The organism is Lysinibacillus sp. NPDC056959 (assembly GCF_042674095.1).
In the GTDB taxonomy this organism is placed as follows: domain Bacteria; phylum Bacillota; class Bacilli; order Bacillales_A; family Planococcaceae; genus Lysinibacillus; species Lysinibacillus zambalensis.
In genome coordinates this window covers 1-57,671 of the sequence record NZ_JBHURE010000023.1, presented here as the reverse complement: position 1 = coordinate 57,671, position 57,671 = coordinate 1, and the positions used below count along the sequence as shown (strand labels likewise).

Sequence of the window (57,671 nt, the reverse complement as noted above, 5' to 3'; positions counted from 1 at the left end):
TGCTATAGAAGGGTCCTTAGCAACCTCTATTTTTGATAGAGGCTTATGGAATGTTACATGAAATAGAGGTTTTCCTTCACCATATTGTAAGGTCTCTCCATTCCAAAGTGTAATTTGAACAGGGTCTGAAAAGAGATTTTTTAGTATATTTTTATAAAAAAATTCTTCAACCATATAAACATCTCCTATAAATAAGTTTAAAACTACCTTGATAATCAATCCATTTAGAATTAGCTAATTATGATTGAGATGAAGGTCAGTAACAGTACGTACTAATATGAACAGCCAAGGCTTTTTTGAAAAAGCTCTTGGCTGCTGTAGATCTTCAGATTTACATAAATACTCAATATATATTTTGTAATGCTTCTAAGCCATCTTTATAGATGCCATGGAATAGGTCTATAGCTTCTTGGTCACTAACACCTATAGGCGTGAAACTACCGAACCACTCTACCAACGATGATTTACCATCAATATCTGCTTTAACGTGGATTGTAGATAAATAATCAGTAACCGGAAACGGTGCTTTCATAATTGAATACGTGTAGTAGCGTTCCTTATGATTGAATACTTCTAAACGCTCTACAATCGTATCACCATCTGGATTAGCTAGACTACGTACACGTCCACCCTCGCTTACTTTACTGCTTGGAATATAAGGTAACCAGTCTGGAAGGGAGTCAAAGCCTCCGATTAATTGCCATACTTGGTCAGGTGAAGCTGGAATTTTAATAGATGTAATAGTATTTGCCATTTTGATTATTCTCCTTTTTATTTAACGTCGATTGGTAGTGGTGCATTCGGTGCGATCAATTTTTGTTCGATCATTTCTTCCCAGAATGCTGCTGGAATGATTGTTTTCAATGCAGCTTGGTCTTCAGCAATTCGCTCTGGTTTAGTCGCACCAGGAACGACAGCAGCAACCGCTGGATTCGCTAGTGAAAATTGTAACCCTGCCGCCTTTACGCTAATTTGATGACGATCTGCAATATTTTTGATTTTCTCCACTTTTGCCATAATTTCTGGTGATGCTTTTTGATATTCGAAGTGAGCTCCTCCCGCAAGAACACCTGAGCTATAAGGACCACCAACGACTATATCCATATTGTGTTTTTTAGCTGCAGGCATTAGACGTTGTAACGCTCGTTCATGGTCTAGTAATGAATAACGACCAGCTAACAAGGATACATTTGGTTTTGCTTCTTCTAAATCCAGCATAAGTTCAATTGGTTCTACTCGGTTTACTCCGAGTCCCCAACCCTTAATTACTCCTTCTTCACGTAACTGTGTAAGCGTACGGAACGCTCCAGTTCGAGCTATTTCAAATTGTGCCAACCACTCATCACCATAAAAATCCTGGGCTGGATCATGAACAAAAACAAAATCTAGACGATCTGTTTGTAAACGTTTCAAACTATCCTCGATAGAGCGAAGAGTTGCATCCGCGCTATAGTCAGGGATAATTTTATTCTTACGGCCAAACTCGAATATTCCACCTTTTTCTCCAAAATCACGTGCAGACGGATCTTCTAGTTCATCTGAAATAATTCGACCTACTTTTGTACTTAGAAAGTAATCATCACGATTTCTTTTCGATAGGGCTTCACCAAGACGAATCTCTGATAAGCCTGATCCATAAAGTGGAGCTGTGTCAAAATAACGGACTCCACTTTCCCAGGCCGCATCTACAGTTGCTAATGCTTCTTCTTCTGGAATATTACGATACATATTACCTAACGGTGCTGTACCAAAACCTAGTTGTTTTCCTTGCAGTAAATCTCGCATCTATAAAACACTCCTAATGTAAGTATTAAAAATTGGTGCCAGTATGTTCAATGACTGGAATCAACAAGTGTCTTTTCTCTACCTGGCAAAACTGATTATGCAACACCTAAACATAAAAAAAAAGTACGCACTTTAAAGTAATATGGGCACTAATAAGTACCTATAACTGCTAAAGAATGCATATGAGTGTCCATAGAACCTCAGTTTTTATACAGTACCAGGATCAATTAAAAAAGCTCAGGCTCAAAATTAATTGAGTATCTGAGCTTTGTTACTATATTTTTTTAGTGTACCGTTTAAATATTGCAATTAGTTCTCGCATTAGGTGTATCAAAAAAATACGCAGTTTTGAAAGTTACTCGCAATTATATGAACTGTGCTCCCCAAAATGCTCACAGATTGCTCACAGAATTATTTTTTTCAGTCTTTTTTATTTAACTCAGTTGATTTTGCTATTGCTGAAAACCTTATTAAATCAACGTTTTCCATACTTATTTAACTGAGCTAAACAGCTTGATTTTGCCACTAAAAGACCTCCTTTTCCTAGAAAAAAGAAGGGCTTTTATAAAGGGGGTAGTAGTTGATCCAGTATATTAAATATTTTTATATACTCAATTTGTTTGACTTATATCATAACAATAGTCAAACAAATCTATCCCTCTTAAACCTTTGTAAATCATACGTTATTAAGGATGTTTGAGGTACAATTATGATTGCCAGTCCACCCTTATCCATATAACAAAATAGCGATTTTCCCCATTAATCATCACATCTTCTTTAAAATATTTTAGTAGCTTTATATATAAACATAAAACTCAACTAATCAGATTAGTTGAGTTTAGTGTAAATTACTTTACTTATTACTTCCTAAAATCTTTGTACCAGGAGTGTAATACGTGTTCTTATTATCATCCCATTCATCAGGGGACAATTCTTTGATTGTATTAAAAATGCACAAAAAATCGCTATGTACCTATTGGCACATAGCGATTTTCGTACGAGGGGAACATTTCATCAGCTATTGGAAGTGTAGTTTTTCCTAAAGTAAATGTTTCTCCATTGGGGGGGAGTTTATATGAACCTCTATGAAGAGGAATGTTTAGAAAGCTCAAGTACAACTATTACTGTATTTTATTTAAGTTTGTTTTTTTTACTTCTTATTCTGATCTGCTTCAAATTGGCCTATTGCTCCCGAGTGTACCTATTCGTGCTAGTTAAATAGCTTATACCTTCTCTTTAAATACCGCTTGTTTGCTTACTGAACTACTCACTATATTTTTATCTCTTCATTCCAAGAGCTTCATCAAGTTGTTTTATTGCTTCCTCTATCGTTAATGTACCAGCCTCTACTTGGTTGAAAATTTCTTGTACTTTGTTTTTAGAGATCTCTTCTAAGTTAGCTGGTTGGCTTACTGTTTTTTTATCTCCATTCATTCCAAGTGCTTCATCAAGTTGTTGTGTTGCTTCTTCTTTCGTTAATGTACCTACTTCTGCTTGTGTGAAAACTACTTGTACTTTTTCTTTAGAAATCTCTTCTAAGTTAGCTGGTTGGCTTACTGTTTTTTTATCTCCCTTCATTCCAAGTGCTTCATCAAGTTGTTTTGTTGCCTCTTCTTTCGTTAATGTACCTACTTCTACTTGGTTGAAAATTTCCTGTACTTTTTCTTTAGAAATCTCATCTAAGTTCGCTGGTTTACTTACTAGTTGTTTATCTCCCTTCATTCCAAGAGCTTCATCAAGTTGTTGTGTTGTTTCTTCTTTCGTTAATGTACCTGCTTCTGCTTGTTTGAAAATTTCTTGTACTTTTTCTTTAGCAATTTCATCTAAGTTAGCTGGTTTACTTACTAGTTGTTTATCTCCCTTCATTCCAAGAGCTTCATCAAGTTGATTTATTGCTTCCTCTTTCGTTAATATACCTGCTTTTACTTGGTTAAAAATTTCTCGTACTTTTTCTTTAGAAATCTCATCTAAGTTAGCTGGTTTACTAACTTGCCCTTTCACAATTTCACTACCTCCAATAATTTCGGTTGGGACTTCGGCAGCAAACGCAGCTCCAAAAGTCGAAAGTGCAAATACAGCACCTAAAGTTGTAGCAGCCAATTTCTTTCTCTTTTTCATAGTTTTTTAATCTCCTTTTAAAGTAATTTGTCTTACAGTCTTGATTGTATAGGCGTTATCTGTAGTTACTGTGAAGACTATCTAAAGATTACCTGGAGATTTTGGAGCATCTGGAGTAATTTCCCTAAAATATTTTATCTCTGATTTGAGTTCTAGCATTAAGATTAGGCTCTAAGAAAGAGAACTCATTATTTCCCGCGTCCCTAAAATAACGTCCTAGCCATCTAGATCATTTCTGCTGCTGCCAACTTACACAATGTTCGCTTTAACCTATTAAAATAAGCTGACGTCTAGGATGGACCGTCAGCTTTTCAGCTTATTTATCTATTACATAATCTATTCTTGTGATTCATGCATATGTTTTAAACAGCCTTATATTTGCACCAATTGCACTGCCTTCTTAACCTCCTGAACATCTTTTGCTAATACGCTCTTCACATTGGCTCCAAACCATTCCAATGACGCATCTACCTCCATGTTTGAACCTACTTCTGCTAGGAATTCACCATAATCAACCGCACCTTCAAACAATGGAACCATCCCTTCTCTAGACCCTGCTGCAGCATAAACATTGTTAGGAGCAAAAACATCAAGTTGTGCACGTGAGGCAATATTTTTAAAGTGAAAATGTGAGATATAAGGACGAAGTTGCTTCATGGCGACAATAGGGTCCATCCCTGATTCCCATATATGTAAAACGTCAAAGTTCACGCGTAGATTTGAGTGATTCGTTTCTTCGAGTAACTGCATTGTTGAAGGTAGATTATCTGTCAATGTGTTCGGATGAGTTTCAACAAGCAAATATTGTCCTTTCGACTCAAGATAATCACAGAGCATTCTAAGTCTAAAAATAAGTTCTTCCCTTTCTTTTGTACTCGTGTCTGAGCTGCCCTTCTTTCCTACAAATGTACGAATCTTATTTGTTCCCCAGCGCCTTGCAAGTGAAGATAACCTCTCTGTTTCAGCCATCATCACAGAAACTGGTGCTTCTAATGGCAAATAATCACTAAGCATGCTCGTTTCCAAACCGTAGGAGCTTAGCCAATCTGCTCCATAATGAAGTTCATCTGCCAAGTTCTTTGCATGAACACCCCAGAGCTCGATTCCTTGAAAACCTTGCGTTTTTGCAAATTGGGCTAATTGGTCAATCGAGTGGAGATGGTGCCGAAACGAGATTGTACAAATAGATAGTTTCATATTATAACCTCTTTCTTGTGCTGTATTGTTAACCATGCTTGAAAGCATTCTTGTAATCCTTGCTTAATCTTGAACTCAAGGAGATTTTGTTCTTCTAACTTCACAAAAACATCTTCCGCTACTAACAAATCTTGCGTCAGCGCAAGTTTCATCGCTCGATACTGAATCGTTGTATAGCCATTCACTAGACGCTCAATTTCATTACACCATGTGTCAAAGCCTTCCTCTTCACGGCCAAGTGCTTCCCAAAAAAATGCAAACGCATGCTCATATGCATACTTTCTAATCGCTATTACCGGCAATTGTTTTAATGCAGTCGGAAGTTTTGACATCCTTTCTTTTTCTTTTCCTTCGATATACTCTTTAATAATTTTGGTAATTGCATCTGTCAACGGATTACATTGAAGCTTTATACATGTATTAAAATAGGCTTCCACCGTCTCTGTAGTTGGAGGAATAATCGTCTTTGCATCAAAGTAATAACCACCTTCGACAGTTGGCTCTTGAATTGCAGCTAAAATTCTCTCTTTCGGTAAAATCCCTTCCCAGCGAAAATCAGGGTCATACATAAACCATTCTTCTTCATTTTCTGTCGATTCTAGCATCACATAATGAGGGAATGGACGTTGATGAAATTTATTCTCTCGCTCTGGAAGCATCGATAAATCCAGCATCACCATCACATGTTGATGTGAAGATTTATTCTCTAATAATCCTAGCAGTTTGTTTATATTTTCTTGTTTTGATTGCTTTTCGTCATACCATTTGTAAAGCTTGATTCCATAGAGCATTTCATACCATGTTTGAAAGAAATGATGATCAATTTGATCAGAGTGGTATGCTAGCACTCCATTATCAAGCACATCAAAATCTGCGTCCCATACTCCAAAATAGTAGGGCCTATGATCGACGCCTTTCGTTTTCTTAATAACCTCACAAACACAGCTTACAAAACAATGAACTTTTATCATTTTTAGCCTCCGATTATTCTACCTTTTGCTGCTTTTCTAAAAAGCTTGCTAGTGTTCCTACTGTTTTGAAATCTTTCGGAACGAGAACCTCATCGGGAATGGAAATGCCAAGATCCAACTCTATATGAAGAATCAGTTGAAGGACCATAATTGAATCCATATACAAATCCTCATTTAATCGGGCATCTTCATTAAAAGAGGACAATGTCTGCAACTCTAATGAATTTTCCATAATACCGTAGATGCTCTTGATCAATTGTTGGCGCGTCATACTGGTATGCCTCCAAGTTTTTTTCTACTTACTTTTCCGTTAGGTAGCTTTTCAATTTCATGAACAAACACAAACTCCATCGGAATTTGATGTGGCGCGAGAAACTTCCGGCACCATTCTCTAATTTCCATATTATCGATCGGTTCAGTAGACACATATAGTGCGCATACTCGCTCTCCTGATAAGTTGTCTTGTTTCTTATATACGACTGCTTCGACTATCCTTGGCTCATCCATTAACACATCTTCAACTTCTTGCGGATACACATTCAAGCCTGCTACATTAATCGTGTCATCTATTCTTGCAAGAAAAGAAAGAACATTATCTTCTATATAGCCAAGATCTTTCGTATAAATCGTTTGTGTAGACGTTTCAATGATAATTTCGCTCGGTGTTTGTTTATTACCAGCTGTCACCTTCACATGAGGAAGGGGATAACCCATTTCTTTCGGATCTTCCACACTAGGGTGAATCGCAACACACCCTGATTCAGAGCATCCATACTGCTGTAGTACTTGGTTAGATTTCTCTCTTAACGATGTCAACCAACTATGTGGCATCAAAGTGCCTGACGTCATCACGCGATCAAATTGTTGATCAATAGGTAATAATTTACTTAATGTATAAAGTAACGCTGGAGCCCCATAGAGTATGTGCTTAGGATATTCTTTTAGCTTTTTCAACATATATTTAGGATTACTATTCGTAATAATAACCGGCTTTGCACCCCTTCTTATGCAAGCTAAGACACCACAAATGAATCCATAAGAATGAGTAACCGGACAAGCAACAACAGAATTTGTCGAGGAGTCTACAGGTAATGTCTTCACATAACTTTCAATCTCTTCTTCCACTGAACTCCACGTTCGTTCAATACATTTCGGAGCTCCTGTTGTACCTGAGCTCATTTGAACTAATACACCTTCTTCGTTATTGGAATGATTTGATAGTTCGATGAAAAAATCGATTGATTGGAACAACAAAAGATGACTACCTGCTGAAGAAGCAAGCCGTATAGACCCCTCTTTAGGCGTCGCAGGATGGATTGGGACAACGGATCCACCTTTTTCGCGAATGTATAAACAAAGAGCTATATATTGGAAAGTATCATCCGTACAAATAGCTAGCCTGCGATTGTTACACTCCCTTAGATGAGGTAAGCTTTCAAATAGTTCAAACTGCTTCTCGATATCTTCTACTTTATAAAATTGATCGTTGACATAAAACATCATCATTTCCCCTTTTCATCCGCTTGCGCCAACGTATTGTTGACGATATGTCGAAAATTACCTTCTTCTTGATTTTGAACTTTCTTTGTTAGCAAAGATTCAACATAAATATGTGTGCTAGTATGCTGAAGCTGTTCATTTCTTGAGCATAATGATGGAAAACGTTCAAAGTGCTTCTGTATTCCGTTCTTAACTAGACGCCAAAAATGTGTTTCTGCAAATCCATATTGTTCTTCTAGCAAATAAGATAGTTCACTTAAATGAAACACGAATAGTGTATCCATAGCTAACTCTCGTAAAGCCTCTACAGAAGACATCCAATAATAATAATCAACAGGTGCACCTTTAAAATGTTCGTGTATCGTTTCAAAGTCTGGAACGAGGCTTCTGTCTGCAATGAATTCTTCCATATATTCAATACTGTCATGGAAATCCCTCAGTACAACTCGAGTTGGCCACCCATTTTGATGTAATAAAATCATATTTTGCGCATGTGCCTCAACAGCAATACCGTGAGCGACAAGCAAGTGCCACACAGGAATAACACTCACTTCGATCAAGCGTTTTACCCACTCCTCCGTTCCATATTGGCATAGCCAATCATCAATAAATGGACGCCCATCCCTCTCCATCATCATTAGTACCGTAAACGGTACCGCTTCCTCTTCATCCTTCATATACGAGCGAACACTTTCTCGCCATATGGAGCCAAGCTGACCTTCTAGTTTTCTACTATGTTTTTTTGTTTTCGGTTCAAAAATAATCCCTGCATATTCTTCCAGTACAATAAGAGACGCTTCATTATGTAAATAGTCGTCTAATTGAATCACCCGTTTAAGCCATGCTGAAATATGAGGAGCGGCACAAACAGCATGAGAATGTAACTTTCGTAATGAAGAGGTATTCACCATATTCATCGAGCATTTTAATTGCGCCTTTTTTGGATTTGAAAAATTCCATAATGTTCGTACTGATTGGCTTGCCCTATAATAATCTCCTTTCACATTTAGAGGTATTAGATTTTTTTGCTCCATTAATCCAGCTAGTTCTTGCTTCATGTTATGCCATTGCCAAGGATGAACCGGTAGGAACGTATATTCTTCAAATGTTCCATCGAATACCGCAAGCATTGCAAGAAGGTCTTCCCACAGCAAATGCCCTAGCTCTCTTTTCCAAAAGTTCTCTTCTTCTTCAAGGACAGAAATTCGTACGTAGCTTCTTCTCACTGCAACCCATTGAAGGGTAAAAGATTGCTTTGCCTCAGGGCCATAGTCTTTATGGTCGTCGATCGTAAAACCGGTTCTGGATTTAAAACAAGGGTGATATGGATGTCCTTCAGTAATTTCTGATTCTAATTCTTCATAGCTCGAACTTCTTCTCGACATAGGCATTTGGAGATGTCGATCATTCCATTCACAAAGCTTACTCGTCAAATGAAGTTCTTTCAGTAACCGAACTTTGTCTTGGCGAGTCGAAAGTAATTCATCTACTAGATCCTCAAGACTTGCTTCTAGTAACGTTTCATCTTTTCCTATGAGAAAAATACTATCTCCCTTTATTCGGATGCGATCAAATGCCATTCTTCTTCCTTCACAACGATAGGTGCACTTCTGTCCAACAAGAGTAAAAATTGAAGTCCATTTATTTAGACGTGTTTCTTCATATTTGATTAGTCCTTCAAAAATCATTGCTTCTACAAGCTGCCGCCTTACACGTAGCTCTCCTTGTTTAGAAGCTAAAGGCTGTAGCTGCTGCATATTCTGCCTCCTCATGCTGGAGAACAAACGGATTTGGAATTTTCGTGTATACCGCTTGTTCAAGTTCGGCTTCTAGTTCATCTACATCATGAAACCTTGTTAATAAATTTGCTTTGAACGCAAGCTCTTCTTGTTTTAGAATGTTACGAACAAATGCCTTCCCGAAACCTGTAAATTCTTTTTCTAATAAGTGGAGTTGATCGATAGACCACTTCAAAAGAATTTTTTCATCGATTAGCTGATCTGCTCCAAATCGAGATATAACGGGAAACAGTTGATTCATAAACAAATAATATGTAAATCTATCATGAATAAGGGCATCTTCGTAAAATAGCTCAGCTGTTTCATGTAAAGAAGGCTCTATTGAAAGAAGTACTTCTTTATATGTTTTTGATAAGTAATAACCTTGGTTATCACGATAAAAATAAGTAGTTGGATAACCAGAAGAAATGTTTAACAGACTATTTTGCTGGTGTGCTTCGAGAGCGATCCCATGCTCATCGTATAATCTTAATAATGATTCAATAGCACATTTCCAATAGTCTTTAAACCAGTCTAAACTTACACTCTCTATTGAGCGGAATTCTGATTGAGAGATTTTCATAATGAGCTGACACAATTTTGATTTTTCGTTTGGCAAGGGCTCTTGCACAAGAGTAGCGATCATGCATATTCCTTCATCATGCCCTTTAGGAAATACGTTTGAGCGAAAAATAACCTCAAACCCTGACTCCGTCTGATTTGGGAATTCTACAGTCATATAGGCTGGGTCATCAATCATCCGGAAAGATGGATAGTTCTGTAAGAAATCAATCTTATTCATTAACCGAGCCATAACAATTCCAGCTTTTAGTTCATGAGTTCTGTTTACCCTCAATGAATTCGTTATTTTTACAGGAATTGAAAACTTATACATCATTTCTTCATTTGGGCTATATACCGTTCTAATTGAAGAGGTTGCTGTATAAAATGCCCCAAGCGCACCTTCGTATTTTATCAACCCTTCAGCAATCGCTTCTTTTACATACTGTTGCTGTAAAAGCCACTGTGCTTGAAGCGGGTGCATCGGAATGAGGCAATGCTTCTCTGACATAACAAAATCAGGTTGTGATTTTGTTAATGACTGAGTAATGAGTTCACTTGCACTTTTTTCTAATACAGAAGACTCTTTCACAATTTTACGGTCGACATGAAAATAGTGAAGTTGGAAAGAACCTTGTAGCTCTGGAGCAAAACTCGTTTGTTGCCAATCTGCCATCCCTTGTCTGCTTTTAGGTGTCGGATGAAGCCAATGGCCAAGTAAGAGAGACTGCTCAGCTTCAATAAACGTACAGTTAGCTCCATTTTGTTTCTTACCTTCCAAACTCTTTTCAATATAATTTGCCATCGTTTGATAGCTCTCTATTATGCGAAGAATGAGCTCATCAAAATGGGAAGAAAGTCCAAGACATCCATCCGCCTTAGCCATAAAATGTAGTTCCTGAATGAGCGTGATGAGTATCGTTAATTTATCTTCGACAAGCCATTGTTTTTGTTTCGTACAATACTTCAACGAGACACCAAATATATGTCTTCCAACTAGAGATTTGTATTCCATGCCAAATGCAAAACGTGTGTTTTGGATCGGCAACTCAATCTCTAACATATGAGCCTCTGTAATCAAGATAGATAGTCGCTGTTCTTTTATCCACTCCTCCTTTCTGACCCAATGTCCGCTACTCACCTCTCGTATATAACAATTCATAAACGCCTGAAACGTTGCATTTTCTGCAATCTGTTTAGCTATCTGTTGCATGTAATTAATCATCCTTTCACTAAGCCTTCTCCCTACCAAATGATAATAATTATCACTCACTGATAAAAAAATTAGTCTCCCTAATTAGAAAGACTGATGATAAGAAGCAAATAGAAACAAATGTGGTGCTGAAAACAATTGATAATGATTATCACTTTCAATTATAATTACATATTATAGGAAAGACGGAAATGACTCAACCGTCTAAAGACCTATATGGCAATATAAACCATCGAAATAGGTAAAAGTGTAGAAGAATATTTCATTTCTTGTATCACTTGCGCAAGATTATTGATACAAGATACGGTGTGATGACAAAATATTATGCAGAACTAGAAAACATCAAAAAAAGTTCACATCATTTTATGTGAACCTTGTTTGACGTTTTATAATGGATATTTACTCAGTTAATAAAAAAATAATTTATATTATCACGGCTGTGCAATCACTTCTAGTTGAACTAGAAGTGATTGCAGCTAAACGGACATTTCATGAGCCAACACAATGACATTAATCGCTGATACGGTATCTTTTGCTACCATCTGTTCATCCAGCTTCAAATGAAGTTGCAATGTAGAGACGGGTGGAATTTTAGTAGAAATCATGAGCTCAACATCCTGAGATGAAAGCACCTTTGCTTGCACGATTTGCAGCCAGGGAATAAGATCCGGTAATGATTGATCCTCCGAAAGGCCAGTTTCCATGCCCTCCGTCCTAATAGGTGAATACCCATCGAAATACTCAATCCTTAGCACAGCATTAGCAGGGGTACTGCTCCTCTTCAAGGTAGTGGACGCTTCCATCCGATGACGGGAGGTTTTTTAGGATCCCTTCTCCTACCTTTGTTTCATATCCAATAATGGAATCAAAAAGCGTTTAGTATTTTACTAGGTTTAAAAATCATTTTAGTCCTAAAAAACACCTTCAACACTTTTAAAGCTATTATGTGAATTTTATCCCATTTATTCAAAGCGTGGTACCTTACTACTATCTTTTATTTTGTTAAAAATGTAAATCAAAAAAGATAGCCAAAAGGCTGTCATTTCATACGCAAATAAACCAATAGTTGGCAACAAATAAAAGAATCCATTTTGAAAAGATTGATCAAAATGGATTCTTTTTTAAAAGGTTTTAGCTTTCATATTATCTTTTACAGCGTTATCGTTTTTGTTGCAACTGTTTGTTGAAATGCTTGATCATGCTCAACAAACACCATTGTCGGATTAAATTTTTGAATAAGCTCTTCAATCTGCATGCGCGAATAAATATCAATAAAATTCAACGGTTCATCCCAAATATAGATATGCGCTTTTTCACATAAACTTTTGGCGATAAGCAGCTTTTTCTTTTGTCCACCCGAATAATGAGATATATCTTTTTCAAATTGAATTCGGTCAAAGTCCATCTTACGTAGGATAGATTTAAATAACGTTTCATCAATCCCATGCTCCTCAATAAAGTCCGATAACATTCCCTTCAAATGAGAAGTATCTTGTTGGACGTAGGAAATAATGAGGCCTGAACCTGCATACATCGAGCCTGTATGCTGTATCGGATCTCCTTGAATGAGTTTGAGGATACTACTTTTTCCGCTTCCATTCTTTCCATCAAGCACAATTCGGTCACCTTGTTCAAGTTTAAAGCTAATTGGCTTATTCACTATTTGGTTATCGTACTGAACAGACACATCGGCCAAAACAATCAATTCATTTGAATGAAAAGTCAATGACTCTAATTTTAATGACTCGGTTTTTTCCACATTTTTCAACAGTTTTGACTTTTCCTCAATAGCTTTTTGTTGCCTTGATTCAAGGTTTTTTGCTCTCTTCATCATCTTCGCTGCTTTATGTCCTACAAAACCTTTGTCTAACTTAGAGCCTGAATTCGTTGTTCCATTTTTGGAAGCTTCCACTTGATTAGACCAACCGGATGTACGCTTTGAAGACTGTTTTAATCGCCCTATGTCCTTTTGTAGACGCTCATTCGTTGCCTCTTCGTGTTCCTGCTGTCGATCAAAATTCAGCTTCCAAGAAGAATAGTTACCACTTTGAACTTCAATATTTGCCCTATTTATAGATAAAATATGATCAACACAGCCATCTAAAAAGTTTCGGTCATGTGAAATTAAAATAAATCCTTTTTTCTTCCTTAAATATTCAGAGACCATCTTTCGCGCTTCCGTATCTAGATGGTTGGTTGGCTCATCAATTAATAGAAATTGTCCCTCTGTTAAAAAAAGTGCAGCAAGCAACACCTTTGTCTGTTCTCCATTTGATAATGTATGAAAAGGTCGATACATGACCTCGGCATCAACGTCTAAATAGGATATTTCACGAAGAATTTCCCAATCTTCTGCTTGGGGGCAAATTTCTTCCATGATTTCATGCGTATACTTGTTTTTATCCGAAACTGGATAAGGGAAATAATTAAATTCGACCGAAGAATTGATTTTCCCACTATACTCATAATTCCCTAATATTAAATTAAAGAATGTTGTTTTTCCCCGTCCATTTCTACCGATAAATCCAAGTTTCCAATCCGTGTCTATTTGAAAGCTTACATTTTCAAAAATATTGTCAAAGCTGCTTGGATAAGAAAAAGTTAAATTTTGAACTTGTATCATTGACATGATAATTCCTCCTTTGTATATCAACACTTTTTACTTTTTATACAAAGTCGGCATATCCATCCATTCTAAATTTCTCCGCATAAGTTTGATGGATATTAACGACTTGTACGGAGTAATACATGCGTAACAAGAGTATCTGAATCGCCCATCTCTCTCTCCTTATCGATTAGATTCTTTATGAGAGAATAAAAAAATCCTCCCAATTTGTAATTGGAAGGATTAGTCTTTCACTGATCGTAAATAGTTCCTTAATTGTCATCGGAAACATGACAATTAAAGTATAAACTGATTTATAAAAATGGACAGACTAATCCTATATTTTGTAATTTGAAGTTTGAAGTTGTTCATTTCAAATAAAAATATAGTTTAGTTAATCATCGTCCATTCATCAGTCCTCTCATAATTTGTATTTTTATTTTACCAAATTTTTTTATGAAATACAATTCAGCATCGATATCAATGTAAAATTGACTTCTAATGGTCAACTGACAGTAAAATTTAGTGAAGTCTCCCCAATCTATATCCCTATCCCTTCAATCTTTTTTCGATTTTTAATGGCATTCGAATAACACCAAAATAGGAGTTCACTTTTCGCCTTCCCAAAGCTCAACAAAAAAACAGTACCCATTAGGGAAATCATTTAGATACGCTTCACCATCAAGGGTGATATTATATTTATATTTTGTATTCCATTCATACTTAATATCATTCATCGACAATAGCTCTAATTTGCTTGTTTGTTCTGTTTGATAGTTACAGATAAATATCATTTCTACTAATCCATTAAAAATCATTTGTTCAAGTTCCTGTAACGTAGGAGTATTAGGGAAAACATTACTTGAAACTAATGCATCATCGTTAAAAATCTGATTTTTGTCTTTGTCTATGAAATGGCCTTTTCTTCTCACAATATTCATCCCTTTTTGTTTATTGTGCTTTCATTACTTCGCTATCGATCATTATCAAAGTCTGATCTACCCTATCTTTACACTAGTCTTTACTTCTAGCTCAAATTTTATATTATTAAAAAAAGAGCATGCTTTTCTAATAAATAAAAAACATACTCTTAAAAAATTTTAAAACAACTATTTTCCTGACACAGATCTTAATGGCCGAATTTTGCTAAAAAAGGGATACGTTTCGTTAGTCTATTATAGATATTAAATAGGATTTGTACGAACGGCTCCAATTTTTTTGAAGACTTAATAATGACTATACTTGCCCCAAATGACAAAAGGGCTCCGCCAATCACGTCCGCTGGGTAATGAACGCCGACATAGATACGGGAAATACCTACTAGGATAGCCCATACTAAAACAGGATACTTCCACGAGTCTTTTCGTAAAAGCAACGTACATGCTACAGCGAATACTAATACGGAATGATCGCTTACAAACGAAGAATCGTTAGCATGTGGTACTAATTGATGAACACTATATGTGATGAATGGTCGTGCATGATAGTAGAACATGTGAATGAGTGCGTTTAGACCCAATCCAAGTAAACATGTAAATACAATGTATATAGCATTATATTGTTTTTCTACCCTTTTTTCCTTGTTTGCAGTAAACCATAAAAACAACATAAATACGATTACGACATAAGGAACGCTATCGGTGATGAAAATCATCCCTTTATCCAGAAAAGGATAGCGCCCCGCTATATCATTAATCCATTGAAATAGTCCATAATTCATTTTGTAAATCTCCTTGCATTTAATTTCTCGGTGTTCATTTTGTCATGTAACAAGTTCTGTCTTTTCAGGTGCTTAATGCTGACATAATCCAAGTTGAATACCTACATACGCTCATAAAAGACGTCAATATAAGCCTCATAGTTTCCAATAAATATTTAGAAATAAAAAAAACATTTATCAACAAACAACAGACAAAACGGCGTATTCTACAATAATAATTCTTAGACTAGAAAATATTATTGTAAGCTAGCAAAAATCAGTATAAAGATGATAAAATATTCTCATAAAGGGGGCTTTCAAATATGGGGAAATTAAGCAAAAGGAACATTCTGTGGATTGTGCCAATCGGGATTTTAGGGGTATTCTGGTATTTTTACGGTCCGCAAAAGGACATTACAAATAATGAATATATTACATATGTTAAAAACTATTCATTCGAAAATAGTAATAAAACGTTAGAATCTGGCTTTGCCAACACTTGTAAAAATCCATATTGGGTATATTTTAAAACTCAAAAAGGACAGGACGTTGTAGAATTTAAAGGAGATTGTCCTGTCAATCAAAAAGTTGCAAAAGTGAATGTTCAATTTTTAGTTGATCGGGATATGACAAATGTGAGATACGGTGCAATGCTCGTCGAGAATAAAATGCAGGAGGAAGCGGATCGAGACAAGTTCATGCTCGCATTAGTAAGTAAATAGTTCAATTATATACTGAAAGAAGGTAAAAGCTCTCGTTTCATAAGAAAACGAGAGCTTCTTTTATTAAATTGAAGGATAGGATGGTCGATTTGACAGCTAGCACCTTTCCCTCCCAACTTCAAGGTGGCGTATTACAGCCCGTTAATTTGAGATAAAATATAATTGAAGCATCTCATTCAACAGTAAAATCCCCAGAATTAGTTTTAACATTTATTGTATTAATACCATCCCCAATAATCCCAATAGCACTATTTTTTCCTTTGTCTTCATACATAATATTTTTCAACTTTATAACTGGCTTCCCGGAATCTCCTTTAAAATCTATTTTGAGAGATTTAGGATCTTGTCTGAAAGTTGTTTGGACATCTCCGCTTGTTGTAACAACATCTAATGAATTCATCATTTCTTCTATTATCATTGAAACATGCCCAGATTTTGTGTTTATCATCCCACTTGGTGAAAACAACTCATCTATTTCTACATTTCCACTATTAGATCTCATTGAAATTTGGTCATTAGCTTTAGCCCTTTTAATAACTTGATCTCCAGATGTAGTTTGTATATTAATACTATCAGCTATTACGCTTCCTATATCAATATCACCAGAAGTTGTATGTATCAACAATTCTCTATAAGCTCTTTCAGGTAAACTAACTTGTAAGGTAACATCCTTTTCACTTCCTAATTTGATACCTATACTGTTTTCATTTGTTAAGTATGAAACTTTCAGCAATCCTCCCTCTTTTTCTATATTTAACTGATATTTATCTTTAAGATCCTTTTGAATTTCCCCTTCTAACTTCACTGTCATATCTTTTGTCGCGCTCGGTATAACCTTAATATCAGCAGCTGTAGTTTCGAAATTAATATCTTTAATAGTATCGATCTCAATCTCTTTTTCTTCTTGAACAGATGTTACTTTGGCAAAACCGGGCCCTATAAACGAGTAACCTGTTATTGCAGCTATACAAATCAATATACCGCCAACAACTTTTTTCATTATTCTTACCTCCTAAAATAACATTCAAATACATAATCTCTAAGGTCATTTATTCTCCCCTTTTATACTGCTTTAATTTTATCGATCAAAAGCGTCTTTTCTCTTACCTATTTCTTACAAAAACCTTAATTTTCCAATATAATTAAATAATCGGGTATGAAATGCATTAAATTCTGGAAAAAAAGCTACTATCCGCAAACAAAAAAACTCATGCAATTCATTACTTTTTGCATGAATTTTTATTTTACGGACTGGATAATGTTTAGCTCAAGTATTCGAATTTCCTTATTTAGCTTAATAATAGCTGCTCCTATTTGTTCAAAGCTTTCCAAATGACTTTTATCGACATTGTGTGTGGGTAGCGCTTCCTTTAACGCTGCCTGCCCTGCATATAGAATTTCAAGTAAATCCAACTTTTCAAAATAAGCTGCGCTATATTGTATCTCCATTCTATCAAAGCCCCTTACTGTTACTTTTTCACTACTAATAACACGATGCCTTTATTAGCACTATAACCGAAAAAAGCAAGCATAAAACCACATCTTAGTCATCGTTTTTTAGCCAATAAAATGCATATCAATAATGCAAATATATTTCCATAGGTTAAAAGATTTATTATTAATAAAGCGGCACTTTAATCAGTAGGGTTTTCCTCATTCCTCACTTATTATCAATTGAACGAATCAGGCTTTTACGGGACGTTTATCCCCCCACCCACTTTTTCGCTTTTGCCGAATTTTGAGGTGGAAGAAGTGATCCCTTAAATATTGTTTAAAATGGAATAGACAAATGTATCGTGTGCCAGCCCGTTTTGATACATATAATCTCTAAGAATTCCTTCCTTTTGAAAGCCTATTTTAGTTAGCAGTTTATTCGAGGCTTCATTTTCAATAAATACAACAGCACCTATACGAGTCAGCCCTATATTTTGAAAGCCATACGACACAATTTCGATAACCGCTTCTTGGGTATATCCTTTTCGCCAATAATCAGGATGAATTTCATAACCGATTTCTGCTCGTCTATGTATAGGCGACCAGGCATGAAAACCAATTGTCCCGATTATACCCTTTTCTCCTTTCCTTTCAATGCCCCATCGTATTCCTCTTTTTGCAGCAAAGTTCTTTGAAAATAAGTCCACTAAATCTTCTGCTTGTTGTAACTCTATAAATGGTTCTTGTCCGTAATAGCGGGTAACTTCTTCATTAGAAAAGCAATTGAAGAGGCTTTGCGCATCATCCTGCGTCAGCTCTCTTAAAATAAGTCTTTCGGTTTCTAAAATTGGAAACAAAAACATCTCCCCCTTTAATTACATTTATTCTCCACACTTCCGTTAAAATCCTTTAATACAAAAAAGCACACCCCATAAAACGTGTGCTCACTTTGTTTATATGTTTTATCCAAAAATTTGTGCAGCTATAGCAAATAGTGTATCATTTCTAGTCGGCATTTTTTCAGCATTCAGAATCATCACTGGAGGTTTATTTACCTCTGTAAAACCTCTTTGCTCTAACCATTTTAGAAATTCAGCATGACCGGGTGGTACATCAATTCTTAATTTTCCATTATGATCCTTCGCTAATGTATTAATGATGAGACTAGCTGTTAGAGAATCAGGCGCAATAATAGGGCCTAAAATTAGATTGAGTGGTCCTAAAATGGATAATCCAAAGCCTATAATTTCCCCATTAGAATCTTTCATAACGATACATTGCTTCGATTGTTTTATTCTATTTTGTAGAAAATTACTTCTTTTAACTCCAAAGGCTACTGCATCTAAGCTGACAATATCGGCAAAATTTTGCTCATGAAAATCTTCAATTGTATACTCGTTACAGGCTAGGTTTTTGTCACTGAAATAGTTGTTACTCAGATATTTATGTACATAATCAACAGTGGCAAAGCCCATTTTCTTATATAACGGTACACCCTCTTCCGTTGCGACGAGCATAATTGCCGTATGTTCTGAAACACTTTCAATACATTTTTGAGTAGCTACTTTCCCAAGGCCAAGCCCTCTGTAATTTTCATGCACAATAACCATGCCTATAGAAGCTACATTTGAATCATATCTGATAATGGTCGCACTTGAAACAATTTCCCCCTCAGCATTTTTATGCCCAAATATTTTACCAGACTTCATCACTGTTCTAATTTCAAATTCATCGTAATCCCACCCGACGGAGTTAGATAGTGCAATTAATCCTGTAATATCATTTTCTCCGAATACTACTAAATGTAATTGATTAAATGTAGTCATTTTCCCTCTCCCAATAAAGAACGTTTGTTTCTATTTTATATGTATACCCTTTTATGCACAAGTTTATTTTTTAAAAATTCAGATTCTTCGTTGAAAGTTAGTAATGACATTTTTAAACGTTGTAATTTGAAAAAGGCCCAGGAAGCTTTATCCTGTGTGCAAGCGAAGCGGCAGCAAATGTTTTATCTGTGCGAAAGCGAAGCGGCAGCAAATGTTTTATCTGTGCGAAAGCGAAGCGGCAGCAAATGTTTTATCTGTGCGAAAGCGTAGCGACAGCAAATGTTTTATCTGTGCGAAAGCGTAGCGACAGCAACGACAAAGCGCCCAGCCGGAACGGAAATCAACCACAAGGTATGGTATAGAACCTAAATATTGAAATTATTTCTATATATGCCTTTTAAAAATAACAAATATCTATATAATAGAAGCTAGACTATGCACTCCTACTTTTAGCATATATAGGTGATTGAAAATGACATCTTATGAACGAATACTTATAATGGTCCCGCCGTTTCCCTAGCTACGTCTACTCTTTTCTAAAGAAGTAGATTTTGCTTGTAGGAGGGCAATAAGTTGAAAAAACATGTAGCACCATCTTTGTTATTAATGATTGTTCTTGTAGCTTTTCCACAGATTAGCGAGACAATCTATACACCATCTCTACCTGATATTTCAGATGCATTAAATGCTTCAAATCGCTCTGTACAGTTAACTTTAAGTATTTATTTTATAGGGTTTGCTATCGGTGTCTTTTGTTGGGGATGGCTTTCTGATTTTATTGGACGAAGACCGGCCATGCTAGGCGGTTTAATTTTTTATGGAATTGGAAGTTTCATGTGTTTTTACGCAGAAACGATCACTTTTCTATTAGTAAGTAGATTTATTCAAGCTTTTGGGGCAGCGACAGGCTCCATTATAACGCAAACCATTTTGCGAGAAAGTGTATCCGGCAGTAAAAGACATGCGATGTTTGCGCAAATTTCTGCAGTCATTGCGTTTACTCCTGCTGTAGGGCCGCTGATTGGTGGTTGGGTCGATCAAGCACTTGGTTTTAGAGCTGTTTTCTTTGTGCTCGTTGCGATGAGTATTTTGTTGTTTATCTATGCTTATTTCAGACTTCCTGAAACAACAGAACAATCAACTAGAAAAAGAACGGCTATTTTTCCAGTTGTAAAACGAATGATTTCATCTCCACGGGTTCTTGTCTTTGGGTTACTAATTGGTGGGATAAATGGTGTGTTATTCAGTTACTATGCTGAAGCTCCTTTTATCTTTATTGACCACTTCAATTTATCCCCTGGACTTTATGGATTTCTGGGTATAATTGTGGCTCTTGCCTCTATTATCGGTGCCATGATTTCTAAACGACTAGTCAACAAATATCAGCCAGAAAAAGTTATTCATCTCGGTTGTTTGGTCATGACTGTCGGCGCTTTATTACTACTAATCGTTAGTACATTACCATTGCCTACTATCGTCTTACTAATAGGCATGTTAGTGACCATTTTTATTACATTATTAGGATCAGGAATTGCTCTACCTAATTGCCTAAGCCTTGCGCTTGTCAACTTTCAGGACGTTATCGGGACAGCTGGCGCGATTTTCAGCTTAGGCTATTACTTACTCGTAAGCTGCATAACGTCAGGCATGAGTTTCCTGCATACTGGTTCTTTGATAATTATGCCACTATATTTCTTCATCTTAACGATGATCCTGTTCATATTCGGAAGAAAATTTATTGATTAAACTATTGTAGCGGGAATATATAAATCAATAGCGCTTCCTTTACTGGCCACCCTATATATCTATTAGGGTGGCCTTTTATTTACTGAAAATAATAATTGACTACTTCTTCAGCCGAATGAAAGATAATATTGCTTTGCGTTTTATAAATAAACTTTGGTGAAGTACAAGCTTTTTCAAGACTTTTTGCGTACTTTAATGTATCGGTCATTTGCTCGATAATCTCAGAATAGCCATCAAGGTTATTAGAGATCTTTGGCATCATTGTATCGGAAACGTCTAAAACAAGGGAAACTTGATCCTCCGCATAACTATTCAAATTAATGAAAAAGCACTCTTCTAAATCTTTCGAATGCTTGTCAACATTAATAACTGCTTCATTATAATTTGCGATTAGTCCAGTAGATGTCACTGTAATGGTAAAGCCTTGTTCAGTTAATTTTTTATTAATGGCATCTAACAATGTATTGACTTCCGCATCCATTTTAGGTGTTACAGTTGTCTGTATTAAATTATCACAATTTTGATGAAGAGTATCAATTTCTGCCTGCTTATCTACAAGTAATTTAAAGTTTGATATCGAATACACACTAAATCTCCCCTTTATTATAAGGTTGACATTAGCGCGTTTTTTTAGTCATCATTCAACCATATATTTTTTAGATCAATCATCTGAAAGAAGAGATTACAAATGCCCTTAAATTCTTCAATAATGGGTGTTTTCTCAAATTATTGCTTCTGGTTTGTCTATCTTATTCAAATAAAGCTCCACGTTAGTTCTATTAGAATTTAAATTATTGAATTTCGCTCTAAGTCAAATACGTTGATTTGTTTCTCTTCGAATATATCTTCTAAAGCCCCAACTCCAAATTTATCTGCATAACTTTTTTCTTCTTCTGAGATGGGGATAATCATTAACCATGTAACTTGTTTTTTTTCGAAATTTACTGTTTGCAGTTTATCTTCCCATAAAAATGGACTAGTAAATAAAATATGTTTCATAGAACTTTTTGGCAAATACATATTAACTACATCTTTATATATTGCACCAGGATGACATTCAAATTTAGAATTAATTATATTAAACGCACATGTACCAAGTACGTTAGGAAAGCATTCAAAATCACTTGCACCTACCAATTCAACTCTTAACGGTAGTTCATTGTTTTCATAACCAATCGAAAAATCAGAAAGACCAATTGTAGAAAATGACATTACATCATCAGCAAATTTAATGTCTTTAGATGAAAGAATATCTATTGAACTTTCGTTATTTTTGTCCCAATATTTAAAAACTTTAGATTTACCCCCAAATGCTTTTAGTGCTAATTGAGCAATTTGTTTGTTTTCTATTGATACGCTCACCAAAATCCCCCCAATTACTTATGTATTTTCCTCATATTATCACATATTCTTATTCAACTTACCTACCGTTAGTTAAGAAATACTCCTCAATGGTGTGACCTTTCATAAAAAGTCACAAATAAATCAAAGTTATGTATAAATTCTACGTATAGATTATGAAATTGAATTTTCAGTTCCCGTCTGGACAAGTACTTGTCATTTTTTAATTGAGTAATACTATCTTCTAATGATAATAGAGTTTTTATATTTTTAACCAAATAATCTCTTTCTTCACTTGTATAATCCTCTTTAACAACAAGTTCTAGCAAAACCTCTCGAACTTGTTTTACATCTAAAAGCATCTTGTCTAATTTCATTGCTTCAAATGGGATAGAATCTTTACTCATTAACCAATCTTGTTCAAAAATAGGCAGTACATATTGTGTTCGATTTATCGTAAGATTTGGATTTTCGTTATCTATATCTGCATTTAAATCTTTTTGATAGGATTCTTTAAACTCACTCAGGATTGCTTCATAGCTCTTACCGTCATCTAAAACCTTATCTGGATGGTAGACATAACTTTTTTTAACACTGAAAGGGGAGTATGGATAAAACCAAGTCATTAATGAAATAAAACCAATAGTTATTACAATGAATCCTCCTAATACCCAACTGATTATTTTACCTTTTATACTAATATAAACCCGCTCCCTATTTTCTATAATTTCTTTGCTTCGTTAGCTTATAACAAACCTTGCAATCTTTATGTATTCAAGGGGGCTCTTTTTTATTTGACACTCCCATATTAAAGAAGTTAAATCAGTGTTTTTACCATGGTAAAATAGCTACTGCCAGGAGGATAATCTTTTATTTCTCCTACTACTTGATAACCCCTCGCTTCATAAAACGTACGTGCTTGAAAATCATAGGTAGTTAATAATGCCTTCGTAGCCCCCATTTGCTTGGCTGTTTCTTCAGCTTTCGCTAGTAGCTGTCCTCCAATACCTTTTCCACGGAATTCTTGACTAAAGCAAAACTTATTGATTTCTACCCACCCCCAATAAACCTCAGCAGTGATACCGCCAATCCATTGCTGTTGAAAATCGGTTACGATTATGTTTAACGGACGAACAGAACCTTTTTTTCTACTTTCTTTATGATACGGTGAATGTTCATCGTTGTACTCTCTAATCTTTGTATTTAAAAACGTAGTAAAGTCATCGTGATTTTCTAATAAAATCTCTACTTGATAATCCATATCTTTCCCCTTTCCATATGTATCTCTATGCTTTATAACGCTCCATTAGCTTATCCTGATGAGCTGAAAAAATTTCTTCAAGTGAAATATCATATTTATTAGCAATCACGATAATATTCCCTAAAACATCTCCAAGCTCCTCTACTAATTCTTGCTTATTTTCTTCATAGGATTGAATCTTTTCATCTGGTCGATCCCTACCAATTTCCAACGCTCGTATAGCTCTTGCTACTTCCCCAGTTTCTTCAGCTAGAAAGCCGATACGCGTAAAAATACTTAAATCAGACCAACCACGAGCATCATAGTAATCTTTCACGAATTTTTGAAACTGATTTAATTCCATTTCCATTTCCTCCATTTCATTCCTCTTAAAATTAAATTATACTATAAAAGTGAATCGGTGAAGTTTTTAATCCCCTCTTCACTAACCGTTATTGCGAAAAAAAATCAGATATGGAGGAACCATTATGAATAGTATTGCAGTATTTTGCGGATCGAGCATCGGTGCTTCTGAGGCTTATAAAGAAGGGGCTATTCTTCTAGGAAAAGAACTAGCAAAACGTAATATTACGTTAATTTATGGCGGAGCGAGTGTTGGTGTGATGGGAACAGTAGCTGACACGGTTCTTCGTGAAGGTGGCAAGGTCATTGGGGTTATTCCGACGTTGTTAGAGGAGCGTGAAATTTCTCATAAAAACCTAACACAGCTAATTGTCGTCAATTCTATGCATGAACGTAAAAGCAAAATGATGGAACTAGCTGACGGCTTTATTGCTTTACCTGGAGGACCTGGTACGCTAGAAGAATTATTCGAGGTATTCACTTGGAATCAAATCGGTCTTCTGCAAAAGCCTTGTGGTATTTTAAATATCAATCATTATTATGATTTACTCATTGGGTTATTTGACCATATGCAAAATGAACAATTTTTACAAGCCCAATCTAGAAATGCCCTACTTGTAGATGAAGACGTTGCGGCACTACTAGATAAATGTGCAGCCTATGTTCCTCCTGCAGTCAAAACATATCAAACAAATAAATGAGGTAAGAGGCTTTAGTAAAGATTCTATTAAAAACTCATTACTATCTTACATACTCAAAAAACAGCTGAACATATGCATTCAGCTGTTTTTCATATTGTTGATAATTTTATAACTTTCTTGTTATTTCACCTGACTTAATAATAATTGAGACATACGTTGATTCACCACTGTCAATGTGCTTTTCCATTTGCGACACATCAATATCAGTCTCCACTATCACTCGTTTACGTTCTTTCCCTTTTAGTTGAACCTCATATGGGGCATCATTATTCATAAGTGATACCATTCGAACATCATCTTCGAATGGATAGCGCTCATAAAATTCAATGGTAAATTGGGTTGTAGCTCTACTGTAATTTTCAAAAGGAAGTTCACATACTCCATGCAATGTTGACTCATTTTTCATTTCAAAATTACAAATACTTTCTTCACTCTCATAAGCTATTGCGTAAATGCCAGTTGCAATATTTTTTTGAAAAGTACTGGCTACAATAGGAGGTGTAAAAATCGCTACCATAATAGCAATCAATACCGATCGAATACGATACTTTTTTAATGATTTCACAAGTAAATAAAGGCTTGCCATTAGTAACAAAAACGATGTAATTCCAACATAATTGAATCCATTTACTGTTACAATAGGTATATTTAATACCGAAGCAACTTCCTCGCCATAAAAATTTTTACTCGGGAATGGGAAATTCAATGCCATGGAGATAAAAAAAGGAACTAAAGCTATGTAAATGAGTTTTTTATCTTTTACCAATGCCACCACTCCTAACTATTCACATTCCTAACAGTAAGTTTTGTTAGCAATAATATGTAGTTCTAACGAAAGTTTACCATTATCTAATCTAAAATTGGATATTAATTCTTATTGAACTGAACTGCCCAGATAGATCAATAAAGAAAAAAGAGCTGCCTATGCAACTCAATCATCATTCATTCACGCACCCGTTAGTGAACGAAGTCTACTTTTTAATTACTATTGTTGTTGACTCTAAATTCAACTTGTGCTTTTAGTTTATATTCTTTCTTCTGTTTCGTTTCCTCGTTAGCGATAACATGAAAGTCAGCAATACCATTTACAACATAATATCCCTCTGGAAATTCCTGATTCATAATTCGCTTCATAAACTCGATATATTCTTTTTTGTCCTGCGAACCGTAACCGCCACTCCCCCTATATTCCGTACGAAGTGGTTCTCCTTTAAGAATAACAGTACTTAATGCCGGTTCCTCCATACGGTAACTAATATCATAATTTCGTATCGTCTCCACCATCGGAAAATAAAATGGCGAAGCAGCATGAGATATTTTAACCTCTTTCTTATCACCTATATATTCTAGTTCTGCATATATTTTTAAAGGTTCATTCTCACCATACTCAGCTTTTTCTGTTACAAGTCGGTAAACAAAGTCTCCCTCAGTGACTTCCGCATTCATTCCCAAGTTTTCGGTATTAAGCGTTGCATTATCAACCTTTTTGTCATTGTTTTGTTGGCAGCCAAATAAACCCATTGATAAAAACATTAAGGACAAAATCAAACTAATTTTTTTCATTTTCATCACTTTCCCTTATTGAATCAAGATGCATTTTAATGCACATGTGTCCCTTCTATCTTAAATTGCAACGTTAGTTTAAGTACATTTCTTAACAATCTTCAAATCAATTTTAACATACATATCCAACATAAAAATCACCTCTTAGAATAACTAACGAGGTGATTTCAATCAAACTGCGATCAATCTTTTTTACAAAGCTTAATAGGCACATACATACAAAAATATTAATAAGGAACAGCGTTACTCCTTCTTAACTGTTAGTTAAAGTTTCATTAAAACTACCAAGTTAAATCATTTAAGAATGTAAGAATATCTTTGTTCACGTCGTTAATGTCCGTGCCTATTGTCATTAAATGTTTAGAGTTCGGATACCCCTTTATTGTTTTATGATTCGTTGCAACGTTTTGAAAAATCACCTCTGCACTCTCTTTATACAATAGCTCATCTAATTCACCATATAATATACGAATTGGTGAGGTTACAAGTGCTAATTTATTCATCGTTGTACTAATTAGCTGTTGGAACTCAACTAATGAATCGATCGACATATTTTGAAGAAGTTTCATTTCTAAATTTATTTGCTCTTCATTTTTCCCTTCAAGTTGTTTGTATCCTTTTGCATAATGAAAGACACGCTTCTGTAGAAAAGCAGCTTCCCTGTTTGTTGGCACTGACATTGTCACAACACCATTAATCTCCAACTCTTGACCAACTTTTAATGCAAACACACCACCAAGAGAAAGACCAATCACAGCTATTTTTTCAAAACCTTCATCCTTCAACAACTGGTAACCGTTTAGGACATCTTGCCACCAATCTGATGGTCTAAATGTGAGAAGTTCTTCTGCTGTTAAACCATGCCCACTATATAATGGTGCGTAGCAAGAATAATTGTTCTTTAGTAAATACTTCCCTAACTTCTTCATATCAATAGTATTGCTAGTAAAAGAATGTAAAAGTAAAACGGCCTTCTCTCCACCTTTATAGAAAAAAGGCTTAGGGGGTACTATTTTCATCATTAATTTAAATACCTCACTAACAAATTCTTAGGCTTTAAAATAGCCAAACAACGAATTTTTATAATTTCGTTAAAGTATAACATCCATTCTTTCATGGCAGTAGCTCTAGTATATATGCCAACGCTAACTTTATCTAATCCGATTTTATGTTTCCTAAAAAAGCATAGGGCTTGATATAGTATAGGATTTCCGCCTATTCGTGTTTTCGGAACAATTGGTTTTATTCTTGCCATGTGGATTATTAGTCTTTTCAAGTTCTTTGCAAGACCTTTACAATATCTTGAATATTTCTAGTAAATGATCAATGATGTAATCTGCTTCAACATTTTGCCATGCATCATTTCTTTTCCAAATAGCCCTGATTCCTACTTTTTAAGCGGCTTCTACATCATTAATAGGATGATTCCCTACGTACAGACTTTCAATAGCGGATACCCAAAGTTTAGATAATGCTCGATTAAAAATTTCTGCATTCGGCTTTTTGATGCCCTCCCATTCAGAGATAAGAATCACGTCAAAATCATTTTCTATTCCTAACGCTCGTATATTATCTAGTTGAAATTGTCCATATCCATTCGTTATCATACCAAGTTTTAAGCCCTGATTTTTCAAATTGTGCAACATACTATTCAAATGGAACACAATGTTTTTTAAATTCCAGTAAGTAATCCTCTAACATTGCTTCTGGAGACAACTCAATAGAAAACTCTTCAATTAATTGCTGATAGACTTTATCTTTCCATACATATCCATTATCAAGCTCAATAAAGCGATGTACATAATTCTCTTTTAAAATATGTGATAGATGTGGCTTTAATCGCCTGTATTGCTAATCTATAAATGAGCGAACAGAACTATCCCGACCTAAAAATGTTCCATCTAAATCAAAAATCACAGCTTTAATCATTAATATCCATCTCCTTTATTTAATTCCTCGACTACGTTTTTTCACTGCCACTACGGCTATTAACACCATTACTAACTTCATCACCAAAATCAATGCGTACATGCTAAAAGATATGATCGCTGGCAAGAGAACTAACCACCAAGACCATGCAATAACACCCGAAAGTTTTAATACTACAAAGACAATTGTTAAAACTTCAGCAATTCCCAAGTTCGCACCACCTATCAAATTGGAATATAAAATAATAGATATCTTAATTCCGCCATTCAATGTAATTGTTATACAACCATTTAAGCACTTATATGGAACATTTTAAACTTTTAAACTTCTTTTAAAATATGACGAAACTTTTTATTTGGAAATTCGTCTAAATATTGGAAATTTCAATTTCCAAATTAAAAAAGGGAGATATAATTATGAAAAAACCAATTAAAAAATCTTTGATGATTGCTTCAGCACTAACAATAGGAATGGCTGTTCTTACACCCCTTCAAGCAGGAGCTACTTCAGTAAAACCAACAAATGGTGTTACTGTTCAAATCGAACAACAAATTACAGGAACGATTACAGGCTTTAACATTGACATTGACCGATCCGGGGTTTACTTAAAAGGGAGAGACGGTAAAAACTACTATATCAGTTTCTATAAATTTTCTAAAGAACAACGAGAAAAAATGAACTTAGTAGAAGGACAGGAAATTACAGCTGAAGGCGGTGTAGTTGAGAGTCATTCAGACTTTATCACTTTCGAAGTGTATAAAAAGGAGAGATTGCCTAAAGATGTACCAAATGAAGAGCTAACAAAATTAGAGAAAATGTTTAATGAACTGGTGAAGTTGGAAAAAGAATTGGAGGCTGAAATGGGTGGAATGACACAAGAAGAGTTTGACAAGAAATATGAAGAAATCACAAAAATTTATGAAGCTATGTATAAAATCGAAAGGCCATATACGATAGCTAGTTGGCAGCCTCAACCATTTGAAGAGTATCTAGAAGATTACGGACTTAGTAAAAAAAATATAATTATTGCAGAAAATGATAAAAAAGAGCTCAAAGCCCTTTATGAAGAGTGGGTAAAGCTTGAAAAAGATGTTCAAATAGATGAGGCTAATTTGAAAATGGAAAAAATCGACAAAATACTCAAACCATATTATCTCCAACTTCGTCATCCACTTCCAACATTTGAAGAATACATTGAAGGCATTAATTTAGATATCTCTGCTGAAGATTTAGCGAAACTAAAAACTATTTATGAAGATTACCGGAAAGCAGTAGGAGATGACAATTCCAAATTAATGAGAAAACTTATGGGGGAATTCTATAACATCATTGATCAGTTTAGAGTACTTCCAACGTTTGAAAAATACATGTCTCGCTATCAATTCAAAATTAATAAAGCGGATAGAAAGCAATTAAAACAGCTTTATGAGGAAATCTCAAAGCTAGATAAAAAAGAAGAACAAGCAAAAATTAAAGAGAAATGGGAAGCATTCAATACTATTTTAGAGCCATATATTACAGCAAATAAAGATGTTCTAATCTCAGCTTCTAAACTTACAATTAACGGCCAAGTTTACCTACCTCAATAAATAAAAGAATCGGGGTGTCCTTGTTGGGATCCCCCTTTTTGTTGATTCCACAATTAAAGAACTTCCTTTAAACTTTCCTTCCATAAATATGATAGATTTAAACCCCTTCTCCCTTCTCCCTTCTCCCTTCTCCCTTCTCCCTTCTCCCTTCTCTCTTCGATGCATCCATAGGCTGTTGGAGAAAATTATTAACAGACTCATTATTTTATGAAATGTTTGAAACTTTTTCAAAAAACGACGAACCTTTTCATTTGGTAATTCGTCTAAATATTGGAAACGTCGAGTTCCAAAGTAAAAAAAGGGAGATATGATCATGAAAAAACCAATTAAAAAATCTTGGATGATTGCTTCAGCACTAACAATAGGAATGGCTGTTCTAACGCCCCTTCAAGCAGGAGCTACTTCAGTAGAACCAGTAAATGGTGTTACTGTTCAAATCGAACAACAAATTACAGGAACGATTAAAAGCATTGGCGAATCCGGGGTTGACTTAAAAGGTAGAGACGGTAAAAACTACTATATCAGTTTCTATAAATTTTCTGAAGAACAACTAGGACAAATGAAATTAGTAGAAGGACAGGAAATCACAGTTGAAGGCGGTGTAGTCGAGAGTTATACAGACTTCTACACTTTCGAGATTTATAAAAAGTCATTGCCTAAAGAAGTTACAAATCAAGAGCTAACAAAATTAGAAAAAATGTTTAATGAAGTGAAGAAGTTGCAAAAAGAAATTTCAGATGACATGACAGAAGAAGAGTATGACAAGAAATTTGAGGAAATCGGAAAAGTATATGAAGAGATGTATAAAATTACAAAACCATATATAGTAGCTAATTGGCAGCCTCAAACGTTTGAAGAATATATGAAGGAATTTGGATTCGGTGAAAAAAATATAATTATTGCAGAAAATGATAAAAAAGAACTCAAAGCTATTTATGAAGAGTGGGTAAAGCTTGAAAAAGATGGTCAAGAAGATAAGGCTAATGAAAAAATGGAAAAATTCCACCAAATACTCAATCCATATTTTGAACAACTTTATCCAGCTCCAACATTTGAAGAAATTATGGACCAGTTCGACTTAGTAGATATTCCTGCTGAAACTTTAGCAAAACTAAAAACTATTTATGAGGATATCCGAAAAGCAGCTAAAGATGACAATACTGACTTAGTAGATAAACTTTACGGGGAATTCTATGACATTATTGATCAGTTCATTAAGCCTCAAACATTTGAAGAATTCATGGCTGACTATGAATTCAAAGTGAGTGAATCGGATAGCAAGCAATTAAAACAGCTTTATGAAGAAATCTTAAAGCTAGATAAAAAAGAAGAACAGTCAAAAATTGAAGAGAAATGGGAAGCATTTTACACTATTTTAGATCCATATTTTGAAGCATCTAAAGAAATCCTAATCTCTGCTTCTAAACTAATAATTAACGGCCAAGAATACCTACCACAATAAATAAAACAATCGGGGTGTCTCAACAATCATTAAAATGATTGTTGAGATTCCCCTTTTTTGTTGGCTCTACAATAAAAGAACTTCCATTAAACCTACTTTCCATAAATATGATAAATTCACCCCCCTTCTCTTTTCGTGTAAAAAAACACTAACTTCAATTTTTTTGGTTCAATCGTATCTCCATTTATCTCCCTTGTCCAATTGTTCCTGCTCAAACCTTTCGTTTACTATTCAAACACTATCACGGAATGTTTAAAAATTTTCATTTTTTTCAACAATTGACGAACCTTTTCATTTGGTAATTCGTCTAAATATTGGAAACAACAAGTTCCAAAGTAAAAAAAGGGAGATATGATTATGAAAAAACCGATTAAAAAATCTTGGATGATTGCTTCAGCACTAACAATAGGAATGGCTGTTCTAACGCCCCTACAAGCAGGAGCTACTTCAGTAGAGCCAGCAAATGGTGTTACTGTTCAAATCGAACAACAAATTACAGGAACGATCAAAAGCGTCCACGGAGACGGGATTAACTTAAAAGGTAGAGATGGTAAAAATTACTATATCAGTTTCTATAAATTTTCTGAAGAACAACTAGAACAAATGAACTTAGTAGAAGGACAGGAAATCACGGTTGAAGGCGGTGTAGTAGAGGATTATTCAGACTTCTTCACTTTCGACGTTTATAAAAAGTACTTGCCTAAAGAAGTAACAAAAGAAGATCTAACAAAATTAGAAAAAATGTTTAATGAAGTGAAGAAGTTGGAAAAAGAATTGTCGGGTGAAATGACAGAAGAAGAGTTTGACAAGAAATTTGAAGAAATCAATAAAGTTCATGAAGCTATGTATAAAATTACAAAGCCGTATATGTTAGCTAATTGGCAGCCTCAACCATTTGAAGAATATATAGAAGAATTTCCGTTTAGTGAAAAAAATATAGTTATTGCAGAAAATGATAAAAAACAGCTTAAAGCTATTTATGATGAATGGGTAAAACTTCAAAAAGACGGTCAAGACGAAAAGGCTACAGAAAAAATGAATGAATTTTACGAAATTCTCGATCCATATTTTGAACAACTTAATCCACCTCAAACATTTGAAGAATATATGAAAGAATTCAATTTAGTAGATATCCCTGCTGAAACTTTAGCAAAACTAAAAACTATTTATGAGGATATCCAAAAAGCAGATAAAGATCACAATTATGACTTACAAGATAAACTTTACGGGGAATTCTATGACATCATTGAACAGTTCATAAAGCCTCAAACATTTGAAGAATACATGGCAGACTATGAATTCAAAGTTAATGAAGCGGATAGCAAGCAATTAAAACAGATTTATGAAGAAATCTTAAAGCTAGATAAAAAAGCAGAACCAGCAAAAATTGAAGAGAAATGGGAAGCATTCCACACTATTTTAGAGCCATATTTTGAAGCAAATAGAGAAATTTTAATCTCTGCTTCTAAACTAACAATTAACGGTCAAGAATACCTACCACAATAAATAAAACTATCGGGGTGTCTCAACAATCATGAATATGACTGTTGGGATTCCCCTTTTTGCTGGTTCTACAATAATTTAGCCCCCCTTCCAGAAATACGATAAATATACCTCCCCTTTCTACTCCGATGTCATCCATAAGTTGGTAGTGGAATTGATTAACACATTCATTACCAACAAGATGTACCTTGTACTATTGGTACTGCTCAAGCTTTATTGTTATACCCTATTTAAACATTCAACATGGAATCTTGGAAAATTGTATCTTTCCCAAAAAATAACGAACCTTCCCGTTTGGTAATTCGTCTAAATATTGGAAACAACAAGTTCCAAAGTAAAAAAAAGGGAGATACGATCATGAAAAAACCGATTAAAAAAACTTGGATGATTGCATCAGCACTAACAATAGGAATGGCTGTTCTGACGCCACTTCAAGCAGGAGCTACTGCAGTAGAACCAACAAATGCTGTTACTGTTCAAATTGAACAACAAATTACAGGAACGATTAAAAGCGTCCATGGAGACGGGATTAACTTAAAAGCCAGAGATGGTAAAAACTACTTCATCAGTTTCTTTAAATTTTCTGACGAGCAACTAGAACAAATGAACTTAGTAGAAGGACAGGAAATCACAGTTGAAGGCGGAGTAGTAGAGGATTATTTAGACTTCTACACTTTCGAAGTTTATAAAAAAGACTTGCCAAAAAATGTACCTAATGATGAGCTAACAAAATTAGAAAAAATGTTTAGTGAAGTGAAGAAACTAGAAAAAGAAGCTTCAAATGCGATAACAAATAAAAAGATGGATGAGGCTGAAAAGAAATATGAAGAAATGAATAAAATATATGAAGAAATGAATAAAATCACGAAGCCATATTATTTAGCTAGTTGGCAGCCCCAACCTTTTGAAGAGTTTCTAGAAGACTACGGATTTAGTGAGAACAATATAGTTATTGCAGAAAATGATAAAAAAGAACTTAAAGCTATTTATGAAGAATGGGTAAAGCTTGAAAAAGATGGTCAAGATGAAAAGGCTAAGGAAAAAATGAAAGGATTCAATAAAATACTCCAACCATATCTTGATGAGCTTTATCCAACTCCAACGTTTGAAGAATATATCGGACGCTTGGACTTAATAGATATCCCTGCTGAAACTATAACAAAACTTAAAAATATTTATGAAGATGTACGTAAAGCAGAAAGAGAAGAGAACTATGATTTATTTGGTGAAATCTGGGCTGAATTCCACGACATCCTTGGTCAATTCATAATACCTCAAACGTTTGAAGAATATATGTCTAGCTTTGAATTCAAAGTTAGTAACGCGGATAGCAAACAATTAAAACAACTTTATGAAGAAATCTTAAAGCTAGATAGAAAAGAAGATTCAGCAAAGATAGAAGAAAAATGGGAAGCATTTTACAATATTTTAGAGCCATATTTTGAAGCAATTAAAGCTATTCTAATCTCTGCTTCTAAAATAACAATTAACGGCCAAAATTACCTTCCTCAATAAATAAAAGAATCGGGGACTCAAAAGTTTGCTCCGTCCACCGAGTACAGACTATTTAAAAATTTCAATATATTTGTTATCCTTTAAATAAATGCCATATTATAAGGGGTGATAGATTGACGTTTGATTTATTCAAAACAATTGCTCGTTAGGGGACGAATGCCGAAGTCAGTGATTATAGGTGAACACCTACTAGTGGAAGATGGAGCAGTCCGTCTTACAGTGGTTGACACAAAAGCATAAAATCAATCGTGGTCCGGATCAAAGGATGAAAAAAGTCTTTGTGAAGCAGGAACTAGAAGTAATCGTTTTGAAGAGCAAGACGGTGAATTCGTACATTCCCTATAAAAGCCTGTTACTGCTATTGCAGAAAAAGAAAACGGAACCCTTCCTTCAATGTTGAAATAACATTTTGGAGGAAGAGCAATTGAGTAGAAAAAATGAGAATACAGCATTTCAATGTGAAAATTGTAGTACGATGGTTGAACCATTAAGCAACGGCAGCTTCAGAAATCATTGTCCAAATTGTTTATTTTCGAAACATATGGATAATGTTCCTGGTGACAGAGCGAGTACTTGTAAAGGTTTGATGAGACCAATTGCAGTAGATTATACTGGAAAAAAAGGCTTTCAACTTATCCATCAATGTACAAAATGTCAAAAAAAGGGTCGAAATAAAGTTGCTGTTGATTCCATTCAAGAGGATCAAATTATTCAATTTATGGAATCGATCATTTAGTTAAGTATTTTTATTATGTAAAAGACACATTGGAAATTAACTTCAATGTGTCTTTTTTCATAATAAGCCACTTTTAATCGTATTCATTTTACTTCTAAAGCAAAAATATAAAAAGAACTACCATTATCCCATCTTCCGAAAACACTATAAATATAAATCCCTTTTCTTTCGGTACAAATGAAAACACTATCTTGTACTTCCCTCCTAACATTTAATTTTATTCTTTGATTTAGATTCAATTCAAATTAGACGTGTTTTTTATTATGTATAACAAAAAAATGAATGTAATGAATAATTAGCAATCCTATATGACACATTACATATAGGAGGTGGAAGAATAATGACTAGAATAATTGGTGTAGAACAATCATTAACAAACGTTGAAGACGCTTTAAAAGCAAAAGGTTATGAAGTTATTCAGCTTCGTACTGAAGAGGATGCAAAAAAATGTGATGCTTGTGTAATCACTGGGCAAGATCGAGATATCATGGGAATTAGCGATCCTGTCATGGCGGGACCTGTTATTGACGCTGATGGTCTTTCTGCTGACGAAGTACTTCAACGTGTCGACAAATATTTCCACTAATAAATAACTAGGTGCTGTCTCTATAGCTTTGTTGACTATAGCGCAGCACCTTTTAATATTTATGTCGATTATAGAATGGACATTAATATATTTGCCCATTCAAAGCATATCAATTATGCCTCGGCATATTGCATCCGGAATTGGCTTTGTGAATTGAAGCCCTTCATCTTCCCAGAAGCAATTTTTACAAATTCCATATGTATATGGCATGAACAAGTATTACTTTTGTAGGCTTGGTGAAAAAACGTTTTTGAGCGCACCAATTATTCCGGGCACTAGAAAGACAATGCCAAAAAAGATAGTAAGTAAATTGAAATTTTTTGTTTCATAAAAGGTAAACCACTCTTTAAAAATTGGCGATTCAGTAATTTGTCCAAATAGCGTTCCACTAATATCTCGATAATTAGGAATCCACCCTGTTGCTTCTAATGTAATAAAGATTATTTGTGACAATACAAATACACCAATAGAAGATACCCAAGTTTTTTTCAAAAATGGAGTATGATGTTGTTTATTAGCCAAGTAATTTCCCTCCCTCTATTTAATTCTATTTATACATATACGTAAAATCAAGGGTTAAATACCAATATTAAACAAATACACTTAACACCTTTTGCCTTTTCCATTCCATCCAACATGTTTTGTTGTGTGAAACAAAATCCTTGTAATGAATCACCAATAATGACCTAGATACATACAACATATTTACACCCTTTCATCATTCCACTTATGATTTTAGCAAGAAATTTTTATGAAAAAAGAAGCGCTTGCTAACCCTCATTTCACATATTTTCTTGTTGAATTACAATACTTCCCCCTACTAACCAATCCTTTTCGTTGCTTCACAACAAATAAAGAAAGTTTACTATTGCAATTTCTTAAGAAATCTTCATAAATACCCTCAATAATTATTAATTATTTCCATTTACAATAATGATACTGCCACAGGATTCTATAGGAGTGCTTAATGAACTATAGGCAATCTCAAAGTTAAGAACCCAAGGTAATTCGTACAATGAGAAGCGGTATCGTATGAAAAGGAGATAAAAATATGAAAAAACGAAATTTAATTATGGTGATTACTTTTCTTTACACAGGTCTGACCTTATACTTCATGTTCTTAGGTTTTAATCGTCTTGACGGTTATGAAGAATACAAAAGCGCCGGCTACGAATTTCTGCTCGTCCCATCAGGCGTTCCTTTGAATTTTCCTAGCTTTACGTTTTCTTGGTTATACGATTTCGGAAATATAGCAGCATTTATCCCCTTTGGTATCTTATTTCCTTTACTCAATCAAATTGATTATAAAAAATTTATAGGATGGTTCATTATTGTGATTCTTGGATTGGAAACGATTCAATCTTTATCGTATCTAGGGACTTTTGATGTAAACGATGTTATTTCAAATAGTATAGGTGCAACAATTGGATATGTTGTATACAAAGTTGGGTTCACTTCAAACCTGACTATAAAAAAACTCATTGCTTCATCCATAACTGCCATTATACTGTTAGTTGGCGTGATGATTGTCTCTGAAATTTTAGATAAACGAGTAAGTCCGGTACAACCATTGCATGCTATTAAAGAAATCACAGGAACTAAACCACTAACGAACGAAGTACCGACTTTCACTGTAGCTGGACATAAAATAGAACCTCAATTCAATTTATATAGTAATAATGAAAATACTAGCAAAACCTATACTTATACTATTGAAGATAAAGAGGAGCTACTATTTTTTCTAAACATTGGCATTCCCGATCAAGAGGATTTCAAAGGTGAAGTGACCATTATTACGGACGGAAAAGTAATATTCATAAAAAATGAAGTGAATTTGAAAGAAGAATCCGAAACAATTGAAATGCCATTAGAAATTCCGTTATATTACGAAGCAAAAGAAATGACCATTATGATCACAGGTAATATAATGCTATGGGACGTAGGCTTCACAGAACTGAAGCATTGGTGGGAATAGAGTGATTCATTTCGTTATTGGAGTAATTGCATCTTTCTTAACAGTGTAGAAGAATGTTCTTATTTATACATTCTGGACGTTCTCTTACGTTTCATAAATAAAGTGAACCAACTTTGTTAAATCACCAACATCCATCTCAGCAGATTCAAGGTTTCTTTTTATATTCTCCAATGCTAACTGTAATTGTTCTAATGGATTTTCAGGTACTGTCCCATCTACTTCTAATCCTAACTGACCCGACAAAGTAAGCCACTTCTGAGGCCCAGTGACCTCTATTTGGTGTACGTACGGTGCTACGGGTTTATGTACTGTTTCTAGGTTTCTTGAAATTTTCAAAATGCACCATTCCTTTATTTTTTTGTCTTTGTCGTAAAATTCTGTATTTTATTATAACACAAATTCAATTCGTAACTACTGAACTAACTTGCACCATAAGTTCAAAAAACAGATTGTAACTAATTACGGTACAACTTATTTGAACAGGGATATCAATGCATATTAAAATGGAATTATTTAAGAGAGATCATAGAGGAGAGACATCTTTGCAGAATTATTCATATAGCATCCCAGAATTAGATTCCTATTACACAAGTATTCCTATTTATAACAAGGACGACAAAGTTATTAGTATTCTCAAAAAAAATCGCCATCGTATGCTAACACAACTGTTTCATATGCTTCTCCGATATGGAATGCCATATTGCTATAATGCTTTTTCAATCGATAATCATCCAATATACAAAATTGATTGCGTATTTACAGGTATTCGTTATACGCTTTATAGCAGCAAAGCATCTGAAAAAATTTCAATTAAACAAAATCGTGTGCAATTAATTGAAAAGGTGCCATCTTTTAAGCTTAACGAAGACGTGTACCAATTTGAGAAAGACTACACTTATGCAGGAACATTAAAGTTAAATGGTGAAAAAATCGCTACTATTAGAAATTTAGATAGTACAAATACAAATTTAACGAATCGCATCCACATTGAAGCTATCAATGATGACATCGCCTCTCTAATTGCTATCATGTATCAAACATTTGTATTTAAAAATTTTTTTGATTGAAACAGTTATTTTTCTTGCGCTTTAATGGCAAAATTGATTCTATATAAATTTTGAAATTAATCCTACCTTTACCTTTATAACAGCGCACTTAAAAAGTATTTCATCCTTTCAAAGAAAAAAAGCCACATCTTTTTAGAAGATGTGACTACATACAATTGATTAATCAAATTCTAAAATGTTTTTTTCTACTACAACTTTGTAAACATCTATAGTACTAATTAAAATCGTTTTATAATGTTCTGTTTCAGTAAATGAATACCAAGGCTTCTCATTGAACCCATTAGAAATTTCTTCCGTAAATGTTTCTTGTTCAATATTATTTTTGATTTTATACTCTTCTTCATGACCTTCGTTATAGTAAAACTTCACTTTATACTCATACTCCATAAGTCAACACCTCCCATCTATCTATAGAATGGATTGTAATGACAAGAAATATGAGCATAATAAAAAGCCACCCCTAGTTAGGTATGACATATTATAAGTAAGCTTGTTCTTTTTAGGCTCCCTATTCAATTCTGGGCACATAATTCTTTAAAATTACACCCTTTGCAGTGCCATTTTTCAGTGGTTTGCTCGAATTCCTCAAAGTATACGGGTTCATTCGAGAAAATATCCGCCTGATATTTTTTCATTTCTAACACACTTCGCTGAAACGTATGTAAAATATTGTCCATATCAAATGCTGTAAAGGCGTATTTTTTCCTTTTGCCTGTTAATAAATATTCATTATAAACATCAATCTGGTCAAGAGATACGCGATATTTCTGCTGAATATAGTAAGCATAGAGTGCTAATTGTTGGCGATCATCATCGGACTCTCCCCCTGTTTTCCAGTCGATAATAATCCACTTGTCTGCTATCTCATCATAATAATGAAAATCCATTACGACAAAAACTTGTAAACCCTCGATTTTCATGGAACGAAATTGTTCAGGCTCACCGATTCGTAGAGAGCCTTTTTGTGCGGTAATTTGCTGGAACGTTGCACTATTAAGAAAGTTGTCAAACACAGCCGTCATGCGCTCCTTATAGTCCTGTACCAGTTCAGGATTCAACTTCCCTTCGTAATAAATTTCTTGCATCATATGAAATTTATTAGGCTTATGTCTCCATAAATCTACATGTCGTGTAGAATCGATAAAAGCGGCATTAAGCTGGCCACGTGCACGATTTACAAGTTCAGCAACAGTCGGAATCTCGCGGGTTTGCAAATAATCATTGATCGATTGTTCTATTAAATGATGGACGATTTGTCCAAATAAAATCGGCATCGATTGAAGCTTTTTTAAGCGATAGACATGTTGATGATATGGCTCCACATTGTAACTGAGCCAGCCATTATGAGAAAAATAATATTCATAGCCATATTTCCGTGCACAGCTTGTTAACGTTTTATGACGTGATAGTGACCACGAAAAAGATGGATAAGGTGTGATTTCAAACATCATATCGCCTCCTTAAATCTGTTTTATCAATTTCGCCTTGGCGTAATTGCGTCTGGATTTTGAATTGTGTTCGCACAATTCGTTCCTCTCAAAATACGTGACATCCGCCGGAGGCTTTATCTTTATTCAGTAGATGTTTGGATACTTACTGAAAAGAAATTACATCTCTATTTATCTCATCACCTTCGTAGGTAAATCTCCTACTGAATAAAGATAAAATCATAGACGAGCTGTACGATCAGCACAATGGTTACAATTCGCAGCAATAGCTTTACTTGATTTGCCTTAACCTTTCTGGCAAGGAAAATGCCTATTTGTGCACCGATTACAGAACCAACCATTAATACGATTGTCAACGGCCAATCAATTTTACCTGTGGCAATATACGTAATCGAAGCTCCTGAGCACATCGCAAAAACACCTACACGCGACAAACCTACTGCTTTCATATAAGAGATTTTCTCATGTGCATATGTATAAAGTGCCAGCGTACTGCTACCAGGGCCGAACATGCCATCATAAAAACCAACCCCTAAAAGGATTGGACCGTTTTTACGATTCATTGTAAAGCTTTCTTTTTCTCCAAATTCAGCCCCACCTAAAAAGGACATAACAAGGGCAAAGCCTAATAAAATGATGGCGATAAACGTTAATGTGTGACTGCTCATAAATGATGCAAACAGACCTCCAAGTGTACCACCTATTAAGGAAACAAATAATACTGAACGCATTTCTGACCATAAAATTTCTTTTCTTTTATAAATTGTGTAAAAGCTTGAAAAGGCACTGACCATATTAGAAACCTTATTCGCACCGATCGCTGAATGGACTGGTACCCCTACTAGCATCATCGTCGGTAATGTTATTAACCCGCCACCTCCAACTAAGGTGCCAATGATGTTGCCGATGATTCCAATTAGTAAAAACAACAAGTATTCCATCTAACCCTTCTTTCTATGTCACACATGGTGGTATTCTTATGATACAGTATAACAGACTGCACTTTTTTAATTAAACTATGAGGTGAACAAATGCTAGAACAACAAAAAACACCTACACCACGCTTTTGTAAATCGCTAACGCTTATTGTTGCGACTATTTTTTTAGCTGGCGTTACGGCAACACTAATCCAATACAATAAGCTCCCCGCTTCTATACCGGTTTTGCAAAGCTTTAAGAGTGAACATGCACAATTTGGCCCGAAAATCACCATTTTTTATTTACCTTTCATTGCCTTAATGCTATTTTTGCTTTTACAATACTTAGAGATGAAAGCAGCTTATCCTACTCTACGTAAAAATAAGCCTACCTTATCTTATATCCAGCGACAAAATGGAATCATTACCTTTTGTCTCATCAAAAATAGTATACTCTTATACTTTACATACTCACTATTCAATGATTTAACAGTTGCATTAGGACATGATCGCATTTTACAGCAGTGGCATGCTTATGTATTTTTATTTGTACTAAGTACAATATTTATAATGGGGATTGTGCGTGGGGTTTTATTGAATAAAAAGGAATAAGGTACACCTCTCCTACATACTGCTGATAAATAATTAAAACCACCCTATACCTTAGCAATTGGCTCTTTTGTGAAAGTAAAGGTGGTTTTATTTAAATCAGTTAATAAAACATAATAATTAAAACCAGTGTTGCACTAATAATACTTATTTTTATTGTTTCTACTTTATATATGGAATATGTCCGTTCCTCTCGTATTATGAAATACCAAAAAACGAAACCATATAAAAGCGCAAATGTAATCATTAATGGCTTATACAATGGACCGACCCAGGTTGCCCAAGCAAATACGCTAGAAAGCATCGCAAGCACAAGTACTAACAGCCACCACATACGCTTAGATGGTTTAGATCCTTGTAGATTATGACGTTTATAATAGCTCATTGAGAATATATTTACAGTTACCACGATAAGTGGAAGGATAATTATCCAAGGTGTTGCTTTTGCAGAGTATAATGTCTGAAATACTTTATCATATGTCTCTGAATTCCCAACAAAAAACTGGCCAGAATCAACATTTAACATGCCTGTATCTGAAATCTGATAATGCTCTTCCTGACGGTCTCTAACAACGACTACATCTGTAATATGGTTACCTAACTTTCCATCTGCCTCTTCAACATACTGTGTTACGTCTTCAAAAAAATTATAAACTATTGTATCTTCAACCTTCTCCACTGATGTATATAAACTCGAACTTCTCGCAAAAAATTTCCCCTCTTTTCCTCCGAAGTGCTTATAAATTGTTTGGATGGATTGGCCTGCAGTTTGAGGCGTTGAATTTTGTGGAATCAAAATTAAAAATAGAGCGATCAGGGCAATCGTTAGTAGCAGAACACCTTCTTTCCATAGCGTTAAGCCTTTTTTCCCCTTATTGTGAATGCGTTCATAAATACGTGCCTTTACAGCCTGATCTTCTGGTAATTTATTGAGTTCCTTCAGTCGATTGTTTAAATCCAAATTCATCACCTCCAAGTATTTTCTCTAAAGCCTTCATAGCATTTCGCTGTGTATTCGCTATTTTTACTGTAGACCACCCTAAGATTTCACTAGTTTCGGCTAAATTTAGTTCCTCTATTTTTCTATAAATAAGAACCTCTCGATACTCAGGCTTCAATAATTGAATTGCTTCATATAATAGTCGTCGCTCCTCAGATTGCATGATCCAATCATGTGGTACATATTGTGTCTCCCGTTTTTCATGTTCTTTTTGAAATGGTAGCCATTTAATAAGTGCTTTTTTTCTATAAGTGTCATAGACAAGGTTTCGGGCAATTCTCCTTATATAAGTGCCCATGGCAGCCTCGTTTCTAAATTGACCTTTATAAACCCTTATAAATGTTTCCTGCGTTAAATCCTCCGCCAAACTTGGATCTGAGACCATATAGTAAATAAATCGATAAATGCGTTGAAAATATTGTTCATAAAGCTCATCAAACTCCATCTTCTCACCTCTCTTACTTTATTAGACGAATAAGTAAACAAGATTTGTATGTTTTGATGTAAATTTTCTATTTTAAAATAAGCTACTTGATGTCAAATAGCATCAAGTAGCTTATATTTTTTACAGATCCGTTTTCATTTGTTCAAAGGTATGTATTAACACATATTTTTGTACGCCACGCGCAAATCCAATGCTTTCTTTCTGATACTGATCAAACGCGGTTTCATTTTTCACCTTGTGCGCATAAACCGCTTCAATTGCTGGCTGCATCCACGGCTTTGTGAGCTGATCGCTTCGCATGTCTGTTGTTCGTTCTTCAAGTGCAGCGATATAACATTTTGCATAGCTAGTTAATGGCTCTTTATTTATTTTATTAGCCGCATACTTTGCTTCCTCTAAATTCTCTACCATTATTGCCTTAATAAATTTACAGTTATACTTCATTGCTGGCTGTCTATACTTTACAATTGCTGTTTCTAATGAGTGTATCTGGTCTTCCTTTGTACCATAAGCAACTGCATATAGGTAGGCAAAAAAAAGATGGTTTTTGCGATCTTTTACTAACTTATCTACCAATTTCATATTATTAGTCCAGAATACAATATGTATATATCTATAAATCATTGCAAATGCGATTAGGATAATAATGCCAAGTGAAATAGATGGGCGAACCCCAGCTAGTGATAGTAATAGTGCCAACATAAATATGACCAAATAAAATATGGCTAGTTTTGTAATTTTCATAATTCCACCTATTGTAATTTCCTTCGCATTTTTCGAGAAAAAATAAAGCCTGCTCCAAGGAAAAATATAAGCGCCATAAATTTCATGAGAGGAATAATAAATAACTTGCTAATTACGAGAACAACAAGAATATAATAAACCACCATTGCCAGTAATAATAATGTTAGTTTATTCACAGTTCCCCCTACTTTCATTCAGTGCTACTTCAATGGCCGTTAATGCTTTTGGTCCCAGCCCGTGTAATTTTTTTAACGTCGATAAATCAACCTTTTCCAATTGCTCTAATCGTGTATATCCTGCCGCATTTAATGCACGTATAGCAGGCTTCGCTACACCCTTTGGCCATTCCGTCATTTATGCTCGTCCCTTCCTTTTTCGTTTATTAAGGATCTCTGTTCCTATAATACCTATTATTAGTATAGCGAGTGAGGCGACATGATAATCAACGAAAAAGGTCGTAAATGCTATATTATAATAATGGCATATGGCAGTGTTAATACGCCCTCCCATTACTATTAAACCGATAATCAAGCATCCTTTTACAACTTGCTCGATAAATTGCATTTCTTTCACTCCTCTGCTTTATTATGCAATCGAACATGATGAAATGCAAATCGGCAATGTATTTTAGAGTACATTAAACATGGCCATAAAGGAGGCCAACAGATTGCCAATGCCATGTATGCCCCAGCTTGTTATGATGGAGCCATTAGATTTTCTTTCATTGATCCACCCCATTAAATATCCTGCAAAACCAGTTGCTAAAACAACTAACACTACAACTCCAAAAGGAATATAAGAGTAAAACATCCAACCATGTAAAATACCAAATAATAAACTTTGCATGATATTTCCGATTTGAAAACCAAATTTATGGATAAATCTTTTCAGTAAAAAGCCTCGGAAAAACAACTCCTCTGACAAACCTGTTTGTACAATTGCATAGAAAAGTGCTGATATGAGTGCTGAAAAACCAAGCCCTGTAAAACGATTTGACGCTAAAATTGAACTATCTAGGTAAAAGTAAGTAATTGTAAAAAGTGGTCCGAAAAATAAAACAATAATGACTAAAAGCCATAAGAAATAATTTCCTTTGTTTTCAATGACAGGCTTTTGAAGTCCGAGCCATGCAAAAAATGATTGCTCCTTTTTGGCTGAGTTCAACCACCAAATGAACGGTATAACTGAAAATAAAATGACCTGAAAAACTGCATCTATTACACTTTGCAAAACCATATTTTTTCCCCCTGTTCATAATGTTTTACATGAAGTATGACAAGCGATGGTGAAAGGTTCTTCTCGGATGGAGAATCCGCCGTTATTCTAGCTGCCCTTCTTCAATGTTAAGCATATTAAATAGCAGAGTTAAAATCAAGGTTTATTTAACGATAATCATTAAATAATTAACTTTTATAACTAAATACTAAATGTTAATCATTATTTATCCATAAAAAACACGACTAGAAAAACACTAGTCGTTTTCATTCTTTATTCGGATTTCGCTCAATAAAATCTGTAATTTCATCTTTTAATTCATAAACTAAATCAAAATAATGATGTTCGTTCAGCGCCCCCTTCTTTCGCCATTTTTGCATTTCTTGATAGTGAAATGTCACAAAATAATTTATTATTTCACGTTGGTCAATACCTTCCTTTTTGGCCATATCGACAATCGAAAGTCCTTCTTTCCAATATTGATCATACACTTCTTGCGTAATCCCAAGAACTTTACAAATAGCAGCATAATCGTACTTTACATGGTAAACAACCTGTCCTTCCTCACCATTTGCATGTTGTTGAATTACATTATTTGCATATCCAATTGGTGTAAAACTCATCATAACTATGCTTATTAGAAAAAGCTTTTTGAACGTTACTTTCATAAAAACCTCCTTCATGTTTCCATTAGTGTGTGAGGTTTAAAAAATCATATTCCTTCTGGATCAAAATGCTTTTCGAAATGAATAGCACCATTTTTCATATCCTAATCGATCCTCATAAAAGCGATGTGCATTACTCCTTTGGATACCTGACTCTAAGGCAATATAGTGCCCCCCATTTTCTTTGCCCCATTGATGAAGATAATGCAAAAGTTTCTCACCATAGCCTCCTGAACGATACTGCTCATCCGTTACTAAATCATTGACAAAGATATGGCGTTCGCTGTAAAAATTGACTCTCCAACTTAATCCGGTGACAACAATCATTTTCTTATTTTCAAATAATGCAAATAACATATAGCCATCTTGAGTCATTTCCTTTAACAATTGGAGATACTTTTCTACTGTTAATTCCGTACGGAGCTGCACGATAACTGCATATGCATCCAACCACTCCTGCTCCGTTGTTAATTGTTTGATGGTTACAGTCATTATTCGAACCTCCATTTACCAATATTTAATATAATGAAATATACCATTATCAATTCTCATCCCGAGCTTCTCATATAGTTTTTGAGCACGCACGTTGTCTGTCGCTGTTTCTAAACCTAGATAACGCGCATCGTTTCGTACACAATACGAATAGCACTGTTCAATTAGGGCATGTGCTACACCATGTTTCCTAGCATGCTCGGCCACAAATAGATCGTTTAAAATAAATGCCTTTTTCATTGCAACAGATGAAAAAGTAGGATAGAGCTGAACAAAACCAACTGGCTGCGCATTTATATAAGCTAGAAAAATGACCGACTCTTCCTTATTTAAACGCTCTAATAGAAACTGTTTAGCCCGCTCTAAATCAGATTGTTGACCGTAAAATTCCCGATAGGCATTAAATAATGGCAGCACGTCTCCAACAGTTGCTAAAGTTACTGTACAAATCTCCATTCACTTATCTCCCCATTCCTTTTTTATATGTCATTCTTGTATAATGATAAATAGTAAACTGACATTTAAAAAGAAACAGTTCTAGACATTTCACCATGTCAAGGAGGAGCTTTATGGAGGATTTTATTTTCTTATTCACTGATGAAGAGGCAAAGTATAAACAAATTTATCAGCAGGTCAAATTGTTAATCGAACAAGGGACATTGAAAACAGATAATTCTCTTCCTTCTATTCGAAGGCTAGCCGAAACTTTACATGTCAGTCGGAATACAACGTTAACTGCATATGAGCAGCTCGTAGCGGAAGGATACATACGTGGTGAAGGACGCAAGGGCTATTTCGTCAATGATTTTGAGCAAGTGTTTCTTCAAGAGGAACGACCAAGCTTTACTCAAAGTACGAAAAGTAAGCGTGAAGATATCAACATTGATTTTCGTGCTGGAGCTGTCGATCAGCAGCATTTCCCTTTAAAAATATGGCGTCAAATGGCTAATCAAGTGTTACCTTTAAACGAGTGCTATCAATATGGCGACCCTTTCGGCGAGCCACTTTTAAAGGAACAGCTTGTACATTATTTACTTCAAGCTCGTGGGGTTCATGTAAACGAAGAAGACATTATTATCGGTAGTAGCACGCAGCAAATGTTAATTTATCTAGGCTTTCTATTAAAGCAAGATTTCCAAAGTGTAATTTTAGAAGACCCTGGCTACAACGGTGCACGAGAAGCGTTCAAGCTACATGACTTTCGTATAGAGACATTACCTGTGTTGCAAAGCGGTGCGCAGCTTGAGCATTTAGCGCATTTACATTCGCGTTTACTCTATGTCACCCCTTCGCATCATTTCCCATATGGGGTTTCTATGAGCATTCAGCAGCGACAAGCATTAATTCAGTGGGCCAAAAACGTCGATGGATATATACTTGAGGATGATTATGATGGTGAATTCCGTTATACACAACAGCCATTTCCTGCTCTCGCCTCCATCGACAAGTCACGTGTTATTTACATGGGGACATTTTCAAAATCATTTTTACCAGCGATTCGTTTAAGTTATATGGTGCTACCAAAAGCACTTGTTCAGCCTTATAAAAAACGATTTGCTCATTTTGAACATAACGCCTCGTCCTTACATCAATTAACAATGGCGAAATTCATGGAACAAGGTGAATGGACACGACATATTAAAAGAATGCGTATCACCTATAAACATAAAATAAATACACTTGTAGAGGAACTTACCAAACAATTCGGAGAAAAAATTATGATTCTTGGAGAGCAATCTGGACTTTATATTTTGGTCAAGGTGCTCACCCAATTTTCAGAAGAACAGCTCATCCAAAACGCTAAACAATACGGAGTAAAGGTCTACCCTACGAGCCCCTATTATCTACATCAGACAAGTTCAGCGCCAATTATTCAATTAGGCTTTAGTAAGTTAAAAACGGAAGAACTCATCCTTGGTGTGCAACTATTAAAAAAAGCTTGGATTACAAAATAATAAGCCATAACTGCAATGGTTATGGCTACTCATTTTCTCGATAATCATATGTTTCAACTGGTACATTCAATGTCACTCCGTTAATACTGACCGTATCATCGTCGCTCCATTTAATATAAGCTTCATTTTTTCGATATTGCCAATATATCTTTTCAGACTTTCTTTTCTTTTCATGATTCAATTATGCCTTGGCATAATTGCGTCCGGAATCGGCTTTGTGCATGCACAAAGAACTCCTTTTCTAATTCCGTGACATCCGCCGGAGGCCTTAACTTCTTTCAGCTGATATATGTCCCCCCTGAAAAGTGACTTAATACTGTATTCATCTCACCATCACGATAAATGTAGGTGACTTCTGCTGAAAGAAGTTAAAATTAATTCACCCAATACCGTATTAAAAGTCGTCGCACCAGCATCTGAAACATAAGCTTTCACCGTATATGCAATCAAATCTTGTTTACATCTAGACCAATCGAAAAATAACCAGTAAATACCGTACCCTATAATACTAGTAAAAAACAAAATCCAAATAAGTAGCACTAGAAGAGTTTGTTTATACTTTCTTGCGTTGCAGCTTCTCGGATTCGTTCATCGGTATCCCCCAATCTGTTTATATAAGGAACGATTTAAACGAAGCAGATGTTTCCTTAATAAGGTAATAAAGTTCTCCAGAGCAGTTTTTTCGCTGTCCCGATCAATTCCCCCCTGAATCCATAAAAAAGGGATCTGCACAGCATCTCACTGCACAAATCCCGTTTTTTTCTTAAAAATAATCAATAAACGTTGGAATGCCAATTGGTAGTACTGTCTCTAGTAATGCAATTTCAATGGCATTGCCTTGTAAACGCTCAATTTTTTCTAAATAGCTCGGTCGTTTATAACCTAGTAACATCGTGGCAAGAGTTTGGACCGTTAGCTGAACAGCATTTTCAGACTGCACCTCACTCACCATTTCGACCGTGACTTTTCCATCTTGCTTTGTGATGACAAATGTGCCATTATTCCATGCCACAATGCGATCAGTTACAGCTAGTCGAAGCTGAAAATCATTTCCCGTGAATGGATAGCGAAGTAGAAATTCTTTCACATCGACAATTCGTGCCATAAAATAAGGGGACACTTTTTGAATAATTTCACTATCTTCTAATAAAAAGGCAACGGCTTCATTGCCAGTTGTTTTACCATAGACATTATAAATCATCGAGCTATGTGCTGAGACAAAATTCCATAAGCCTTTACGCGCCTCTTCCTGCAAATAGACAATCTCATCGATGTAGTAATTTTCCTCCATAATGCGGTAAAACATATACCCCTGTGGCAGATCATCCTCATCATAATATACGGCTGCCTGAAGGTTCACATCACTATCAATAAATTTTTCTTCCCAGAAATCTTCTTGAAACTTTTCATTCCAAGCAATGCTATTTCGCACCATGACACCATGTGTCTTCTTGGCATAACGTGCATAAATGTTTACAACATCTTCATGCTTCGGATCGACACGGCGGATTTTACCGTTTAAGCCTTTATGGTGAGGAAGCTGCGTATCCTTAATCTGAAATTCCACAATATCACTCATAATTTCCCAGCCCTTTTTCCGGTAATACGGGATTGAATATGGAAATAAATAGGATATACTTTGTCCTTCATTGCGCATTCGTTCCAGGCTCTCAATAATAAGGCTCTCCATCAATCCATGCCCAGAATATTCGGGGTACGTTCCGACCGCAGTAATGCCTCCCATTTCATAGATCCTACCATGAACATTTACCTCAAAAGGTAGGCTTAAAATTTGAGATACAAGATGCGAACCATCGAACCAACCAATGGCATGCCCCTCATTAAATTGCTTACTTTTGGCATTTACAAAGCGACGATCCTTATGAATGGACATGGACATTTGAAAAACATAATTAAGCAAATCGATAGACTGTGCCATTTCATCTAATCGTATTTCTCGCATGACTAAGCCTTTACGTTGATTCATGATTCTCTCTCCTCATCAAATAACTCTGAAAAAATGGATTCCGGTGCATTTAAAAAGCGCTTCGTGACGATGTAATGAATGGTATCCTCATAGCGAATAGACTCAATGTCCCCATTATCAAAACTATAGATTGTCGCATTTGGATAGCCAAGTAAAATAGGTGAATGAGTGGCGATAATAAATTGGGCCTCATGCTCCAAATCCTTCATAATTTTAAGAAGACTAAGCTGCCTAGTCGGTGACAATGCCGCTTCAGGCTCATCCAATAAATAAATAGCTTTCCCCTTAAAGCGATGCATAAATAGCGATAGAAAGGACTCACCATGTGATTGATGATGTAAAGACTTACCACCAAAAGCGGTATATTTTCTTGGATCTTCTATCAAATCAATATGACTTGCAAATTGATAAAATGTTTCCGATCGTAGAAAAAAACCATTCGTCACTTTCGGCATCCATGACAAACGGATATATTCCCCTAGTGAAGACTCCGCCTTATGTACTTCATATATATTTTGACGACCACCACCCGCTGTATTAAAATCACAGCGATCCGCAATTGCCTCCAACAGTGTTGATTTCCCAGAGCCATTTTCCCCAACAAAGAAGGTCACATTCGTAGGAAACTCTAGCTCTTGTAAATCCTGCAAACTTGGTATATTAAAGGGATACTGGTCATTATCTTCAATATCACCCTGTAATACCTTACATGATTTTAAATACATTTTGTTTCCTCCCTTACTACTATTATACCGCGATTATGCTTTTTTCCAAATATAAGCTACGATATCAAGGACTTAAAAAAAGTCCATAGGTCGCAAAAAAATCGAGTATTAGAACAAGTCATAAACTCATCATTTCACTTACCCTACAACCGTACCTAATCCAAAGCTATAAAAACTATATGATGTTCATTAAAAACATTGCCGTAGCTACAATTTTATATGAAATATTTCCTGAGAAATAAATAAAAAACATGTCGAAAGTTGCAATGAAAAATAATAAAATTATGCCATAAAATAGCGATTTACAAAAATCATTGTAGGTAACATAAACTGTTTATCTCATCTTAAAACATACAAAGAACAACTCGCTTTGAACTGCTATTTCCCGCTATAGCTAATATTAATTTTGTACTTACAATAAATATACCTATAACAATCACTCGTTTTTTTGTTTACGGATCTTTATTACAATTCCTAATTCCTCGGGGTAAAACAATAAATTTATACAGGAGTATACTAACTATAAGTATCAGAGTTTTCCTTGAAAAAGCTGAAATAATGACCATTTTATTGAAGGCTTTCTATTTCAATTTCCCGAAAAAATAGACAAACCGAAATTCTCAGTTTGTCTACAACATTAGTAATTTTACTCTAAAGCTTTGGAAACAAATTTAAACATATAAGAGTTCATCTTAGGTCCTCCATTCATAGGGTTCCCATTAATAACGAATGAACCTCTATGAACGCCTACAATTTGATTGTAAGTATTTAACAATGCTGAACCGGATTGTCCTGGTGCAGTATCCATTGTATAAAAGGCTACAGATGCATCCTCTCTAGTAATATTTCCTCTCGTACCAAATTGAGAAATTTCACCACTTGCCTCCATTAAGTCTCCCGGATAACCATAAATACCGATATTTTGATTAAGAAGATTATTCACCTGTTTGATTCCAAGAGTACCTGCAACATCTCCCGCCTGTTTATTGTCTTTTGATACATCTAAAACAAGAATAGCGAAGTCTTCAGAGCTCGAACCAGTTGAAGCCCAATTAGCAGCTACATAATAATCATTAACATTATAAGAACCAAATAATCCAACACTATTACTTACACCAGGGTAAACCTTTGCACTAGTTATAGTTTCATTTGTTTCTGGATTTATAACACAATGTCCATTTGTTAGGACTTTGTTTTTCCCAATTAAAGAACCTGTACAAGAACCACCTTTTCCATCAGGCCAATTTATTTCAATATACGTAATTGCACTATATGGCATTTCTTTAGTATTCTCTACTTTTTTTCTACTATCGTCACCTATGACAATCCGTGGTGATATTTGTAATGGTCCTCTAGCAGTAGAATCATTAATAACAACTGGTGGTGGTGTGATATCGATAAACGAGTGACCTTCCATTATGGAATCAATCTGAACGGGAGAAATTTCACCTGTTCCTTGAACGCTTGGTATTTCATTGATTAATTGTGAATTACCGTCATTAAACTCTCCATACTTAATGATTTCACCTTTCGAGTTTATCATGTCATAAGGATGAGATACCTTACTTGGGTCAAATGAAAATTCACCTAAAGACTCCTCAGCAAAAACATTCATAGGAACTAACAAAAAGATAAGCATAAAGAACAACTTAAAAGTAATTTTTTTCATTTTATTCCTCCTTTTGATTTAATCTATTTGTAGTTTAATAGAAATATCAGGAAAAATAAAGGTAAAATATAGAAAATAAAAAATATTATTAATATGGCGACAATTCAGAATATATCAGAAACTATTATTAATTGCTTTTACTCGCCATTTACAATTGAAATAAAATCAAATTTTTTTCGAGTAAAAATATCTTCGCTTAATTTCTAATTTAGATTTTTCGATGTTCTTAACACAATTGTTTATTTCGTTAATGACTACATAGCCAATTTCACTTGTGGCTTTTTCTTACTTGCTACCAATTTACTCATACCTCAACAATCAAAAAACAACAAAACAAGCATCCAAACACCGTCCATAAATTTCTTTTCTACTGCCAAGATTCTTATGGTATCTTGGGAGAACACTTAAAAGCATTACTACCATTTTGAAATGTTCTATATTTTAAACTCTTCTCATACATTGTGTAAAACCTTCTACCTTGCAAATACCTCCGAAAAAAATCTACCCCTTTTCATTCTATAAGTACAATTAATGTCATGTATAAATGGAAGGTACAGCTCACGTTTTTTTCGTTAAATAACAAGTTATAAGGAGAAGAAAATATGTATGTAACTCATTTTTACGAAAACAAGACGTCCGTTTTAAGCCAGCTACTAGTAAGTCTTCCTACTGTCGAAGACAATATTAAAATTAAAGGACGTAAAGCAAAAATTGTTCAGATTACTCAGATTGACGATCACAACTATCACGTAAGTATCATTTTTGAAAAAGTACCTAAAAAACAACCATTAAAAGAAATTGGGAAGAAAAAGAGATAGCTCTTCCCTTTTATTGTGCTGACGCTATCGTTTCATGGTAGCGTTTTAACTTTTTAAAAGCAGGAATCGAACTCTACAAAACTCCCATTGCAAATTGTTCTCAATGAGAATAATTATTTCAAAACTAAATATTTGACTTTTTAATTGATAACGATTATCATTATCGGTAGATTATTTCTTTTCTCCGAAATGCTTAATTCAGAATCCCCCCTATTTTTTTGAAATAAGCATGTATCAAACGGATATTCTTACATCAGACTAAGAATATCCGTTTTTCAACTCCTTTGTGCAAGCACAAAGCCGAATCGGAAACAATTATGCCAATGCATAATTAATTATTATTAATGGACAGATTTACATAAATAAAGGAGCTGTTTTACATGGATTATCGTATTGAAAAAGACACTATGGGTGAAATTAAAGTACCTGCAGATAAAATTTGGGGTGCTCAAACACAGCGCAGTAAAGAAAATTTCCAAATCGGTACAGAAAAAATGCCAATTGAGCTAATTCAAGCAATGGCCATTTTAAAGAAAAGTGCTGCAATCGCCAATAATAAACTAGGTAAACTTTCAGATATTAAAGCAAATGCAATTGTGCAAGCAGCTGACGAAATTTTAAATGGTCAATGGGACGATCAATTCCCTCTTGTAGTTTGGCAGACTGGTAGTGGTACTCAGTCTAATATGAACGTAAACGAAGTAATTGCGCACCGAGCAAACCAAATTTTACAAAATGCTGGTGAAGCTGATCGTATTCATCCTAATGATGATGTCAACAAATCTCAAAGCTCTAACGATACTTTCCCAACAGCTTTGCATATTGCAGCAGTGCTAAAGGTAGAAGATTATTTACTACCACGTCTACGTTTACTAAAAGCAACACTGGATGACAAAGCAGAGAAATTCAAAGACATTATTAAAATTGGTCGTACGCATTTACAAGACGCAACACCGCTTACTTTAGGTCAAGAAATTAGTGGCTGGGCGGCAATGCTTGCTAAATCTGAGCATATGATCGTCCAAAATATTGAATATATGAAAGAACTAGCGATTGGTGGAACAGCAGTTGGTACTGGTATTAACGCACACCCTGAATTTGGTGAGCGTGTAGCAGCTGAAATTAGTGACATCACTGATAAACATTTCACTTCAGCCGCAAACAAATTCCATGCACTAACAAGTCATGATGAAGCCGTTGTCGCACATGGCGCATTGAAAGCCCTTGCAGCTGACTTGATGAAAATTGCCAATGATGTTCGCTGGTTAGCAAGTGGTCCTCGTTCAGGTATCGGTGAAATTACGATTCCAGAAAACGAGCCGGGCTCTTCCATTATGCCTGGTAAAGTAAACCCAACACAAAGTGAAGCAATGACTATGGTTGTTACACAAGTCGTTGGCAATGATGCAACAATTGCCTTTGCCGCTTCCCAAGGTAATTTCGAGCTAAATGTCTTCAAGCCAGTCATTATTTATAACTTCTTACAATCGACTCGCCTACTAGCAGACACAATGAAATCATTTAATGATCATTGCGCTGTTGGAATTGAGCCAAATAAAGAAGTGCTTGACCATAACTTACAAAACTCATTAATGCTTGTAACTGCCTTAAACCCTTACATCGGTTATGAAAATGCGGCTAAAATCGCGAAGAAAGCCCATAAAGAAGGCACAACATTAAAAGAAGCAGCAATTGCATCAGGGTTACTAACAGACGAACAGTTCGATGAATATGTGGACCCTGCGACAATGATTTATCCGAATGTAAAATGACAGTTATGCAAGTTAATAACATAGCACCTTCAAAACATTGATATATCAACGTTTTTAGATAATAGCTCCAATATGTACTTAGCAAGTTTGTGTATAATTACGGCATGTTTTAGTGCTTTGTGTGGCTAATATCGGGCTAGGATTGGGGATAATACCCCAGTCCTTTTTGTATATGTTTTTAGTGCCATCACCATCTTTGGCATTAAAATCATCAAAACCAAAATTCAACATTGTTAATTTATATTCAATCTCTTCAAATTTTTCATTTGTGATGGAATAGAATCTTTCATTAAATTTATGGGTATATCAAACATTTTAGAGAGTTGTTGAACCCTTAAATTAAATCTTGAAATTGTTTTCTACAATAATCAGATTGGGTTGGTCCATTAGCGAGAAAAGAGATTTCTACATTTTTCTGATTTTCATCCATTCTATTTAATCTCTACTATATTTTAGTGAAAATATTTATTGTATTAATTACATATTATGCCACACTTGTTTTCACACTTTTTATCTATTAGTTTATGCCAACTAATGAATATTGTCATAAAATATGTGGGCTAACGGTAACGTCTCATCTTTATTATAAAAAATATTTTCTACTGCTTCTTTGTAAGTTTAAATATCTGAAAATTCTCAAAAAACAACATCATTATATGATACAATAGTAACAAATAAAAAAGGAGGTCTTTATACACACGAGGAAAAAAATATTAATTTTAGTAGCAATGTTACTACTATTAGTTATCACTTTTTTACCTACCAAAGGATTTGCTCAAACACAAGAATTCCTGAGTCAGCAAGAAATTGATAGGTTAATAACAAATAATGATGTAATATCACCAACAAGTAGAGTTACCACTTTAGACGAGATGAATTTGATAGAGAATTACTACGAAGAAAACCCTAATGCGATGGACGAAAATATTGAAGAAATATTAGAAAAATTAAACTTAGACCAAGTTGAAATAATACCTAGTGAAAAAGTCGATGAATTAAATGCTGCTAACAAAATTCAAGCAAGGGGTAGTGTTAGTCTTGGTAGCGTAGTTTTTCGTAACATGAGTCATAGTAATACGCTATTTTATACATCTTTATATGCTAGAAATGCTGGTTTAAGTAGTATAGATCAGATTGGTGGCAGAGTTTATGGTTATGCAATGCTACCAAATACTAATTACTCTACAATTGTAATGAATAATTTTTTCAATGAAACCTACATTAAACCGTTTATTGATAGAAAAATAGGATCTTATAATATCGCTCACTATAAAAATAAAGCCTCATTTATGGCAGATTATGTAGTAAAAGATGGAGATATTGTATTAACACCTACACCTGCTGGTGTCGAATTTAATGGTATTAAATGATTTAATCAAAATTAAAGAAGCTCTATGACCTAAAACAGTTCATAGAGCCTTTTCTTGTTTTAACAACGTAAAAAAACCACTATCTTTCAAAGTATAATGCCCAGACTCCGTAATACTTTCAAAAGAATATACAATAGAACTATTATTCTCAAACTCTATAAAAAACTTAAAGCTTTCAAAATTATACAATAGATTGCTATAGCTTTCAACACTTCCGAAATCTTGATTTTTCTTATAAATCTCCACTGCCATTTCTAACGATTCTCTCAAAACAACCCTAGCCATTTCTGTAAGTTCTTCTTTTTTAGGTAGTTTGCTCGTTTTTTGATGATCTTTTAATAAATCCATTATTTCACTTTCACTTAAAAGTTCAGAGCTACGCATAATTTTCAAAGTACATCCTCCTAATTCATAAATAAGTCTTATAACCATGATGTTACCAGTTAATAGTTTTTTATAGATACTTTTACATGTTTTAGCCTTTATTTTTACACTATTATTTTATGTTTCCCTGCGTTTTCTCAAACTCTTTTTGTGAATAAATCTATATGATGTAACACTGTATGAAAACTCATACAATTCCTGATATAAGTTGGATTGTTATAAAAAGATAAACGAATTTTTATTGGTACTTCTTTGAAAACTACCAAATCCGTTGCTTGTACTGGATATTTCCCTATTTGGTAGAACGATTTGCCATCATATTTTTCAAAATCATACGTTCTAAAGAAATTATTTCACTTTACCACTAATGAATCAAATGTACATTTGTATTTTTCTTGTATACCTTGGTGTCTTTTTTTAGGTCATTTTTCCGGTTGGGTCTTTTACAACCTCTGCTCCATTATACATCACTTTCGCTTGAGATTTTGTTGGATGTACTACTAACAATTGCTGCTAGTAACACCTTAAAAATTTTTTCATTATTCTCCTCCTACTTAGCTTTATTTTAAATAACACACTTCCCTAAGTGTTATATACAAATAATCTGATGTTTTACCAAAAAATAAAATTATACCAACGATGATTTGTCAAATTAAGTGCAACAATTGCTCATTAAAAGCCTCGTTTGCAGTTTTCCAGCCAAGACATTTTCTTGGTCGGTTGTTGATATA

General features: G+C 34.7%; 61 protein-coding genes and 3 pseudogenes (1 of these 64 running past the window's edge). 16 read left to right on the top strand and 48 right to left on the bottom strand.

Annotated features, from left to right (window positions below; translation table 11 throughout):
* The 14 genes from ACFTQ7_RS20125 to ACFTQ7_RS20060 all read right to left on the bottom strand — a co-directional run.
* On the bottom strand, positions 1-174 hold the 5' end (the start) of the coding sequence (locus ACFTQ7_RS20125) for a class I SAM-dependent methyltransferase (protein WP_386830567.1). It extends 996 nt beyond the left edge of the window; the window shows 174 of its 1,170 coding nt (coding positions 1-174); its start codon is at positions 172-174; the stop codon falls past the left edge of the window.
* Between the two features lie 169 nt (positions 175-343).
* Positions 344-754, bottom strand: a complete 411-nt coding sequence (locus ACFTQ7_RS20120; RefSeq protein ID WP_386830566.1) for an SRPBCC family protein — start codon at positions 752-754, stop codon at positions 344-346.
* A gap of 17 nt (positions 755-771) precedes the next feature.
* Positions 772-1,785 carry an aldo/keto reductase gene (locus tag ACFTQ7_RS20115; RefSeq protein WP_386830565.1) on the bottom strand — a complete coding sequence of 338 codons (1,014 nt, stop codon included), beginning with the start codon at positions 1,783-1,785 and terminating at the stop codon, positions 772-774.
* Between the two features lie 1,278 nt (positions 1,786-3,063).
* Complete coding sequence (locus ACFTQ7_RS20110) at positions 3,064-3,903, bottom strand: hypothetical protein (RefSeq protein WP_386830564.1); 840 nt, start codon at positions 3,901-3,903, stop codon at positions 3,064-3,066.
* A gap of 372 nt (positions 3,904-4,275) precedes the next feature.
* Complete coding sequence (locus ACFTQ7_RS20105) at positions 4,276-5,100, bottom strand: sugar phosphate isomerase/epimerase family protein (protein WP_386830563.1); 825 nt, start codon at positions 5,098-5,100, stop codon at positions 4,276-4,278.
* Positions 5,097-6,071 carry a DUF6005 family protein gene (locus ACFTQ7_RS20100; RefSeq protein ID WP_386830562.1) on the bottom strand — a complete coding sequence of 325 codons (975 nt, stop codon included), beginning with the start codon at positions 6,069-6,071 and terminating at the stop codon, positions 5,097-5,099. Before ACFTQ7_RS20100 ends, ACFTQ7_RS20105 begins: the two co-directional genes overlap by 4 nt.
* A 13-nt stretch (positions 6,072-6,084) precedes the next feature.
* Positions 6,085-6,342, bottom strand: coding sequence for a petrobactin biosynthesis protein AsbD (gene asbD / locus ACFTQ7_RS20095; RefSeq protein ID WP_386830561.1), 258 nt, complete (start codon positions 6,340-6,342; stop codon positions 6,085-6,087).
* A complete protein-coding gene (locus ACFTQ7_RS20090) occupies positions 6,339-7,571 on the bottom strand; it encodes an AMP-binding protein (protein ID WP_386830560.1) in 1,233 nt (410 codons plus the stop codon). The genes asbD and ACFTQ7_RS20090 overlap by 4 nt, the downstream gene beginning before the upstream one ends.
* 2 nt (positions 7,572-7,573) lie before the next feature.
* Positions 7,574-9,328, bottom strand: a complete 1,755-nt coding sequence (locus tag ACFTQ7_RS20085; protein ID WP_386830559.1) for an IucA/IucC family protein — start codon at positions 9,326-9,328, stop codon at positions 7,574-7,576.
* Positions 9,300-11,123, bottom strand: coding sequence for an IucA/IucC family protein (locus tag ACFTQ7_RS20080; RefSeq protein WP_386830558.1), 1,824 nt, complete (start codon positions 11,121-11,123; stop codon positions 9,300-9,302). Before ACFTQ7_RS20080 ends, ACFTQ7_RS20085 begins: the two co-directional genes overlap by 29 nt.
* A 476-nt stretch (positions 11,124-11,599) precedes the next feature.
* The gene (locus ACFTQ7_RS20075; protein WP_386830557.1) at positions 11,600-11,827 is read right to left on the bottom strand and encodes a hypothetical protein; all 228 of its coding nucleotides are present in this window, start codon (positions 11,825-11,827) and stop codon (positions 11,600-11,602) included.
* Between the two features lie 446 nt (positions 11,828-12,273).
* A complete protein-coding gene (locus tag ACFTQ7_RS20070) occupies positions 12,274-13,752 on the bottom strand; it encodes an Lsa family ABC-F type ribosomal protection protein (protein WP_386830556.1) in 1,479 nt (492 codons plus the stop codon).
* A 584-nt stretch (positions 13,753-14,336) separates the two neighbouring features.
* Positions 14,337-14,660: a hypothetical protein gene (locus tag ACFTQ7_RS20065; RefSeq protein ID WP_386830555.1), complete on the bottom strand. Its 324-nt coding sequence runs from the start codon at positions 14,658-14,660 to the stop codon at positions 14,337-14,339.
* A gap of 197 nt (positions 14,661-14,857) precedes the next feature.
* Positions 14,858-15,448 (bottom strand): undecaprenyl-diphosphatase, encoded by a 591-nt coding sequence (locus ACFTQ7_RS20060; protein ID WP_386830554.1) that lies wholly within the window; start codon positions 15,446-15,448, stop codon positions 14,858-14,860.
* 302 nt (positions 15,449-15,750) lie between these two features.
* Here ACFTQ7_RS20060 and ACFTQ7_RS20055 point away from each other — a divergent pair, with 302 nt between their 5' ends.
* Positions 15,751-16,149, top strand: coding sequence for a glucosamine 6-phosphate synthetase (locus tag ACFTQ7_RS20055; RefSeq protein ID WP_386830553.1), 399 nt, complete (start codon positions 15,751-15,753; stop codon positions 16,147-16,149).
* A gap of 172 nt (positions 16,150-16,321) precedes the next feature.
* Here the strand turns inward: ACFTQ7_RS20055 and ACFTQ7_RS20050 are convergent, their stop codons facing one another.
* From ACFTQ7_RS20050 to ACFTQ7_RS20035, 4 genes are all read right to left on the bottom strand, one after another.
* A complete protein-coding gene (locus tag ACFTQ7_RS20050) occupies positions 16,322-17,149 on the bottom strand; it encodes a DUF4097 family beta strand repeat-containing protein (protein WP_386830552.1) in 828 nt (275 codons plus the stop codon).
* 239 nt (positions 17,150-17,388) lie between these two features.
* Complete coding sequence (locus tag ACFTQ7_RS20045) at positions 17,389-17,598, bottom strand: hypothetical protein (protein WP_386830551.1); 210 nt, start codon at positions 17,596-17,598, stop codon at positions 17,389-17,391.
* Between the two features lie 311 nt (positions 17,599-17,909).
* Positions 17,910-18,440 (bottom strand): GNAT family N-acetyltransferase, encoded by a 531-nt coding sequence (locus ACFTQ7_RS20040; RefSeq protein ID WP_386830550.1) that lies wholly within the window; start codon positions 18,438-18,440, stop codon positions 17,910-17,912.
* Positions 18,441-18,545: 105 nt separating this feature from the next.
* Positions 18,546-19,409, bottom strand: coding sequence for a GNAT family N-acetyltransferase (locus ACFTQ7_RS20035; protein WP_386830549.1), 864 nt, complete (start codon positions 19,407-19,409; stop codon positions 18,546-18,548).
* A gap of 573 nt (positions 19,410-19,982) precedes the next feature.
* On the opposite strand from ACFTQ7_RS20035, the gene ACFTQ7_RS20030 reads away from it, so the two are divergent.
* Positions 19,983-21,155, top strand: coding sequence for a multidrug effflux MFS transporter (locus ACFTQ7_RS20030; protein WP_386830548.1), 1,173 nt, complete (start codon positions 19,983-19,985; stop codon positions 21,153-21,155).
* A 79-nt stretch (positions 21,156-21,234) separates the two neighbouring features.
* Here ACFTQ7_RS20030 and ACFTQ7_RS20025 read toward each other — a convergent pair whose 3' ends face one another.
* From ACFTQ7_RS20025 to ACFTQ7_RS20005, 5 genes are all read right to left on the bottom strand, one after another.
* Entirely contained in the window at positions 21,235-21,741 is a 507-nt protein-coding gene (locus ACFTQ7_RS20025) for a hypothetical protein (protein ID WP_349658477.1), read from the bottom strand.
* A gap of 200 nt (positions 21,742-21,941) precedes the next feature.
* Positions 21,942-22,517: a suppressor of fused domain protein gene (locus ACFTQ7_RS20020; RefSeq protein WP_386830547.1), complete on the bottom strand. Its 576-nt coding sequence runs from the start codon at positions 22,515-22,517 to the stop codon at positions 21,942-21,944.
* A gap of 86 nt (positions 22,518-22,603) precedes the next feature.
* Positions 22,604-23,122: a hypothetical protein gene (locus ACFTQ7_RS20015; RefSeq protein ID WP_386830546.1), complete on the bottom strand. Its 519-nt coding sequence runs from the start codon at positions 23,120-23,122 to the stop codon at positions 22,604-22,606.
* Positions 23,123-23,313: 191 nt separating this feature from the next.
* On the bottom strand, positions 23,314-23,757 hold the full coding sequence (locus ACFTQ7_RS20010; protein WP_386830545.1) for a GNAT family N-acetyltransferase: 444 nt from the start codon (positions 23,755-23,757) through the stop codon (positions 23,314-23,316).
* Positions 23,758-23,782: 25 nt separating this feature from the next.
* Positions 23,783-24,100 carry a MazG nucleotide pyrophosphohydrolase domain-containing protein gene (locus ACFTQ7_RS20005; RefSeq protein ID WP_386830581.1) on the bottom strand — a complete coding sequence of 106 codons (318 nt, stop codon included), beginning with the start codon at positions 24,098-24,100 and terminating at the stop codon, positions 23,783-23,785.
* Between the two features lie 124 nt (positions 24,101-24,224).
* Between ACFTQ7_RS20005 and ACFTQ7_RS20000 the strand changes: the two genes are divergently transcribed.
* Entirely contained in the window at positions 24,225-24,800 is a 576-nt protein-coding gene (locus tag ACFTQ7_RS20000) for an LOG family protein (RefSeq protein ID WP_386830544.1), read from the top strand.
* A 106-nt stretch (positions 24,801-24,906) separates the two neighbouring features.
* Here the strand turns inward: ACFTQ7_RS20000 and ACFTQ7_RS19995 are convergent, their stop codons facing one another.
* The 5 genes and pseudogenes from ACFTQ7_RS19995 to ACFTQ7_RS19975 form a co-directional block, all read right to left on the bottom strand.
* Complete coding sequence (locus tag ACFTQ7_RS19995; protein ID WP_386830543.1) at positions 24,907-25,566, bottom strand: hypothetical protein; 660 nt, start codon at positions 25,564-25,566, stop codon at positions 24,907-24,909.
* Between the two features lie 212 nt (positions 25,567-25,778).
* The gene (locus tag ACFTQ7_RS19990; RefSeq protein ID WP_386830542.1) at positions 25,779-26,363 is read right to left on the bottom strand and encodes a hypothetical protein; all 585 of its coding nucleotides are present in this window, start codon (positions 26,361-26,363) and stop codon (positions 25,779-25,781) included.
* A gap of 281 nt (positions 26,364-26,644) precedes the next feature.
* Entirely contained in the window at positions 26,645-27,385 is a 741-nt protein-coding gene (locus tag ACFTQ7_RS19985; RefSeq protein WP_386830541.1) for an alpha/beta hydrolase, read from the bottom strand.
* A 270-nt stretch (positions 27,386-27,655) separates the two neighbouring features.
* Positions 27,656-28,292: pseudogene (locus ACFTQ7_RS19980) on the bottom strand (HAD family hydrolase).
* A gap of 15 nt (positions 28,293-28,307) precedes the next feature.
* Entirely contained in the window at positions 28,308-28,502 is a 195-nt protein-coding gene (locus ACFTQ7_RS19975; protein ID WP_386830540.1) for a transmembrane Fragile-X-F protein, read from the bottom strand.
* Between the two features lie 206 nt (positions 28,503-28,708).
* Here ACFTQ7_RS19975 and ACFTQ7_RS19970 point away from each other — a divergent pair, with 206 nt between their 5' ends.
* The 6 genes from ACFTQ7_RS19970 (at position 28,709) to ACFTQ7_RS19945 (ending at position 35,683) form a co-directional block, all read left to right on the top strand.
* Positions 28,709-29,881: a hypothetical protein gene (locus ACFTQ7_RS19970; RefSeq protein ID WP_386830539.1), complete on the top strand. Its 1,173-nt coding sequence runs from the start codon at positions 28,709-28,711 to the stop codon at positions 29,879-29,881.
* Positions 29,882-30,194: 313 nt separating this feature from the next.
* Positions 30,195-31,343, top strand: coding sequence for a hypothetical protein (locus tag ACFTQ7_RS19965; RefSeq protein WP_386830538.1), 1,149 nt, complete (start codon positions 30,195-30,197; stop codon positions 31,341-31,343).
* A gap of 357 nt (positions 31,344-31,700) precedes the next feature.
* Positions 31,701-32,849: a hypothetical protein gene (locus ACFTQ7_RS19960; RefSeq protein WP_386830537.1), complete on the top strand. Its 1,149-nt coding sequence runs from the start codon at positions 31,701-31,703 to the stop codon at positions 32,847-32,849.
* Positions 32,850-33,203: 354 nt separating this feature from the next.
* On the top strand, positions 33,204-34,361 hold the full coding sequence (locus ACFTQ7_RS19955) for a hypothetical protein (protein WP_386830536.1): 1,158 nt from the start codon (positions 33,204-33,206) through the stop codon (positions 34,359-34,361).
* Positions 34,362-34,785: 424 nt separating this feature from the next.
* Positions 34,786-35,097 carry an RNHCP domain-containing protein gene (locus ACFTQ7_RS19950; protein WP_386830535.1) on the top strand — a complete coding sequence of 104 codons (312 nt, stop codon included), beginning with the start codon at positions 34,786-34,788 and terminating at the stop codon, positions 35,095-35,097.
* A gap of 340 nt (positions 35,098-35,437) precedes the next feature.
* Positions 35,438-35,683 (top strand): YkuS family protein, encoded by a 246-nt coding sequence (locus ACFTQ7_RS19945; RefSeq protein ID WP_197143042.1) that lies wholly within the window; start codon positions 35,438-35,440, stop codon positions 35,681-35,683.
* A gap of 219 nt (positions 35,684-35,902) precedes the next feature.
* Here ACFTQ7_RS19945 and ACFTQ7_RS19940 read toward each other — a convergent pair whose 3' ends face one another.
* Positions 35,903-36,205, bottom strand: a complete 303-nt coding sequence (locus ACFTQ7_RS19940) for a YfzA family protein (RefSeq protein WP_386830534.1) — start codon at positions 36,203-36,205, stop codon at positions 35,903-35,905.
* A gap of 529 nt (positions 36,206-36,734) precedes the next feature.
* Between ACFTQ7_RS19940 and ACFTQ7_RS19935 the strand changes: the two genes are divergently transcribed.
* Entirely contained in the window at positions 36,735-37,658 is a 924-nt protein-coding gene (locus ACFTQ7_RS19935) for a VanZ family protein (protein ID WP_386830533.1), read from the top strand.
* Positions 37,659-37,754: 96 nt separating this feature from the next.
* Here the strand turns inward: ACFTQ7_RS19935 and ACFTQ7_RS19930 are convergent.
* Positions 37,755-37,994, bottom strand: a pseudogene (locus ACFTQ7_RS19930) (Rid family hydrolase); the annotation flags it as partial.
* 206 nt (positions 37,995-38,200) lie between these two features.
* On the opposite strand from ACFTQ7_RS19930, the gene ACFTQ7_RS19925 reads away from it, so the two are divergent.
* Entirely contained in the window at positions 38,201-38,725 is a 525-nt protein-coding gene (locus ACFTQ7_RS19925; protein ID WP_386830532.1) for a tubby C-terminal domain-like protein, read from the top strand.
* 159 nt (positions 38,726-38,884) lie between these two features.
* Here the strand turns inward: ACFTQ7_RS19925 and ACFTQ7_RS19920 are convergent, their stop codons facing one another.
* The 3 genes from ACFTQ7_RS19920 to ACFTQ7_RS19910 all read right to left on the bottom strand — a co-directional run bounded on the left by ACFTQ7_RS19920 (position 38,885) and on the right by ACFTQ7_RS19910 (position 41,114).
* Positions 38,885-39,112, bottom strand: coding sequence for a hypothetical protein (locus tag ACFTQ7_RS19920; protein WP_349658492.1), 228 nt, complete (start codon positions 39,110-39,112; stop codon positions 38,885-38,887).
* 125 nt (positions 39,113-39,237) lie between these two features.
* The gene (locus ACFTQ7_RS19915) at positions 39,238-40,176 is read right to left on the bottom strand and encodes a PD-(D/E)XK nuclease family protein (protein WP_386830531.1); all 939 of its coding nucleotides are present in this window, start codon (positions 40,174-40,176) and stop codon (positions 39,238-39,240) included.
* A gap of 197 nt (positions 40,177-40,373) precedes the next feature.
* On the bottom strand, positions 40,374-41,114 hold the full coding sequence (locus ACFTQ7_RS19910; RefSeq protein ID WP_386830530.1) for a sulfite exporter TauE/SafE family protein: 741 nt from the start codon (positions 41,112-41,114) through the stop codon (positions 40,374-40,376).
* A gap of 90 nt (positions 41,115-41,204) precedes the next feature.
* Between ACFTQ7_RS19910 and ACFTQ7_RS19905 the strand changes: the two genes are divergently transcribed.
* Entirely contained in the window at positions 41,205-41,702 is a 498-nt protein-coding gene (locus ACFTQ7_RS19905) for a DUF1648 domain-containing protein (RefSeq protein WP_386830529.1), read from the top strand.
* A gap of 100 nt (positions 41,703-41,802) precedes the next feature.
* Here the strand turns inward: ACFTQ7_RS19905 and ACFTQ7_RS19900 are convergent, their stop codons facing one another.
* The 9 genes from ACFTQ7_RS19900 to ACFTQ7_RS19860 form a co-directional block, all read right to left on the bottom strand.
* Entirely contained in the window at positions 41,803-42,660 is an 858-nt protein-coding gene (locus ACFTQ7_RS19900) for a hypothetical protein (RefSeq protein WP_386830528.1), read from the bottom strand.
* Entirely contained in the window at positions 42,626-43,144 is a 519-nt protein-coding gene (locus ACFTQ7_RS19895; protein ID WP_386830527.1) for an RNA polymerase sigma factor, read from the bottom strand. The genes ACFTQ7_RS19900 and ACFTQ7_RS19895 overlap by 35 nt, the downstream gene beginning before the upstream one ends.
* A gap of 120 nt (positions 43,145-43,264) precedes the next feature.
* Complete coding sequence (locus tag ACFTQ7_RS19890) at positions 43,265-43,888, bottom strand: hypothetical protein (RefSeq protein WP_386830526.1); 624 nt, start codon at positions 43,886-43,888, stop codon at positions 43,265-43,267.
* A gap of 168 nt (positions 43,889-44,056) precedes the next feature.
* On the bottom strand, positions 44,057-44,242 hold the full coding sequence (locus ACFTQ7_RS19885; RefSeq protein ID WP_386830525.1) for a helix-hairpin-helix domain-containing protein: 186 nt from the start codon (positions 44,240-44,242) through the stop codon (positions 44,057-44,059).
* Entirely contained in the window at positions 44,243-44,452 is a 210-nt protein-coding gene (locus ACFTQ7_RS19880; protein WP_386830524.1) for a hypothetical protein, read from the bottom strand.
* A 63-nt stretch (positions 44,453-44,515) separates the two neighbouring features.
* Positions 44,516-45,124, bottom strand: coding sequence for a CPBP family intramembrane glutamic endopeptidase (locus tag ACFTQ7_RS19875; protein WP_386830523.1), 609 nt, complete (start codon positions 45,122-45,124; stop codon positions 44,516-44,518).
* A gap of 245 nt (positions 45,125-45,369) precedes the next feature.
* Positions 45,370-45,771, bottom strand: a complete 402-nt coding sequence (locus ACFTQ7_RS19870; RefSeq protein WP_386830522.1) for a hypothetical protein — start codon at positions 45,769-45,771, stop codon at positions 45,370-45,372.
* Positions 45,772-45,831: 60 nt separating this feature from the next.
* A complete protein-coding gene (locus ACFTQ7_RS19865) occupies positions 45,832-46,260 on the bottom strand; it encodes a GNAT family N-acetyltransferase (RefSeq protein WP_386830521.1) in 429 nt (142 codons plus the stop codon).
* A 15-nt stretch (positions 46,261-46,275) separates the two neighbouring features.
* Entirely contained in the window at positions 46,276-46,716 is a 441-nt protein-coding gene (locus tag ACFTQ7_RS19860) for a GNAT family N-acetyltransferase (RefSeq protein ID WP_386830520.1), read from the bottom strand.
* Positions 46,717-46,829: 113 nt separating this feature from the next.
* On the opposite strand from ACFTQ7_RS19860, the gene pdxR reads away from it, so the two are divergent.
* On the top strand, positions 46,830-48,215 hold the full coding sequence (gene pdxR, locus ACFTQ7_RS19855; RefSeq protein ID WP_386830519.1) for a MocR-like pyridoxine biosynthesis transcription factor PdxR: 1,386 nt from the start codon (positions 46,830-46,832) through the stop codon (positions 48,213-48,215).
* Positions 48,216-48,240: 25 nt separating this feature from the next.
* Here the strand turns inward: pdxR and ACFTQ7_RS19850 are convergent, their stop codons facing one another.
* The 5 genes and pseudogenes from ACFTQ7_RS19850 to ACFTQ7_RS19830 form a co-directional block, all read right to left on the bottom strand.
* The gene (locus ACFTQ7_RS19850) at positions 48,241-48,396 is read right to left on the bottom strand and encodes a DUF5412 family protein (protein WP_386830518.1); all 156 of its coding nucleotides are present in this window, start codon (positions 48,394-48,396) and stop codon (positions 48,241-48,243) included.
* Between the two features lie 152 nt (positions 48,397-48,548).
* Positions 48,549-48,758: pseudogene (locus ACFTQ7_RS19845) on the bottom strand (DUF5412 family protein); the annotation flags it as partial.
* 220 nt (positions 48,759-48,978) lie between these two features.
* Positions 48,979-50,202, bottom strand: a complete 1,224-nt coding sequence (locus ACFTQ7_RS19840) for a GNAT family N-acetyltransferase (protein ID WP_386830516.1) — start codon at positions 50,200-50,202, stop codon at positions 48,979-48,981.
* Positions 50,199-50,927 carry an AAA family ATPase gene (locus tag ACFTQ7_RS19835; RefSeq protein ID WP_349658513.1) on the bottom strand — a complete coding sequence of 243 codons (729 nt, stop codon included), beginning with the start codon at positions 50,925-50,927 and terminating at the stop codon, positions 50,199-50,201. Before ACFTQ7_RS19835 ends, ACFTQ7_RS19840 begins: the two co-directional genes overlap by 4 nt.
* Positions 50,928-51,573: 646 nt before the next feature.
* A complete protein-coding gene (locus tag ACFTQ7_RS19830) occupies positions 51,574-52,596 on the bottom strand; it encodes a trypsin-like serine peptidase (protein ID WP_386830515.1) in 1,023 nt (340 codons plus the stop codon).
* A gap of 602 nt (positions 52,597-53,198) precedes the next feature.
* On the opposite strand from ACFTQ7_RS19830, the gene ACFTQ7_RS19825 reads away from it, so the two are divergent.
* The 3 genes from ACFTQ7_RS19825 to ACFTQ7_RS19815 all read left to right on the top strand — a co-directional run bounded on the left by ACFTQ7_RS19825 (position 53,199) and on the right by ACFTQ7_RS19815 (position 56,556).
* The gene (locus ACFTQ7_RS19825) at positions 53,199-53,414 is read left to right on the top strand and encodes a hypothetical protein (RefSeq protein WP_386830514.1); all 216 of its coding nucleotides are present in this window, start codon (positions 53,199-53,201) and stop codon (positions 53,412-53,414) included.
* 380 nt (positions 53,415-53,794) lie between these two features.
* Entirely contained in the window at positions 53,795-55,186 is a 1,392-nt protein-coding gene (gene fumC, locus ACFTQ7_RS19820) for a class II fumarate hydratase (protein ID WP_386830513.1), read from the top strand.
* A gap of 728 nt (positions 55,187-55,914) precedes the next feature.
* A complete protein-coding gene (locus tag ACFTQ7_RS19815) occupies positions 55,915-56,556 on the top strand; it encodes a hypothetical protein (RefSeq protein WP_386830512.1) in 642 nt (213 codons plus the stop codon).
* Positions 56,557-56,595: 39 nt separating this feature from the next.
* Here the strand turns inward: ACFTQ7_RS19815 and ACFTQ7_RS19810 are convergent, their stop codons facing one another.
* Positions 56,596-56,949, bottom strand: a complete 354-nt coding sequence (locus tag ACFTQ7_RS19810; RefSeq protein ID WP_386830511.1) for a hypothetical protein — start codon at positions 56,947-56,949, stop codon at positions 56,596-56,598.
* Positions 56,950-57,671: the final 722 nt, after the last annotated feature.

Excerpts from the sequence above, each read along its gene's own strand:
- ACFTQ7_RS20120 (WP_386830566.1), bottom strand. The coding sequence starts at position 754 with ATGGCAAATACTATTACATCTATTAAAATTCCAGCTTCACCTGACCAA.
- ACFTQ7_RS20115 (WP_386830565.1), bottom strand. The coding sequence starts at position 1,785 with ATGCGAGATTTACTGCAAGGAAAACAACTAGGTTTTGGTACAGCACCG.
- ACFTQ7_RS20110 (WP_386830564.1), bottom strand. The coding sequence starts at position 3,903 with ATGAAAAAGAGAAAGAAATTGGCTGCTACAACTTTAGGTGCTGTATTT.
- ACFTQ7_RS20105 (WP_386830563.1), bottom strand. The coding sequence starts at position 5,100 with ATGAAACTATCTATTTGTACAATCTCGTTTCGGCACCATCTCCACTCG.
- ACFTQ7_RS20100 (WP_386830562.1), bottom strand. The coding sequence starts at position 6,071 with ATGATAAAAGTTCATTGTTTTGTAAGCTGTGTTTGTGAGGTTATTAAG.
- asbD (WP_386830561.1), bottom strand. The coding sequence starts at position 6,342 with ATGACGCGCCAACAATTGATCAAGAGCATCTACGGTATTATGGAAAAT.
- ACFTQ7_RS20090 (WP_386830560.1), bottom strand. The coding sequence starts at position 7,571 with ATGTTTTATGTCAACGATCAATTTTATAAAGTAGAAGATATCGAGAAG.
- ACFTQ7_RS20085 (WP_386830559.1), bottom strand. The coding sequence starts at position 9,328 with ATGCAGCAGCTACAGCCTTTAGCTTCTAAACAAGGAGAGCTACGTGTA.
- ACFTQ7_RS20080 (WP_386830558.1), bottom strand. The coding sequence starts at position 11,123 with ATGCAACAGATAGCTAAACAGATTGCAGAAAATGCAACGTTTCAGGCG.
- ACFTQ7_RS20075 (WP_386830557.1), bottom strand. The coding sequence starts at position 11,827 with ATGGAAACTGGCCTTTCGGAGGATCAATCATTACCGGATCTTATTCCC.
- ACFTQ7_RS20070 (WP_386830556.1), bottom strand. The coding sequence starts at position 13,752 with ATGTCAATGATACAAGTTCAAAATTTAACTTTTTCTTATCCAAGCAGC.
- ACFTQ7_RS20060 (WP_386830554.1), bottom strand. The coding sequence starts at position 15,448 with ATGAATTATGGACTATTTCAATGGATTAATGATATAGCGGGGCGCTAT.
- ACFTQ7_RS20055 (WP_386830553.1), top strand. The coding sequence starts at position 15,751 with ATGGGGAAATTAAGCAAAAGGAACATTCTGTGGATTGTGCCAATCGGG.
- ACFTQ7_RS20050 (WP_386830552.1), bottom strand. The coding sequence starts at position 17,149 with ATGAAAAAAGTTGTTGGCGGTATATTGATTTGTATAGCTGCAATAACA.
- ACFTQ7_RS20045 (WP_386830551.1), bottom strand. The coding sequence starts at position 17,598 with ATGGAGATACAATATAGCGCAGCTTATTTTGAAAAGTTGGATTTACTT.
- ACFTQ7_RS20035 (WP_386830549.1), bottom strand. The coding sequence starts at position 19,409 with ATGACTACATTTAATCAATTACATTTAGTAGTATTCGGAGAAAATGAT.
- ACFTQ7_RS20015 (WP_386830546.1), bottom strand. The coding sequence starts at position 23,122 with ATGACTTGGTTTTATCCATACTCCCCTTTCAGTGTTAAAAAAAGTTAT.
- ACFTQ7_RS20010 (WP_386830545.1), bottom strand. The coding sequence starts at position 23,757 with ATGGATTATCAAGTAGAGATTTTATTAGAAAATCACGATGACTTTACT.
- ACFTQ7_RS20005 (WP_386830581.1), bottom strand. The coding sequence starts at position 24,100 with ATGGAATTAAATCAGTTTCAAAAATTCGTGAAAGATTACTATGATGCT.
- ACFTQ7_RS20000 (WP_386830544.1), top strand. The coding sequence starts at position 24,225 with ATGAATAGTATTGCAGTATTTTGCGGATCGAGCATCGGTGCTTCTGAG.
- ACFTQ7_RS19990 (WP_386830542.1), bottom strand. The coding sequence starts at position 26,363 with ATGAAAAAAATTAGTTTGATTTTGTCCTTAATGTTTTTATCAATGGGT.
- ACFTQ7_RS19985 (WP_386830541.1), bottom strand. The coding sequence starts at position 27,385 with ATGATGAAAATAGTACCCCCTAAGCCTTTTTTCTATAAAGGTGGAGAG.
- ACFTQ7_RS19970 (WP_386830539.1), top strand. The coding sequence starts at position 28,709 with ATGAAAAAACCAATTAAAAAATCTTTGATGATTGCTTCAGCACTAACA.
- ACFTQ7_RS19965 (WP_386830538.1), top strand. The coding sequence starts at position 30,195 with ATGAAAAAACCAATTAAAAAATCTTGGATGATTGCTTCAGCACTAACA.
- ACFTQ7_RS19960 (WP_386830537.1), top strand. The coding sequence starts at position 31,701 with ATGAAAAAACCGATTAAAAAATCTTGGATGATTGCTTCAGCACTAACA.
- ACFTQ7_RS19955 (WP_386830536.1), top strand. The coding sequence starts at position 33,204 with ATGAAAAAACCGATTAAAAAAACTTGGATGATTGCATCAGCACTAACA.
- ACFTQ7_RS19945 (WP_197143042.1), top strand. The coding sequence starts at position 35,438 with ATGACTAGAATAATTGGTGTAGAACAATCATTAACAAACGTTGAAGAC.
- ACFTQ7_RS19935 (WP_386830533.1), top strand. The coding sequence starts at position 36,735 with ATGAAAAAACGAAATTTAATTATGGTGATTACTTTTCTTTACACAGGT.
- ACFTQ7_RS19920 (WP_349658492.1), bottom strand. The coding sequence starts at position 39,112 with ATGGAGTATGAGTATAAAGTGAAGTTTTACTATAACGAAGGTCATGAA.
- ACFTQ7_RS19915 (WP_386830531.1), bottom strand. The coding sequence starts at position 40,176 with ATGATGTTTGAAATCACACCTTATCCATCTTTTTCGTGGTCACTATCA.
- ACFTQ7_RS19910 (WP_386830530.1), bottom strand. The coding sequence starts at position 41,114 with ATGGAATACTTGTTGTTTTTACTAATTGGAATCATCGGCAACATCATT.
- ACFTQ7_RS19905 (WP_386830529.1), top strand. The coding sequence starts at position 41,205 with ATGCTAGAACAACAAAAAACACCTACACCACGCTTTTGTAAATCGCTA.
- ACFTQ7_RS19895 (WP_386830527.1), bottom strand. The coding sequence starts at position 43,144 with ATGGAGTTTGATGAGCTTTATGAACAATATTTTCAACGCATTTATCGA.
- ACFTQ7_RS19890 (WP_386830526.1), bottom strand. The coding sequence starts at position 43,888 with ATGAAAATTACAAAACTAGCCATATTTTATTTGGTCATATTTATGTTG.
- ACFTQ7_RS19885 (WP_386830525.1), bottom strand. The coding sequence starts at position 44,242 with ATGACGGAATGGCCAAAGGGTGTAGCGAAGCCTGCTATACGTGCATTA.
- ACFTQ7_RS19880 (WP_386830524.1), bottom strand. The coding sequence starts at position 44,452 with ATGCAATTTATCGAGCAAGTTGTAAAAGGATGCTTGATTATCGGTTTA.
- ACFTQ7_RS19875 (WP_386830523.1), bottom strand. The coding sequence starts at position 45,124 with ATGGTTTTGCAAAGTGTAATAGATGCAGTTTTTCAGGTCATTTTATTT.
- ACFTQ7_RS19870 (WP_386830522.1), bottom strand. The coding sequence starts at position 45,771 with ATGAAAGTAACGTTCAAAAAGCTTTTTCTAATAAGCATAGTTATGATG.
- ACFTQ7_RS19865 (WP_386830521.1), bottom strand. The coding sequence starts at position 46,260 with ATGACTGTAACCATCAAACAATTAACAACGGAGCAGGAGTGGTTGGAT.
- ACFTQ7_RS19860 (WP_386830520.1), bottom strand. The coding sequence starts at position 46,716 with ATGGAGATTTGTACAGTAACTTTAGCAACTGTTGGAGACGTGCTGCCA.
- pdxR (WP_386830519.1), top strand. The coding sequence starts at position 46,830 with ATGGAGGATTTTATTTTCTTATTCACTGATGAAGAGGCAAAGTATAAA.
- ACFTQ7_RS19840 (WP_386830516.1), bottom strand. The coding sequence starts at position 50,202 with ATGAATCAACGTAAAGGCTTAGTCATGCGAGAAATACGATTAGATGAA.
- ACFTQ7_RS19835 (WP_349658513.1), bottom strand. The coding sequence starts at position 50,927 with ATGTATTTAAAATCATGTAAGGTATTACAGGGTGATATTGAAGATAAT.
- ACFTQ7_RS19830 (WP_386830515.1), bottom strand. The coding sequence starts at position 52,596 with ATGAAAAAAATTACTTTTAAGTTGTTCTTTATGCTTATCTTTTTGTTA.
- ACFTQ7_RS19825 (WP_386830514.1), top strand. The coding sequence starts at position 53,199 with ATGTATGTAACTCATTTTTACGAAAACAAGACGTCCGTTTTAAGCCAG.
- fumC (WP_386830513.1), top strand. The coding sequence starts at position 53,795 with ATGGATTATCGTATTGAAAAAGACACTATGGGTGAAATTAAAGTACCT.
- ACFTQ7_RS19815 (WP_386830512.1), top strand. The coding sequence starts at position 55,915 with ATGTTACTACTATTAGTTATCACTTTTTTACCTACCAAAGGATTTGCT.